We start from the raw sequence: 51006 nt of genomic DNA on the forward strand, positions 1-51006 counted from the left end.
CCGAAGGCCTTCTTCCCGCACGCGGCGTCGCTGCGTCAGGCTTTCGCCCATTGCGCAAGATTCTCCACTGCTGCCTCCCGTAGGAGTCTGGGCCGTGTCTCAGTCCCAGTGTGGCTGTACGAGCTCTCACTCCAGCTACCCGTCGTCGCCTTGGTGAGCCGTTACCTCACCAACTAGCTGATAGGCCGCGAGGCCGTCCTGCGCCGCCGGAGCTTTCCTGTCCAGATCATGCGATCCGGAGAGAATATCCGGTATTAGCCCCGGTTTCCCGGGGTTATCCCAAAGCGCAGGGTGGGTTCCTCACGTGTTACTCACCCGTTCGCCGGTTTCCACCACCCCGAAGGGTGGCTTCGTCCCTCGACTTGCATGTGTTAAACGCGCCGCCAGCGTTCGTCCTGAGCCAGGATCAAACTCTCCGTTGAACGATCGATATATCCAGTACGGACATTCGATGCGAAGGAGAGCTGGATAACAGCTCCATTTTATGGGTCCGTGGTCATCCTCGGATGCCACGGGATACAACGACCGTCTCAGTTTCACCGCTGAACGCGGTTCCCAAGGACGGGGTCATGTGCACTGGCTTTTGGCACGCTATGCAGTTTTCAAGGATCGGGTCTGGTGACCGTCGCGGGTTCCGCTCCCTTTGGAGCCGGCTTCCGCCGTGGTCACGCGCGTCCGCTTCGGCGCCCCCTCTCCCGATCGGGAGCCTCAGCGCCGAGACTCTGCGGCCCGACGCGCACGTCGGGCCGGACAGAAAACGTTACCGTGACGTCTCTCGCCTGTCAACCGGGTTCTGCGCCCCGTCGGGCGATCCCCGCCGCGCCGGGGCCGTTGTCGTGGCCGCCGGCGCGCGGACCTTACCTGGTGGGTACCGGGGCGACAACCGCCACGACGCCCACTGGTGAGTCCGCTCCGGGCACACGGCGGTGCGGGTCTTCCCCACCCCACTTCGTGCCCTGCTCCCTGTCCAACACGCCCCGCGGGACGGATGTTCCCGCCCCCCGAGCCGATCCCGCGACCGTCCGCGACGCGTCGGCTTCGCTGCTCGGGGGGGGCACCTGCGTACGCTGCCGCGGCATGCGGGGGTTGGGACAGGCTCGGCTCGTGGCGGCGGGGGTCGCCCTGGTCGGCGCTGCGTGCGCGCAGGTCGTCGTCCTGGAACCCGGCGACCCGATCGCGTTCGTCCAGCAACCCCAGACCTCGCACGTGCTGGCGGCCGACGGCACGGTGCTGGCCGCACTGCACGCCGAGCAGGACCGCGAGGCCGTCCCACTGGACCGGGTGCCCGCCGAGCTGGTCGCGGCGGTGATCGCCGTCGAGGACCGGCGGTTCTTCCTGCACCGCGGTGTGGACGTCCCCGCGATCGCCCGAGCGGCGGTGCGCAACGTGGAAGCCGGCGCCGTGGAGGAAGGCGGGTCGACCATCACCCAGCAGTACGTCAAGAACACCATGCTGGGTCCCGCGCGTACCGCGGAACGCAAGCTCAAGGAGGCGGCGCTCGCGTACCAGCTCGAGCAGCACCATTCCAAGGAACAGATCCTCGAGCGCTACCTCAACACGATCTACTTCGGCCACGGCGCGTACGGCGTGCACGCCGCGGCCCAACGCTACTTCGGCCGGCCGGTGGACGCGCTCACACTGGCCCAGTCGGCACTGCTGGCCGGGTTGATCGCCTCGCCCGCCCGGTGGGATCCCCACACCCGACCGCAGGCCGCAGGCGAGCGGCGCGCCCACGTGCTCGACGCGATGGTCGCCACCGGGCGGCTCGACCGCACGGCCGCCGCCGAAGCGGCGAACGAGCCCCTGGACCTCATCCCGCTGCCAACCGACCGGCGCCACCGCGCTCCCTACGTCGTCGAGGAGGTCCGCCGCCTGATCGCCCGCGACGAGGACGGGGCGTTCGCGGCGTTGGGGGACGACCCCGACGAGCGCCTGGCGACGCTGTACACGGGCGGCTTGCGCATCCACACCACGATCGATCTGCGCATGCAGGACCAAGCCGAGGCGGCGATCGCCGGGGTCCTGGCCGAACCCGATGACCCCTCCGCCGCGCTGGTCGCGATCGACCCTGCCAGCGGCGCGGTCCGGGCGCTGGTCGGTGGACGTGACTTCTACGACGAAGACGGCCCCCACGCCCGCTTCAACCTCGCCACTCAGGGCCGTCGCCAGCCGGGTTCGGCGTTCAAACCCGTGGTGCTGGCCGCCGCCCTGTCCCGCGGTGTCGCCCTGGAGCGGACCTTCCCTGGCGGGTCGTCGGTGACCATCCCCGACCCGGCTTGCCGGGGACCGCAAGGCCCGTGGTCACCGTCGAACTACGACCACCGCGCGTTCGGGCCGGTGACGTTGCGCGGAGCGACCATCCACAGCGTCAACACCGTCTACGCCCGACTGGCCGCGGAGCTGGGCCCCGAGACGCTGCTGGCCACGGCCCGCAACCTCGGCATCAAGGGCGAGCTTCCCGCCGTGTGCGCGCTGGCGCTGGGAGCCGGAGAGGTCTCCCCGGCGGACCTGGCCGCCGCCTACCAGCCGTTCGCCGCGCTCGGTCGGCGTCATCCCGCCCACCTGATCGCCAGGATCGAGACGGCGGACGGCGATGTCGTCCACGAGCGTCAGGCCGAGTCCTACCAGGTCCTCGACGAAGCGGTCGCCCACCTGGTGACACGCACCCTGCAGGAAGCGGTCCAGCGCGGGACCGGGGTGAACGCCGCGATCGGTCGGCCCCAGGCGGGCAAGACCGGCACCACCGACGGGTCGACCGACGCCTGGTTCGTGGGGTACACCCCCGATCTGGTCGCCGCCGTGTGGATCGGGTTCGCCGAGGGCAAGATCGCCATGGTCCCGCCCCGCACCCGCATCCGTGTGGAAGGCGGCCGCTGGCCGGCGCAGATCTGGGCCGCGTTCGCCAAGGAGGCGCTGGCCGACGCTCCGCCCCGCGAGTTCGAAGTCCCGGAGGTGTCCCTGGTCACCGTCGAGGTCGACATCTCCCGCAACTGCCTGCCCAACCCCTACACCCCACCGGAGCTCGTGCAGGCCCGCGAGTACCTGCGCGGCACCGAACCGACCGAGCTTTGCACCGAACCGACCGGCCCACCGGTCGACGACGTGCCTGACGTGACCGGTCTGACCCGCGCAACCGCACTGCGACTGCTGCGCTCGAAGGGCTTCGTCGTCGAGGAGCGCCCCGTGGCGTCGAAGGTGTACCCGCCCGGGTACGTCACCGGCCAGCAGCCCCTGGCAGGCGGCCGCGTCGACCCGTCGGTGGGCAAGCTCGTGATCTGGGTGTCGGTCAACCCTCGCGAGCACGCGGTCGTCGCCGACGTGGTCGGGCTCGAGCTGGAGTCGGCGGTGGCGCGGCTGGAGTCCCAAGCGTGGGTGGTGCAGTCGCTGTACGTCTGCCCGGAGCACGGGTGCCCACCCGACGCCCGCCCGGGGCGCGTGTGGGAGCAGGACCCGCCCGCGGGCAGCCGTGAGCGCCTCCACTCGGTGGTCGTGCTCCGCGCCTACCCGCGGTAGCCGTCGCCGCAACCACGCGGACGTCAACTGCCCGCGCGGGGATGGCGGGCGTAGCGACTGACCTCGGGTACCCCCGCGACCCAGAACCGCCACGGCTGGTCGGCGGCGAGCCGGATGCCGGTCCGCGGCCCGGTGACCACCGCATCGTCTGCGGGGCGCCACCCGTCGTCCTCGACGCGGAGCGGGGAACCGGCGTCGGTCACGTCGACGCCGCTGTGGTCGGCGGCGACGGCCAGGCCCTGTGTCAGCCGGCCGGGGCCACGCAGCAGGTCACGGTCACGGTCGACTGCGCTGCGGCGTGGACGGACGTAGTCGTGTCCGGCCAGCAGGACCGCCGCGCGCAACAGCACAGCCGCCGCGACGCCCTCAGCCTCGCACGCGATGTTCATGCAGTGGTGCATGCCGTAGGTGAAGTAGACGTAGAGGTGACCGGGAGGGCCGAACATCACCTCGTTGCGGGGGGTCCGGCCACGGTAGGAGTGGCTGGCCGGGTCGCTCTGGTGGTAGGCCTCGGTCTCCACCAGCCGGGCGATCGTCTGGCTGCCGTCGTCCTCACGGCGGACGACCACCTTGCCGAGGATGTCGGCGGCGACCTGCAGCACCGGACGGTCGTAGAAGGCACGGTCGAGGACCGCCCGGCGGGCGTGCAGCTGGCCGTAGTCGCTCACCGGGTTGTGACGGTCACCGGGCAGCCCCGCGGCGTCGGCTCGCCACGACCCAGTCCAGGAAACGGTCGGTCGGCCAGGTGTTGGCGATGCGGTCGGCGGGCACCCAGCCGCGTTCGGCCAGCCGGACCCCGAACTGGAGGTTGTCGAACTCGCGGATGCGGTGCGCGTCGCTGTTGACGACGAACGTGACGTTGCCGCCCCGGGCGGCGCGCAGCACCTCGGCTGAGGCGTCGAGGCGATCCAGATGGGAGTTGATCTCGATGGCGGTGTCGGTGGCTGCGGCCGCGTCCAGGATCGTGTCGACGTCCAGGTCGATCCCCGGGCGACGTCCGATCCGGCGACCCTGCAGATGCCCGATGCAGCGCACGGCCGGATGGTGGATGGCGGTCAGGACCCGGTTCGTCTGCGCCGCCCGGTCGCGGCGGAAGTGGCTGTGCACGCTGGCGACCGTCCAGTCGAAGCTCGCCAGGAACTCCTCGTCGTAGTCGAGGTCGCCGTCCGCGCCGATGTTCAGCTCGCAGCCGTGCAGGACCCTGATCCGCCCGGCGTGACGGCGGTTGAGTGCGGCGATCCGCTCGCGCTGGGCGAGCATGTCGTCGGCCGACACGCCGCTGATGCGCAGATCCTCGCCGTGGTCGGTGATCGCCAGGTACCGCAACCCCCGGCTCAGCGCCGCATCGACCATCTCGTCGAGGGTGTTGCGTCCGTCGCCGGAGAGGTCGGTGTGGACGTGGAGGTCGCCGCGGAGGTCGGCGACCGACGCCACGCGTGGCAGTTCATCTGCCGCGGCGGCGGCGACCTCGCCGACGTCCTCGCGCATCCCCGGCGGGACCCACTGCAGGTCCAAGGCGGCGTAGATGTCCTCCTCGGTCTGCGCCGCCAGCAGCCTGCCCGTGTCGGTCTCCCACAGGCCGTACTCGTTGAGGCTCCACCCGCGTCGGACGGCCCGCTCCCGGACCCGGACGTTGTGCGCCTGCGAGCCGGTGAAGTACTGCAGGGCGGCGCCGAACTCCTCGCGTCGAACGACGCGCAGGTCCAGCTGCAGCCCCCGTGCCGTGACCACGGTCGCTTTCTTGTCCCCCCGTGCAGCCACCTCCCGGACCATCGCCATCCGCGTGAACGTGTCCATCACCGGCGTCGGGTCGACGGCCGCCACGACCACGTCCACGTCGGCGACGGTCTCACGGAAGCGGCGCAGCGAGCCGGCGTAGGCGACCTCGTCGACGTCGTCGACCCGGCGCAGCAACGCGGTCACCTCCGTGGCGACGGGCAGGGCGTCGGCGATGGTGGTCCGCCGCTCCTTGCCGGTCAGGCCGAGCTTGGCGATGTTCGCGGCGATGTTCTCCTCGGTCTTCACGCCCAGCCCCGGGACGTCACGGAGCCGGCCGGCAGCCACCGCCGCGCGCAGGTCGTCGATGCTGCGGATCCCCAGATGCTCGTGCAGCAGCGCCACCGTCTTGGGCCCGATCCCCGGAACACGGATCAGCTCGAGGTAGCCGGGGGGGTACCGGTCTCGCAGCTCCTCGAGTCGGGCGATCGTCCCCGTGTCGGCGAACTCGGCGATCTTGGCGGCGATGGCCCGCCCGATGCCCGGCAGCGCGGTCAGCTCGGCCTGGTTGAGCGCCGTCACGTCGTGAGGGCAGGCCTCGACCGCCCGGACCCCGTTGTGGTAGGCCCGGGCACGGAACGACTGGCGGGTGCCGTCCTCGAGCTCGGTGAGCATCGCGAGCTCGTGCAGGAGCCGGGCGACGTCGGCGTTGGTGGGCATCTAGTGGCCGCCGGCGCGGTTGGCGGCGATGACCTCCCGCGCGACGGTCAGCTGCGCTGCGACCGACGCGGTGGCGGTCCCCAGCGTGCTGCTGCGGCGCTCGACCGCCTGGCGGACGTCGAGGAGATCGGCCACCGATCGGTCCAGGGCCGGATGGGCGCCGGCGAGCTCGGCGGGGTCGAGGTCCTGCAGGTCGCGGCCGTCGTATTCGGCACGGCGGACCAGCTCACCGACGACGTCGTGGGCATCGCGGAAGGGCACCCCGCGCCGGACGAGCTCCTCCGCGAGGTCGGTGGCCAGCGACGAGGCGCCCGCGGCCGCGGTCTCGAGCCGTTGACGGTCGAACTCCAGCGTGGCCACCATCCCGGTCACGGCCGGGAGCGTCACCTGCAGGGTGTCGACCGCGTCGAACACCGGCTCCTTGTCCTCCTGCAGGTCGCGGTTGTAGGTCAGCGGCAGCCCCTTCACGGTCGTGAGCAGCGCCACCAGGTCGCCGACGATCCGCCCGCACTTGGCCCTGACGAGCTCAGCGATGTCGGGGTTGCGTTTCTGGGGCATGATTGACGACCCGGTGCAGAAGGGGTCTGCGACGCGCACGAAACCGAACTCGGCTGAGCTCCACACGACGAGCTCCTCACCGATCCGCGACAGCGTGGTGGCCAGGAGCGCAGCGGCGGCCAGGAACTCCAGCGCGAAGTCGCGGGAGGCCACCGCGTCCATGGAGTTGTGGGTCACACGACTGAACCCCAACGCGGCGGCGTACCCGGCCGGGTCCAGCGGCAGGGTGGTTCCGGCGAGCGCACCGGCACCCAGCACCGACTCGTCGGCACGGCGGGCGCAGTCACGCAGCCGCCCCACGTCACGGTCGAGCATCCACAGGTAGGCCAGCAGGTGGTGGCTGAGCAGCACCGGCTGGGCGCGTTGCAGGTGGGTGTAACCGGGAGCGATCCAGTCCAGGTGCGCGTCGGCCTGGTCGGCCAGCACCTCCTGGAGGTCCGCGATCGCGTGGACCAGGTCAGCGCAGGCGTCGCGGAGCCACAGCTTGAGGTCGTTGACGATCTGGTCGTTGCGCGACCGGCCGGCGCGCAGCTTCCCACCGAGGGGACCGAGCCGTTCGGTGAGCCACCGCTCCACCGCCCCGTGCAGGTCCTCGTCGGTGACTGCCCAGGGGAACTCACCGCGCGCGAACAGCTGGGCGCACTCGTCGAGGGCCTCCTCCAGCCGGCGGGCTTCGTGGCCGTCGAGGATCCCGATCCGGGCCAGCTCCCGCGCGTGCGCCTTGCTGGACGTGAGGTCCTGCCGCCACAGCCGGTAGTCGAACCCCGTCGACGCCGACAGGCGCCAGGCCGCCTCGTCGGGGTCCTGCGCGAACCGTCCCCCCCACAGGCGGCCGGTCACAGCTGACCGGTCTCGCGCGCCCGCCGCGCCCAGGTCTTGAGCGGCAGTCCCCACAGCGACACGAAACCCTCGGCCTGGGTGTGATCGAAGCGGTCGTCGACGCTGTAGGTGGCCAGCGACTCGTCGTAGAGCCCGACGTCGCTGCGGCGACCGATCACGTTGGCCGAGCCCTTGTACAGCTCGACGCGGACGTCGCCGCTGACGTACCGGCTGGCCTCGTCCATGAACGCGTCCAGCGCTCGCTTCAACGGCCCCCACCACAGCCCGTTGTACAGCAGCTGCGCGTAGCGTCCCTCCTCGGTGCGCTTGTGGTCGGACAGCTCCTGCTCGAGGCAGACGTCCTCGAGGTCGCGGTGGGCGGTGAGCAAGGTGACGGCGCCGGGGCACTCGTACAGCTCACGGCTCTTGATGCCCACCAGCCGGTCCTCGATCATGTCGATCCGCCCGACGCCGTGCGCGCCGGCGCGGCGGTCGACCTCGGCGATCAGCTGTGCGATCGGCAGCTCCTTGCCGTCGATGGCCACCGGCATGCCCTCGGCGAACGTGACGGTGAGCTCCTCGGGGGTGTCGGGGGCGGCCCGGGGACTGACCGTCCGGGCGAACACCTCCTCGGGGGCCCGCGCCCAGGGGTCCTCGAGGATCCCGCACTCGGCGGTCCGGCCCCACAGGTTCTCGTCGATCGAGTAGGGACTGTCCTTGTGCACCGGGACGGGCAGGTCCCGCTCGACTGCCCATGCGATCGCTTCGTCGCGTGACAGGCCCCACTCCCGGATGGGGGCTTCGGTGTGCAGGTCGGGGGCCAGGCACATCGTCCCGACCTCGAAGCGGACCTGGTCGTTGCCCTTCCCGGTGCACCCGTGGGCCACCGCGGTGGCGCCGGTCTCGCGGGCGACGCGGACCAGATGCTTGACGATCAGCGGCCGCGACAGCGCCGACACCAGCGGGTACTTGCCCATGTAGACGGCGTTGGCCTTGATCGCGGGGACGAGGAAGTCCTCGGCGAACTCGTCGCGGGCATCGACGACCAGCGCGTCCACCGCCCCGCAGTCCAGCGCGCGCCGGCGGATGCCGTCCAGCCCGCCGGTGTGGGCGTTGGCGTCCGCGTCGCCCTGGCCGACGTCGACGGCCAGGGCGACGACCTCGTAGCCCTTGTTCTCGGCGAGCCAGCGGATCGCCACGGAGGTATCCAACCCACCGGAGTAGGCCAGGACGAGGCGGGGAGTCGGCATAGCGGTCCTTTCAGGTCAGGTCGGCGAGGTCCCGGAAGCGTCGGGCGAGGTCGCGACCCGCGATCCCTTCGCGTGCGATCACCACCACCGTGTCGTCACCGGCGACGGTGGCGAGCACGCCGGGCAGCTCGGCGAGGTCGACCGCGGCGGCCACGGGTCCGGCGCCGGCCGGTGGCGTGCGCAGCACGGCGAGGTTCCCGCTGCTGTGCACCTCGACCACGAAGCGCTGCACGACGTCGCTCAGGCGGTCCCGGGCGGTCGCGGGCGCCGGATCGCTCGCCAGGCGGTACGCCAACGCCCCGGAGGCCCCACGGACCTTGACGGCACCGAGCTCGTCGAGGTCGCGGGACACGGTCGCCTGCGTCGTATGCACCCCGTGGTCCGCCAGCAGGTCACACAGCTGCTCCTGGGACTGGACCTCGTGGTCGTGCAGCAGCCCGACGATCAGGCGTTGGCGGTCGGGCTTGCTCACGGTGCCGGCAGCGCGGGCCATCAGCCGCTCCCGTCGCCGTCTGCGAGGAGCGCCAGCAACAGCGCCTTCTGGGTGTGCAGCCGGTTCTCGGCCTGGTCCCACACCCGCGAGGCGGGTCCGTCCAGGACCTCGCCGGTGACCTCCTCGCCGCGGTGGGCGGGCAGGCAGTGCAGGAAGACGGCACGGGGTGCGGCCTTGGCGAACAGGTCGGCGTTGACCTGGTACGGGGCGAACGCCGCCCGACGCTGGTCGACCTGGTCGCCTTGACCCATCGACACCCACACGTCGGTGTAGACCACGTCGGCGCCGTCGACCGCGGCCAGCGGGTCGTCGGTGACCGCCACCGCCCCGCCCAACGTCCGGGCCTGCTCGACCACCCCCGGGTCAGGCGCGTACCCGGCAGGGTGGCCGACCCGCACGTCCATGCCGGCGAGCCCGCCGGCCAGCAGCAGCGAGTGCGCCACGTTGTTCCCGTCGCCGACGTAGGCCACCGACACGCCGCGCAGCGAACCGAACTCTGCCCGGATCGTCTGCAGGTCCGCCAGCGCCTGGCACGGGTGTTCGTGGTCGGTCAGGGCGTTGACGACCGGGACGGCCGCCGCGGCAGCCAGCTCCTCGACCCGGTCCTGTGCGAACGTGCGCACCACGATCGCGTGGGCGTACCGCGACAGGACCGCTGCGGTGTCGGCCAGCGTCTCGCCGCGACCCAGCTGCAGCTCCTGTGACGACAGCGCCAGCGGGTGGCCGCCGAGCTCGGCGACGGCGACCTGGAACGACACCCGCGTGCGGGTCGAGGGCTTCTCGAACAGCAGCACCACGGTCCGCCCCGCGAGGTCGCCACGGTGGTCGACCCCGGCGTCGCGGCGGTTGGAGCGCAAGCGGTCGGCGGCGTCGAGCAGGCGGGCGAGCCGGTCGCGGTCGAGGTCAGCCACGCTGAGGAAGTGCCGCACGCTACTCCTCGCTGCCGGCGCGGTCCGCGTCGGCCGCCGAAGAGCTCGCCTGGCCGGCTCGGGCCACGGAGGCGAGGGCGTCCGACAGCGCGGCGATCGCCAGCTCGATCTCGTCGTCGGTGACGGTCAGCGGGGGGGCCATGCGCACGAGGTCGTCGGCGACCGCGTTGACCAGGAGGAACCGGTCGCGGCAGGCCGCTTCGACGGAGGCGGCGACCGGCCGGTCGAGCTCCACGGCGAGGAGCAGGCCGCGCCCGCGCACCCCTGCCGCATGGGGCACGGCACCCACCAGGCCGCGGAGCGCGTTGGCCAGGCGCTTCCCGGCCGTCGCGGCGGAGGCGACCAGGTCGTCGGCTTCCAGGGTGTCGACAACGGCCAGCGCGGCGGCGCACGTCACCGGGTTGCCGCCGAAGGTCGAGGCGTGCTGGCTCGGGGCGAAGGCGTTGGCGGCGGGGCCCCGGGCGACGCACGCCCCGATCGGGAGGCCGTTGGCCAACGCCTTGGCGAGCGTCACCACGTCCGGCTCGATGGCGGTCTGCTGCCAGGCGAACCACGACCCCGTCCGCCCGATCCCGGTCTGGATCTCGTCGACGATCAGCAGCGCCCCGTGCCGGTCGCAGGCGTCGCGCGCGGTGGACAGGACCGCGTCGGGGACCGCCCGCACACCACCCTCGCCCTGGATGACCTCGACCAGGACCGCGCAGGTGTCCTCGCCGACCGCGGCGCGCAGGGCGTCGGGGTCGTCGTGGGCGACGTGGTCGACGTACCCGGCCAGCGGCTGGAACGGGTCGTGCTTGGCCAGTTGTCCGGTGGCTTCGAGGGTGGCCAGCGTCCGCCCGTGGAAGGATCCCTCCAGGGCGACGACGCGGTACTTGTCGCGGTGCTGCGCCAGGCCGTGGCGGCGGGCCAGCTTGATCGCGGCCTCGTTGGCTTCCGCTCCGCTGTTGCACAGGAAGGCCCGGCCATCCGGCCAGCCCAGCAGGTCCGCGAGCCGTTCGGCGAGCGCGACCGCCGGTTCGGTGAGGAACAGGTTGGAGGTGTGCACCAGGGTGGCGACCTGCTCGGCGACCGCGGCGGTGACCGCCGGGTGTGCGTGGCCGAGGCTGGTCACGGCCAGACCGGACACGAAGTCCAGGTACGCCCGGTCCTCGGCGTCGAACAGGGCGCTGCCGCGTCCGCGGACGAACGCCAGCGGCGGCGTGCGGTAGGTGGGCAGCAGGTGCGCGTTGAAGCGGTCCTGCAGCTGCGTGAGGTGAGCGGCGGCGTCCATCACGGCCCCCTGGAGATCATCGTGCCCACACCCTCGTCGGTGAAGACCTCGAGCAGGACCGCGTGCAACACGCGGCCGTCCAGGACGTGGGCCTGGGGAACGCCTGCGTGCAGCGCCTGCACGATCGACGTGACCTTGGGTCGCATCCCGGCGTGGAGCTCGTCGCGGGCGAGCATCGCCTCGAGCCGGTCGACCGGGACCTCCGACAGCAGTGACCCTGCGTCGCCGAAGTCGTCGTACAAACCGGGGACGTCGGTGAGGTAGACCAGTTTGGTGGCGCCCAGCGCCGCGGCGATCGCCCCGCAGGCGGTGTCGGCGTTGACGTTGCGGTCGACGCCGTCGCCGCCCCGCCCGACCGTCGCGACGACCGGGACGAACCCGTCGTCGAGCAGCCGCAGCAGCACCGCGGGGTCGACCGCGTCGACCTCCCCCACCAGGCCGAGGTCCTCGCCGGCGGGGCCGGCGGCGGGGCGGACCGTCAGCAGGTTCGCGTCGGTGCCGGCCACGCCGACCGCCGAGGCGCCGGCCGTCTGGATCAGGCGGACCAGCTCGGGGTTGACCCGCCCGAGCAGCACCATGCGGACCACGTCCATGGTCGCCTCGTCGGTGACCCGCAGTCCCGCGACGAAGCGAGGTTGGAGACCCAGGCGCCCAGAGACCTCGCTGATCTGCGGACCGCCGCCGTGCACCACGACGGGGCGCAGGCCCACGAAGTGCAGCAACGCCACGTCCGCGGCGAACGAGCGCTTCAGTTCCTCGTCGACCATGGCGTTCCCGCCGTACTTGATCACGACGGTGGCGCCGTGGAAGCGGGTGATCCACGGCAACGCCTCGCGCAGCACCACGGCCTTGGCCTGCGCGGCGGTGGCGCGCTCGTCGGTGGGGGCGATCGGAGCCATCAGGTCGTGTACTCGGCGTTGAAGCGGACGTAGGCGGGGGTGAGGTCGGCGGTGAGGAACGTCGCCTCGGCCGCGCCGAGCCCTAGATCGACGGTGACCTCCACGTCGCGCTTGGACAGGGCCGCAGCAGCCTGCCCACGGTCGAACGCGGTCGCGACCCCGTAACGGCACACGGTCACCCCCGCGAAGCGGACCGTCACCCGCTCGGGGTCGAAGTCCACGTCGGTGGCACCCATCGCGGCCAGCACCCGCCCCCAGTTGGGATCGGCCCCCGCCAGCGCAGCCCGGAACAACGTCGACGCGGCCACGGCTCGGGCCAGGGCGACCGCGTCGTCCTCGCTGCGGGCCCCCACCACGTGCAGCTCGGCCACCTTGTTGGTGCCTTCACCGTCGGCCACGACCGCCCGGGCCAGGTCCGCGCAGACCGACTCCAGGGCGGCGCGGAAGGTGGCCAAGGTCGGGGGTTGCGTGGCGTTGCCGTTGGCCAGCACCGCGACGGTGTCGTTGGTCGACCCGCACGCGTCGATGCTGATGCGGTTGAACGTGCGCGCCACGACCTGGCGGACGATCGGGCGGAGCACCGCCGGGGTGAGCGGGGCGTCGGTGGTGATCAGGCCGATCAGCGTGGCCATGGCCGGCTCGATCATCCCCGCGCCTTTGGCCATGCCCCCCACCGTGCACGCTCCGGTCGCGTCCTCGACGCGGTAGGCGACCTCCTTGGTGGTCGTGTCGGTGGTGAGGATGGCGCGAGCGGCCCGCCCACCACCGTCGTCGCTGAGGTCCGCGACGACCCGGGGGATCGCCGCCAGCAGTCGCGCCAGGTCCAGCGGCACTCCGATCACCCCGGTGGAGCAGATCAGGACGTCGGTGGGGTCGATCCCCAGGTGGGTGGCGACCGCCTCGGTGGTCGCCTCGGCGGCAGCGAGGCCGTCGGGACCGGTGCAGGCGTTGGCGTTCCCGCTGTTGACCACCAACGCGCGGGCGTGCCCGTCGGCGGCGTTCCGGGCCGTGATCACGCACGGGGCCGCCCGCACCCGGTTGGTCGTCACCGCCACGGCGGCGATCGCGGGCACGTCGGACACCACCAGCGCGAGGTCCGGCCGCCCCGACCGTTTCAGCCCGGCCAACACCCCCCCGGCACGGAAACCGGAGGGGGCCGTGACCCCACCCTCGGTCCTGGTGAGCGCGGCGCGGTCGCGGGGACCGAAGCCGCTCACGGGTACAGGCCAACGGCCGTCAGTCCAAGCGTCTCGTCCAGTCCGAGCATGAGGTTGGCGTTGTGCAACGCCTGCCCGGCGGCGCCCTTCCCGAGGTTGTCGACCGCGGCCACAACCAGGACACGGCGGGTGCGCGCGTCGAACGTCGCCGACACCTGGCAACCGTTGGAACCGGCCACCGCCTTGGTGTGGGGGAACGTCCCCGGATCCAGGACCCGGACGAACGGCTCGTCGCGGTACCGATCAGCCAGCGCCCCGTGGACGTCGTCGGCACCGACCCCGTCACGGACGGTGGCGTAGCAGGTGGCCAGCTCGCCTCGGGCCATGGGTACCAGGTGCGGCGTGAACGACACCGGCCCGCTGGGCACACCGGCGAGCCGGCCGAACCAGTGCTCGATCTCGACGGTGTGGCGGTGGTGCGGGGCGCCGTAGGCGGTGAAGTCCCCGTGCAGGTGCGTGAAGTGCAGGTCGTCTCGCAGCCCGCGCCCCGCCCCCGACGTGCCGGACTTGGCGTCGACCACGATGGTTCCGGGCTCGACGAGCTCGCCCAACGGCAGCAGCGCCAGCAGGGCCGCGGTCGGGTAGCACCCGGGGTTGGCCACCAGCTCCGCCGTGGACACCGCGTCGCGGGCCCACTCGGTCAGCCCGTACACCGCGGGGGTGAGGTCGGGGTGGGCGTGGGGCTCGCCGTACCAGTCGTGGAAGTCCTCCGCAGAGAGGCGGAACGCGCCGGACAGGTCGATCAGCCGGGTGGCGGCTGTGTGCAGCTCGCCTGCGAGCTCGATCGACGCGCCGTGGGGGGTGGCCAGAATCACCAGGTCGAGCGCCGCGAGCCGGTCGAGGTCGACCGCGTCGAAGACGGCGTCGGTGTCGAGGTTGGGAAACAGGTCACGGATCGGGGTGCCGGCCTGACGGTGGGCGGCGACGGCCACGACGTCGATGGCGGGGTGTGCGCCGAGCAGGCGCAGCAGCTCGGCGCCGCCGTAACCGGAGGCGCCGACGATGCCGACCCGGTGTGCCACCTGCAGGACCCCCGTCGAGGCGCGATGCACCAATGATGCATGAACATGCACGGCGCTGCAACCCACGGGCTGAGTCGGGCGTGGTCGGAAGTCGCGTGGACAGCTGGAGCCTGCGACGTGCGCGGCTAGCTTCTTCGCATGGTCGCCGTCGACGTGGCCCGCTCGCCCGGTCGCTGCACCGTCGGACGCAGGAGCGCCGCACACAGCCTCTGTCGTCACCACGGCTGTCTGGCCGGCTGGTGAGTTTCGAAGAGGCGTACGGGGGCTGGAGAGTTACGACCTCCTTCTGATCGTCGCGGGCATCGCGGTGCTGGGCACCGCGGTCCTGCCCCGCGTGCTGCACGACAAGCCGTTCACCTTGCCGATGACGCTGGTCGGGATCGGCCTGGTCGCGTTCTGGCTTCCTCTCGGGCTGGACAGCCCCGATCCGATCGGGGCGGGCAACGTCACGGAACGCCTCACGGAGCTGGGCGTGATCGTCTCGCTGATGACCGCGGGTCTGACGATCGATCGGGCGCCTGGGCTGCGCGCGTGGTCGCCGACCTGGCGTCTGCTGGGCGTCACCATGCCGCTCACGATCGTGGCGGCCGCGCTGCTGGGATGGTCGGTCGCCGGGCTGGTCCCCGCCACGGCGGCGCTGTTCGGAGCGGCGATCTCACCGACCGACCCGGTGATGGGCAAGGACGTGGAGGTCGGCGCACCGGGCGAGGGCGCCGAGGACGAGGAGACCGAGGAGTACGACCTCACCGGACCCGGAGAGGAGGACGAGGTCCGCTTCGCGCTGACGTCGGAGGCTGGGCTGAACGACGGGCTCGCGTTCCCCTATACCAACCTGGCGATCGCGATGGCGATCGCCGGCGCCGCGCCCGGCAACTGGATCGGGGCGTGGCTGGTCGTGGACGTCGTCTTCAAGCTGACCGTCTCCGTGCTCCTGGGCATCGGCCTGGGCAGGATCTTGGCGCACACGCTCCTGAGCCTGCCGGCGCGGACGGACCCCGCCAAGACGGTCACCGGGCTCGGCGCGCTCGCCGCAACGCTGGTCGTCTACGGGCTCACCGAGTACGTCGGCGGCTACGGGTTCATCGCGACGTTCATCGCGGCGGTGACCATCCGCGCGTCCGACCGTTGGCACGAGTTGCACGCATACCTCCAGACGTTCTCGGAGCAGGCGGAGCGCCTGCTGATGTCCGCGATCCTCGTGCTGTTCGGCGGCGCGATCGCGCGCGGCCTGTTCGCCCCGCTCGACGGGGAGCTCGTCGTCGTTGCCGTGCTGATCGTGCTGGTGGTGCGTCCGGCTGCGGGAGCGGTCGGGCTGATCGGTTTCGACCGCGCCCCGTGGCGTGAGCGCGCCGCGATCAGCTTCTTCGGGATGCGCGGGATCGCGACCTTCTACTACCTGTCGCACGGGCTGGAAGAGGCCGAGTTCGCGCAGAAGGAGGAGATCTGGGCCGTCGCCGGCCTGGTGGTCCTTCTGTCGATCGTCATCAACGGGGTCAGCGCCGCTCCTACCCTCGAGGCCCTCGATCGCCGCCGCGAGGCCACGTAGCCATCACCACGCCAGGCGAGCGTCGCCGCCGGATCGGCCTTACCATCAGCCGCCCCGTGACGTCCTCACTGTTTGTCCACGGCAGATCATGTGCCATGCGGTCCCGACGCTCGGAGCGACAGCACGCGATGTTGGTGGTGCTCCTGTTCGCGGTCGCTTCGTTCGTGAGCGCCGGGCTGCTGTTCATGGTGCAGCCGATGGTCGCGAAGCTCGTGCTGCCGACGTTCGGCGGATCACCGGCGGTGTGGAACACCTCGATGCTGTTCTTCCAGACGGTGCTGCTCGCCGGCTACAGCTACGCCCACTTCTCGACCCGGTGGCTGGGGCTCCGCCGCCAGACGGTGGTCCATGTCGCCGCACTCGCGGCTCCCCTGCTGGTCCTTCCGGTCGCCCTCCCGGTGGAGGCGTTCCCGCCGGACGGGGTCATGCCCGCCGTGTGGCTGCTCTACGTCCTGGCTGTCATGGTGGGAGCACCGTTCCTGCTGGTCAGCACGTCCGCTCCGTTGCTGCAGCTGTGGTACTCCGCGACCGACCATCATCGAGCCGGCGACCCCTACTTCCTGTACGCCGCCGGCAACTCCGGGAGTCTCCTGGCCCTGCTCGCCTACCCCTTCCTGATCGAGCCGACGCTGAGCCTGCCGACCCAGACGCGCCTGTGGTCGGCTGGGTACGCGATCTTCGTCGTCCTCGCGCTGGCGTGTGTGGCGACCGTGCACCGGCGTCGGGCAGTGGCATCCGAGCCGGGAACGCCGGCGGGGGGCGACGCGCCGAGCGGCGTGGCGTCTGTCGGCCGGCGCCGTCAGCTGACCTGGGTGATGCTGGCGTTCCTCCCGTCGAGCCTGATGCTGGGTCTGACCCAGTTCGTGTCCACGGACATCGCAGCGTTCCCTCTGCTGTGGGTGGTCCCCCTGTCGGTGTACCTGCTGAGCTTCATCGTCGCGTTCGCTCAGCGCCGCCCGCGCGTCGCGCTCGCGGCTGGTCGCGTGCTCCCTGCGGCGACGCTGGCCATCGCTGTGACCATGATCCCTGGGCTGACGTTCCCGGCCGGCTTCGAGATCACCCTCCACCTGCTGTTCTTCACGACCGTGGCGCTGGTCGCGCACGGGCGTTTGGCGGACGACCGCCCGCCACCGGCCAGGCTCACCCACTTCTACCTGCTGGTGTCCATCGGCGGGGCGCTCGGCGGGGTGTTCAACGGGTTGCTCGCCCCGGTGCTGTTCGACCACGTGATCGAGTACCTGCTGGTGACTGCGGCAGCGGTCGTGGTCCTGGTCGGCCTGCAGGCCCGTGGGCCGCGACCCCGCCCCGTGGCACCCAGGCGGCGCGCATTGGAGGCCTCGGCGGTCTTCGGCGCCCCGTGGTTGCTCCAGCAGGGGGTGGAGCGCGGTGGGTACGTGGCAGCGGCGGTGGTCGTCGGGTTGCTCCTGGGCGCCCGTCGCGTGGTGTCGCTGGTCGCCGAGCGGCGGCCGGCCGCGTTCGCCGTGGGCGTCTCGGTCGTGCTCGCCACCGCCATGCCGGTGAGCACCGATGCGCTGCGCACGGAACGAACCTTCTTCGGCGTCGCACGTGTCGAGGCGGAAGGCGACCAGCACGTGCTCGTCCACGGCACCACCATCCACGGGTCACAGGACCGCCGCCCCGGACAGGTAACGGTCCCGCAGAGCTACTACCACCCCACGAGTCCCATCGGTGAGGTGTTCGCGGTCTACGGCCAGCGGCCGGTCACCGACAACGTCGCAATCCTGGGTCTCGGGACCGGGGCGCTGGCTGGTTACGGGCGCGACGGGCAGGCGTTCACCTTCTACGAGATCGACCAGGCCATCGTCGACATCGCCACCGACCCGCAGCTGTTCAGCTACCTGAGCGACACGGCCGCCGACGTCGACATCGTCCTCGGCGACGGGCGTTCAGCGCTGGCCGACGCCCCCGATCGTCACTACGGCATCATCGTGGTGGACGTGTTCAGTTCGGATGCGATCCCCGTCCACCTCCTGACGGCCGAGGCGGTGCAGATGTACCGCTCGAAGCTCGCGCCGGGCGGCGTGCTGGCCTTCCACACCAGCAACCGTCACATCGACCTCGAGCCCGTCGTGGCCGGGGTCGCCGCACATCTGGGCCTCACCGGGGTGGTCCGCAGCGACGCGGGCGATCCCGTCCGGGGCAGGCTCAACTGGGTGGTCCTCGCCGAGTCCGCGCAGGTCCTGGAATCCCTCGGCCAGAGGTCGCCACGCCCCGGGCGCGACGACCGCGTCGGCGGGCACGACGAGGCCCCACAGAGCGCCTCGCGAGGGACGTGGCGGCCGTTGACCGCCGAAACCGGGCACGCGCCGGTCTGGACGGACGACTTCTCCGACGTCGTCCGGGTGGTGCGCTGGCGCTGAGCCACAGCTGCCCAGCCAGGTCCGTATGGCGGCGTCCACGGTCCACGCGGACCTCACCGTCAGCGAGAACCTCACGTTCGCGGCCGCCATGCTTGGCGTCGAAAAGTTCTTGGCGGACGTCCGTGACGCCGATGGCGTCGAGCTCCTTGACGAACGCCTGCATACCCAAGTCGAGGTACCACTCGTCCTTCTTGCCCGCGTCGAGCCAGATTGCCTTCTGTGACCGCAGCGCATCGGCGTGACCGGCCGCCATCCGGACCGGGTCCCAGTCCAGCCACCGTTGCCAGATATCGTCGATCAGTCGTCCGGTGTTGATGTCGAAGGGCAGCTGCACGGTGCCGTCCTCCTCGGGCCGCGATCCCGTAGGTCATGGTCAGATTCGCGTCGGGCTCCTTGCTCATCGGCGGCCGGGAAAAGAAGTCCTCGAGGAACGACTCGTAGGACCCGTCGTACTCGTCGCGCAACACGCGGGCTGCATCACCGAACCCCTTCATGCAGCACAGCTCGTACAGCGCGCCCACCGCTGTCGGCGGATCCCGTCTACTCGCTGAGCGTGACAGCAAGGTCGGGGACGGCACGCGCAAGACGTTCGTCCGTTGTGATCAGCGCTCCTTCGACGCCTATGGCGGCGGCCACGTAGAGCACATCACGAGCCGCCACGTTGTCCCGCATGTTCCAGGCCGCTGCCAGCAACCCACCAGTGATCGGTACACGACGCATGTCCATGCTGGCGAGCCGTTGCAGGAGTTCGCTCACCTCACCAGCGTCGAGCTGGTCTGCTCGATGTAGACGGGCTAGCGCCGAGAAGACTTCCGCGTCGAGGTGCGCCACGGAGATCAGGGCCGCATCGCGATCCGCCGTGAGCCGTCGACGGACCTGTTCACCGGGTTCGCTGCGCACCACAAGGTCGACGACGGCGGACGCGTCGAGGACGTAGATCACGGCAGCTCGTCACGCACCGCACGGATCGTCTCAGCTCCGGAGATCTCGCGGTGACGAGGCAGCTCGTCCAGCCGATCGAGCCACTCCGCGAGCGTGGGTGTCACGGTGGAGCGCTCGAGGAGCTGGGTCACGTACGCCTGGAGGCTCATGCCTGCCTCCTGAGCACGACGCTTGAGTTCATCGTGCGTGCTCGCAGGCAGATCGCGGATCAACAGATCACCCATCGTAGGGCCCTCCCTAGTGGTGCTATCGCAATGATAGCGCCCACCGTTCGAGAACGGCTCCCCGCGCTGGCGTCCTGCCGCAGCTCATACCGGCGGTTATCCCGTTCCTCCAGAATGCGCGGGGAGATGGGCTGGCGCTGTCAACGGCAGCGGGACGCCACCTGTCGGCGTAGGGTCGTCGTGTTCTGGAACAGGTTCTGGAAGGGCAAGCGACGGACGAGGATCTGGAGAGCCTTGACCGCGAGGCGCTCATCGCCGAGGTGAAGCGACTCCGGGCGGGCATCCGTGCTCATCGGGACAGTTCGGGCCACGATCTCTGCTGGCATCATCCCCAGCTCTGGGGTCTGCTGCCTGAGCCGATCGATGCGGAGATTGCCGTACCGCCATGGCCGAAGTTCCTGCGCGGTTGCCTCGCGTACCGAGAATCGCTCGATCGTGAGCTTGCCGGCGCCCCGATTGACGATGTCGAGCACGACGAACTGCCAAGCGAGAAATGAACTGGCAGTCAGCGTCACTCTCGCCGGTGTCATGGCATCACAGCTCGCCCCCCGTTCTCGTACGGCACTCCCCCCGAGGCCGGGTTGTATTCGTGTAGCGCTCGCGCGTAGGCCCGCTCTCGTCAGGCGGCGTGGACTTCGACCCACGCGATGGTGCGTACCTCGCCGGGTGCGGGTCGATGCTGACGGATCAGTTCAGCCAGGGCGAGACCCGTTTCCTCATCGAACCAGTACTCGTCACAAGCAGGGCATACCTGGGCAGGGGCACCGGTGACCACGAGCAGCCCGGGGTCAGCGTCCTGGTGGTGTTCGACGTCGTCGTGTTCGACCGGTCGACGCACCAGCTCGCCGTTGTCGTGACGGTGCCGTGTCATCGCGGTTCCTCCCCGGTGTCGCCCGACAGCGTGCGTTCGATCCGCTCGGTTCGCTCGACCATGCCCGTGTTCCTGCTCCGTGATGGCGGACAGCCAACCATCCCGGTGCGTCGCAACGCGGTCCTTCGCGCGGCGCCCTCGAGGCCGGCGTGGAGCTGAAGGTGGTCTCACAGCGGCTGGGCCACGCCCGGACGGCGATCACGGCAGACGTGTACCAGCACGTCACCGACCGGCTGGACCAGCACGCCGCCGACACCGTCGCGGCGAGCATCCTGGGCGTTTCGTTTGCCAGTTGTTGCCACAGGGACGACGGTGGAGCGCGAAAATGGCCGCTGACAGCCGTTTCGAGGCAGTTCCTGCGTCCGACGCTCAGACCCTGCGCACAGTGCCACTCGCTTCGGCCGACCACGACACCGTGGTCGCCTGCATCGCGCCCACCCTCCAGGCCTACCTGACCGGCAACCTCGCCTCCCTGTCGACTTTCGCAAGCGCTCCGGCCATGAGCGATCAGCAGCTTCCGTCCTCCAGCAAGGGGCTGCGACTCGCTGCCGTTGGCGGCCGGCGTCCCGACGCCGCCTACGTCGGTTCGGGTCCGGCTTGGGCACCCTCCCGGCCGCGCAGCCGGAAGTACACCAGGGTCCAGACCAGCGCCACGAAGGGGCTGGCGACCGTGCCGCCGATGAGATCGGAGAGGAACCCTCCGGCCGTTTGCCCGAACGGTGCGGTGATCAGCGCGATCACGAGCTCGGCGACGATCAGGACCAGCCAAGCGAGGATGATCACACCGAAGACACTCCACCCATGCCCGCTCACCAGCGTCCGACTGCGTCCGAACGCGTCGGCGACGCCGCGGCGCTCCAGCACGATCACCGGGATGAGGACGCTCCACATCGTGATGAGGTAGAGGCCGGGGATGAGGAGTAGGAGCAAACCGATCCCGATGCCGATGCCGGCCAGGATCCCGGCTCCGGTGATCGGGCCGATGTGGGGCTTGACCCCCTCGAAAGTCTCGCCGATCGACAGGTCGACCCGACCGTCGCGGATATCCTCGACCGCCCGGACGAGAGCTCCCTGCAGCCAGAAGACGCCAACGATGCCCAGCACCCCGGCGAGGAACGCGCCGAGGATCCCCAGCGCGGCGGTCGCGACCAGGCTGAGGATCGCGATGACGAGGTAGACGAGCAGCGCGATGCTCACAAGGTGCTGCCAGTGTTCCTTGTAGAGCTGGACAGCCTCGCCGATGACGCCGGCGGTAGGGCTCGTCGTGTGGTCGTTGGTCATGGTCGGCACCGTTCGTCGGGATCCTGTCGACCCGGCAGTCTCGCACGCGCGTCGGTGATGGCGGCTGGGCTCACAGCGCGCGGACGGCATCGGGATGTCGCTCGCGGCGAGCGAGGCTCCGCACGACGTCGAGTCCTCCTTCGCGGAGGGCTGCAACCTGGCTGAGGACGCACGCCACGAGACGGTACGCATCGGCGGGAAGGGCGGGCAGTTGATCGACGCTGACCGCGAGATCGTCGATGTGCACCACCAGCTCCACGAGACGGGTCTTGAGGTACTCGACGAGCGGCAGCGCCACGCCGTCGAGAACCCCGACCGGAGCTTGCCGGTTGATGGTCGATCGACGTTCGCGCAACCGACGGGTCGCGTCGCGGATGGCGTGTGCGAGCGCGTCAGGCCCGACAGCGCCCGTGTCTGCGCGTCCGCGGATGGTGCGATGGAGCTCGCTGTCGCGCGGATCGTGAGATCCCAGGACGACGACGAAGTAGCCTGCCGCATCCGTCAGTTCGCGATCTGGTGGCGGGGCTGGCACCTCCAGGTAGTCCTCGACGGTGAACACCGCACGCGCCAGGTGGCCGGCGAGACCCGCGACCGTGTAGCCCGGCAGTGAGCTCGGCGCTGCCCACGCGGCGGCGACCGCCTCACTTGCGACGAGCGCGGCGGCCACCTCAGCGCACCGCTCGAACAGATCCCACACCACCAGGCGAACGTAGCGCCGGAGCCCTTCGTCCCGGCGAGCGGCGCCGTAGGCAGACTGTCGACCACGCGTCACCTCTCCTCGGCGTCGAGCGCTGCATCGAGCCAGCTGCCCAGCTCCCGTGATCCCGGCTCGCCGTGACGGTCGTCCGCTGAGCGCGTTGTGCGGCGGTCGTTGTCCTCCGCCGCCCGCCACAACGGCGGCACGACCCGCGACAGCCCCGGGATGACCCGCGCCGCGACCGCGCGCAGGACGCGGCGGACGGCACTGTCGTCGACCGCGTCGCTGTCGCCGATCTCGAGGTCGACCTGCACCACCCGCGCATCGCGGCCGGTGACCTCACCTCCGAGCGCCTGGAGCATCTCGAGCATCGCGTCGTTGTCCGCGAGGACGTAGGAGCGGAACACCTCGATGCCGTGGCGACGTGCCTCGTCGGCCAGCACCTGCAACAGCACGGTGCCGAGCCCGCGCCGCTGGTACGCGTCCACGACGGTCACCGCCGCCTCCGCCACCGTCGGTTCGTCCGCGAGGCGGACGTAGCGGGCCACGCCCATCCCCGGCGTCTGGGGATCGTCGAGGTCGAACGCCACCCAGGCCTCATGGTCCTCGTGGTCCACCTCGGTCAGGTACGCGAGCTGGCCGGGCGTCAGCTCCGGGAGGTTCGTGTGGAACCGCAGGTACCGCGACCGAGGCGACAGCTCCTCGAAGCCACGTCGGAGCGTGTCCTTGTCCTCGGGGAGGATCGGACGCAGCTCAGCGCGGCTGCCGTCGCGGAGGACGACCTGGCGGCCGTCCGGGCGGGTCCGATCGGTGCTCATGTGCCCAGTATGCGCAATCTGCGACGGCTCAGCGACGCAGGGTCGCTCCGACCCCCTCGACCGCGGCGGCGACGTCGTCGATGACGCGGTCGGCGTCGTCGTCGGTCAGCTGCCGGTCGGGGGCCTGCAACCGGAGGTGGAACGCGAGGCTGCGGCGGCCGGGCCCCAGCTGTTCGCCGCGGAACTCGTCGAACCACCACAGGCCGTCGAGCACGTCCCCGGCGCCCTCGCGCACCGCCTGTTCGATCCGGGCGTATGGGATCTCGTCGGCAGCCGCAACGGCCACGTCCACGGTGACCGCGGGGTGGCGGATCAGGGCGGTGGCGGAGCGGGGGGTGAGCGGCTCGGCGCGCAGGTGCTCCCACAGCGGTTCGAGGAGAAGCTCGCCGACGACGGTGGTGTCGGGCAGGTCGCGGGCCTCCGCCGCCGTGGGATGCAGCTGTCCGACCACACCGATGTCCTCGCCCCGCCAGCGCAACACCGCTGTCCGCCCCGGGTGCAGCACGTCGCGCTCGGCGGGGCGGCGCTCGAGCTGCCAGCCGGGATCGTCGGGGTCGTGCGCCAAACGGGCGACCACCTCGTCGTAGACCGCCAGCAGGTCGTACAGGTCCCAGGTCGCGGCAGGATCCCGCCACCGGCTCCCGGACCGCGGACCGTACGCCACCAGACCGAGCACCATCGGCTGGGCGGGCAGCGGGGCGCCAGCGTGGGTGGTGAACAGCGCCGACATCCCGGCGAGCCGGGCCAGTCCACCACCCGCTGAGCGGAAGATCCGACCGATCTCGAACAGGGCCAGGCCGGGACGACCCTGCCCGAGGTTGTACCGCGCGGCTCCGAGCAGGCCGTCGGCGATGCTGGGCCTCAGCACGGCGGCGTCCTTCTGCAGCGGGTTCTCCAGGCGGACCGGGCCGGTGTCGTGCGGCGCGATCAGGCACAGTGCGCCCGCGCCGACGAAGGGGTAGGTCTGTGCCTCGTGGAACCCGGCCGCCAGCGCCGCTGCGCGGACGTCCCGCTCGGCCCGCTGGCGGGCGGTCAGCCCGCCGCGGACCGCGACCGGTGGGAGCGTCGCGGGGATCTTCTCGTAGCCGTAGAGGCGAGCCACCTCCTCGGCCAGATCCGCGGGGCGCTGCAGGTCGCCCCGCCATGACGGCGGTGTGGCGGCCAGGACGTGGTCGTCGCGACGTTCCGTGGCGATGCCTGCCCGCGCCAGCAGGGCCGCCTGGTCGTCGGCCGCCAGGCCAGGCAGGCCCAGGAACCGCGCCGCCCAGCCGGTGTGGAACGCGATCGGGTCCCGGCGGGGCGCACCGGAGCCACCGACCGTGACACCGGCGTCGGTCCCGCCGGCCAGCGTGGTGAGCAGCTCGACCGCGCGGGCGGCGGCGCGCCAGGCGCCGTCGGGGTCGACGCCCCGCTCGAAGCGGATGCTGGCCTGCGACGGGACGCCGAGCCGGCGAGCGGTGCGGCGCACCGCCGCCGCGTCGAACGTGGCCGACTCCAGCAGCACGTCGCCGGTGGCGGTCCCGACCTCGGTGTCGTGGCCGCCCATCACGCCGGCCAGCGCCACCGCCCGGTCGCGGTCGGCGATCACCAGGTCGGTCGGTTGCAGCTCCCGGGTCCGCCCATCCAGGGTCGTCAGCCGCTCCCCCGGGACCGCCCAGCGCACGACGATCGCGGGTCCGGCCAACGTGGCCAGGTCGAAGGCGTGCAGCGGCTGGCCGAGCTCGAGCATCACGTAGTTTGTGACGTCGACCAGGTTGGTCAGCGACCGGATCCCGCAGACCTCCAACCGCCGCCGCAGCCACCACGGGGACGGGCCTGGGACCACGTTGCCGACGACCCACCCCACGTACCGGCTGCACCCGTCGACGGCGTCGACGGTGATCGGGACGGGGCCGTGGTCGCCGCGGACGCGCGGTGAGCGCGTGGGATCCGGCTGTGGGGCGAGCTCGACGTCCAGGATCGCGGCCAGGTCGCGGGCCACGCCGTAGACCGAGTGCAGGTCGCCGCGATCGGCGGGGACGGCGACCTCGAGCACCGGTTCGCCCAGCGGCATGACGGCGTGGATGTCGCTGCCAGGCGCGGCCCGCGCGGGGAGTTCGGCGGAGTCGAGGATCATGATGCCGGCGTGGTCGTCGGCGATCTGGAGCTCACGCGCCGAGCACAGCATCCCGTCGCTGACGACGCCGCGCATGTCGCGGCGCTCGATCGTCAGCGTCCCGCCCCGCCCGTCGGGGAGCGTGGCCCCGGGCGCGGCCAGCGGGACCAGATCGCCGGGCGCGATGTTCCGCGCCCCGGCGCAGACCGTGCGCTGGCCGCCGCCGTCGTCGACCGTGACCACGACCAGCTTGTCGGCACGGGGATGCTCAGCGACCTCCACCACCCTGGCCAGCCGCACGTCACGCACACCGGCACCGGGTGTGCGGACCTCCTCGACCTCCAAGCCGTTGCGACCCATCACCTCCAGCAGCTCGTCGAGCGGCAGCTGCACCGGGACGAACTCGCCCAGCCAGGACAGTGGGACGCGCATGGTGGCCCTAGAACCGTTCCAGGAAGCGGGCGTCGTTCTCGTAGAGCTCGCGGATGTCGCGGACACCGTGGCGCAGCATCGCGACCCGTTCGATGCCGACCCCGAACGCCAGACCGGAGACGTCGGCGGGGTCGTGCCCGCAGGCGGACAGGACGTTGGGGTCGACCATCCCGGCCCCCAGGATCTCGATCCAGCCGGTTCCCGAGCACACCCGGCAGGACGGGTCCGTCCCGTCGCAGAACGTGCAGCTGACGTCGACCTCGGCGGACGGTTCGGTGAACGGGAAGAACGACGGACGCAGCCGCACGTCGCGGTCCGCGCCGAACAGCGCCCGAGCGAAGGCCTGCAGCGTGCCGCGCAGGTGGGCCATGGTCAGACCTTCGGCGACGGCCAGCCCCTCCACCTGCTGGAAGACCGGGCTGTGGGTCGCGTCGGGCGCGTCGTTCCTGAACACACGGCCCGGGACGACCACGGCGATCGGCGGCCGCTCGCTCAGCATGACGCGCGCCTGCACCGGGGAGGTGTGGGCGCGCAGCAAGATCCCCGCAGCGCTGTCGACGTAGACCGTGTCCATCTCCAGCCGCGCGGGATGGTCAGGCGGGATGTTGAGCAGGTCGAAGTTGTAGACAGCGTCCTCGACCTCGGGGCCTTCCGCGACCCGGTAGCCCAGTCCGACCAACGCATCGACGATCTCCTGCTCGACCTGGGTCAGCAGGTGCGGGCGACCGGGGCGGACCCGCCGCGGCGGAAGGGTCAGGTCGAGCCGCTCGCGGACGAGTCGCTGCTGCAGCTCGGCTTCCTGCAGGGTGCGCTGCCGGGCCTCGAAGGCCTCGTCGAACGCCTGACGGAAGGCGTTGACCCGGGCGCCGAGTTCACGCCGCTGGTCGGGCGCTAGATCGCCGAGCTGCCGCTGGATCCGGGCCAACCGGCTGCGCCGGCCGGTGTGCTCGACACGGACCGCCTCCAGCGCGTCGAGGTCGCCCGCCCGATCGATGTCGTGCAGGGCCTGGTCCTGCAGCGCATCGAGCTCCTCGGCCTGGAGAACGTCGCTCAGCGATACACCTCCGTCGCCGTCTTAGGAGACCTAAGACAACTCCTCTCGCGCCGCTCCTGTGGAGCGTCGCTCACCGATACACCTCCGTCGCCGTCTTAGGAGACCTAAGACAACTCCTCTCGCGCCGCTCCTGTGGAGCGTCGCTCAGAGGCTCACCTCGGTTCGGGGTGCGAGACTAACCGTGGTCTCCCCCGGCGCCCATCGCCGCCTCGGGCGCGCGCTTGGGCAGCGCCACCCGGAACGTCGCACCGTCGCCCGGCTCGGAGTCGACCCACACCCGACCGCCGTGGGCCTCGACCAGTCCCTTGGTGATGTACAGCCCGAGCCCCGTCCCCGTGCGGCGGGTGTCTCGGCCCCGGGAGAACTTCGCGAAGATCTGCCGCTGCTGGTCAGGAGGGACTCCGGGACCGCGATCGTGCACCGCGATCTCGACACTGTCACCACGGTCGATGATCTCGATCCGCACCGGGCTCTGGGGCGCGTAGCGCAGCGCGTTCTCGACGAGGTTGATCAGGACCTGCTCGAGCTTGTCGGGATCGACGAACAGGGTCGGCCGCCCCGACGACTGGATCGTGATGGGACGGGCGTCGTCGTCGTGCGCGGCCTTTTCCACCACCCGCTCCACCGCCGCCACCGCGTCGAGCAGGACCCGGTGCAGCTGCACCCGGCCCGCATCGATGCGGGCGACGTCGAGCAGTTCGGTCAGCAGCCGCGTGACGCGATCAGCGTCGGCGTTGATCGTGGCCAGCATCTGCTGTTTCTGCTCGTCGCTGAACCGGTCCCATTTGGCCAGCATCGTCCGGGTGAAGCCCTTGACGCTGGTCAGCGGGGAGCGGATCTCGTGCGAGACGGTCGCGATGAGGTCGCTGCGTGCGGCGTCGAGCCGCTGCTGGCGGCCGGCGTTGCGGAAGGTCACGACCGTTCCGCCGTTGGGCAGGCGTGCTCCGGCCACCGTGACCGGACGCAGGCGACCGTCGGGCAGGCGGACCTTCAGCAGGCGCTCCGCCAAGCGGTCGATGACCGCGCTCGCAGGTGGCAGACACCTGGCCACGTCCGTGCCGGTGTCGTCGAGGATGGTGAGGACGTCGACCAGCCGCTTCCCGGTGGCGTCGGGCGCCAGTCCGAGCAGGAAGCCCGCTCGGGTGTTGCAGAAGGCGATGCGCTGGTCGGCATCGATCACCAGCACCGCTTCGGGCAGCACCTCGTAGGCCGCCAGGTCCCCGTTCGGCAAGGCGGTGTCCGCTCCGCCGTGCGCGTTCATCGGTCCGCTCGGCTGGCGCCGGCGCGGGCGGCGGCGTACGCGGCCACGGCGACCGACGCGGCGAGGTTCAACGATTCGACCGGGCCGAGCAGCGGGATGGCGACCACCTCGTCGACCGCCTGGAGCATCTGTGTCGGCAGTCCGTGTGCTTCGTTGCCGAACAGCAGAGCCACCGGCGGCGTGAGGATGCCGGGCGCGTCGATCGCGGTTGGTCCGGCCACGTCCAGGGCCACCCGGGTCTGTTCCGCGGCCGCACAGGCCACCAGGACGTCTTCCGTGGGGCTGCCGGTGACGATCGGAAGGCGGGCGACCACCCCTGCGGAGGCCCGGACCGCCTTGGGGTTCCACGGGTCGACCGAGCCGACGGTGAGCACGATCCCGGCCGCGCCGGAGGCGGCGGCGGTCCGGATGGCGGTCCCGGCGTTGCCCGGGTCGGCGACCTCGTGCAGGACGATCAGATGTCCGCGTCCGACGACGTCGGCGAGGTCGGCCCGCCGCTGGCGGGCGACCGCGACGGCGCCCTGCGGGGTCACGCTGTCCGCCAGGTGGCGCAGCACCGGCTCGTCGACCACCGTCAGGCGCACGCCCGCCGCCTGCGCCGCCGCTTCGAGATCGACGGCCATTTCCGGGACCGCGAAGACCTCATCGACATCGCCGGACGTCAGCAGGTCACGGACCGAACGGGGACCCTCGACGAGGTAGCGCTGTTGGGCGTCGCGGATCTTGCGCCGGGCCAGCGCCGCGGCCGCCTTGACGCGGGGGTTCCGCGGCGAACGAACCTCGACCGTCCCGGCTGTCACGCCTGGTCGTCGCCGAGCGCCGTCTTGGCGGCGGCGACCAGCTGGGAGAACGCACCGGGATCGCGGACCGCGAGGTCCGCCAGGACCTTGCGGTCGACCTCCACCTCGGCGAGCTTCAGGCCGTGCACCAGGCGGCTGTACGACAGGCCGTCCTGGCGGGCCGCCGCGTTGATCCGGGTGATCCAAAGCTTGCGGAAGTCGCCCTTGCGTCGACGCCGGTCGCGGTAGGCGTACCGCTCGGCGTGCATGACGGCTTCTTTGGCGGCCTTGTAGCGCCGGCTGCGTGCGCCACGGAAGCCCTTGGCACGCTCCAGGACCTCACGGTGCTTCTTCTTGCTGTGGACACCGCGCTTGACCCGTGCCATCGCGCTCCCTCCTCAAATCGTTCGTGGCGGGGTGGCGACCGCCGACCACGGGTTACTTGTTGAGCAGCTTCTTGGCCCGCTTCGCCGGCGCGTTCGCCAACTCGAACGGCCCGCTCAGGCGCCGCTTGCGGCGGGAGCTCTTCTTCTCCAGCAGGTGGCTCTTGTTGCGCTTGCGGCCAAGCACCTTCCCGGTCCGGGTGACCCGGAAGCGTTTCTTGGCGCCGCTGTGGGTCTTCTGTTTCACGTCCAGCCCCTTGCAGTCGTCGTTGCGGGCGACCGGCGGTCAGCTGGCCGCCTCCTCCTTCTTGGCACGCTCACGGCGGGGCGCGAGCACCATCACCATGTTGCGGCCGTCCACGGTGGGGACGGATTCGACGGTTGCGAGCTCACTCATGTCCTCGGCGAGGCGGTCGAGATGAGACTTGCCGATCTCCGGGTGGGTCACCTCACGACCACGGAACATGATGGTGACACGGACCTTGGCGCCGTCCTTCAGGAACCGCTCGACGTGACCCGCCTTGGTGGAGTAATCGTTGTCCGAGATCTTCGGCCGCATCTTGATCTCCTTGACCTCGATACGGCTCTGCTTCTTGCGGGCTTCCTTCTGCCGCTGGGCCTCCTGGTACTTGAACCGGCCGTAGTCCATCACCCGGCACACGACCGGCTGCGCCTGCGGTGCGACCTCGACCAGGTCCATGTCGCGCTCGCGCGCGAACTGCAGCGCCTCGGCGAGCGGCACGATCCCGATCTGGTCCCCGTCAGGCCCGATCAAGCGGACCTCGCGCTCGTGGATCTCCTCGTTGAGCCGTGGCTCCTCGTTGATGCTGCTCCCTCCTGTTCGTTGCCTCCCGAGAAACACCAAGACGGCGGCCGTCGCCGCCGTCGGTCACGGACCGCCCGCCACCCGTCAGGGTGGAGCGACGGTCCGGTCGCGCGACCCGGGCGAAGTTGGCGACGGTCCCGCCGCTGTCCTGCCGGGTGGGAGGCGCAACGAGTGGCGGCCCCCGCTTGTTCTGGTTCTCGTCTCGAGGCTACCAGTGCGCGAGACGCGACGCCGGACGGCCGCCGATGTCTCCGGCCGTCTCACCGCCCGGGGACCCACAGCCTGGAGGTCCCCGCCGGGCGGGTCGGTTGGGTGTCGTCCGCGCCGCCTGCATCCCCCTGCGCGGGGCGATCCCCGGTGGGCAGGTCGCCGGCCTCCTCCTCCGGCAGCTTGCCTTCGGCCCGGAGCTTGTTGAGTTCGTCTTCAGCGTCGACCTGCGCGGTCCGCAGCTGCGTGAGAGCCTGATCCATCTGGGTCACCAACCGCTCGTCGGCGTGGGAGCGGACGGCATCGGCCAGCGCCGCAGCGGCGTCTATCAGCAGCCGCGCGTCCCGCCGACCGAGCTTCACCTCGGCCCCGCTGGCGAGCACGGAGAAGGACTGTGCGACGACGCTGGTGACGTCGGTCCGTCGCAGCTCTGCCAGGTAGGCCGCAACCTCCTCTTCGGTCGGCTGTCGTGCCTGGCCGCCCGGGCCGGCGTCCGGTCCGGTCGCGCTCGTCTCCGCCATGTGACGCGCTCCTCGTCGGTCAGGCCCCGCCACCGGTTGGCATGTCCTCGATCCCGGGCTCGGGGACGTTGTGGCCGCCCAGGCCCTCACGGGAATCGTGTGCCAGGTCCGCGTGGGCGGGTTCCTCACCGAACTCGACCCGGCGGTAGGCCAGCACGGTGAAGACCGCGCCGAAGACCAGCCCGAAGACGAGGGCGAGCAGGATCCCGGTGAAGTTCCCCTTCGCCACGGTCACGCCCGGATCCTGCACCGCGAACGCGGGTCCGCCGATGACTGCCAGCATGGCCGCCACGGCGGAGGCGACGAACACGACTCGGCGCACGACGACCTCCTGGGCTATGGGGATCGCCACCATGGTAGCGGCGCCTGCGGGGCGGTCTTCGCCGGCCACGACCGCATGGACGAGCGACGCACACCCGTCATGGGCGCTGGGCTACGCGACGATCTTGGTGATCGGCACCTCGAGGATCCCCGACGCCCCGCGGGCTTTGAGCGCCGGGATCAGCCGGTTCACGCCGCGCTTGTCGACGACCGTCTCGACCGCGTACCCGTCCTCGTTCGCGAGCTGGTTGATGGTGGGGGCTTTCAGGCTGGGCAGGATGTCCAACACCGCGTCGAGGTCGTCGGTGGCGACGTTGAGCTTGAGCAACACGCGTCCCCGCGCGTCGATCGCGCCCAGCAGCAACGTGCGCAGGTCATCCATCGCGGCCCGCTTCTCGACGTTCGCGGCGGCGGCGGCGTGGTTGGCGATCAGCTCCGTTCGTGACACCAGCAGCTCGGCGATGATCTTCAGCCCGTTCTTGCGCAGCGTCGAGCCGGTCTCGGTGACGTCCACGCAGGCGTCCACGATACTGCCGACCTTCGCCTCGGTCGCTCCGTAGGACAGGAACACCTTGACCTTCTTCCCACGATCGGCGAAGAAGCGGCGGGTCAGCTCCGGGAGTTCCGTGGAGATCTTGATCCCGTCGGGCACGTCGTCGGCCGACTCCCACGGCGATTCGCGAGGGACGGCCAAAACCACCCGGATCGGGTTCGACGTGGCCTTGGAGTAGTGCAGCTCCGCGAGGGTCAGCACGTCGGCGGAGGTCTCCTCGATCCAGTCGCGTCCGGTGATGCCGACGTCGAAGAAGCCCTCCTCGACGTAGCGCGGGATCTCCTGTGGGCGCAGGATCGCGACCTCGTCGACGCGGGGGTCGTCGATGCGCGCGAAGTAGTCGCGGGCGCTGGCCCGGTGCAGCCGCAGGTCGGCGTCGTCGAACAGCGCGAGGGTCGCCGCCTCCAGCGACCCCTTCGGTAACACGAGCTTCAGCATCCGCGGAACTCCTGTCGCCGCCAGGCTACGGGCCCAAGTGCGCCAGCAGGTTGGTGGTCTCGACGGCGGCGAGCGCCGCCTCGGCGCCCTTGTTGCCGTGCGTCCCGCCGGCTCGGGCCTCCGCCTGGGCGACGGTGTCGGTGGTGATGATGCCGAACCCCACCGCGATGCCGAACTCACGCGCGACCGCCCCGCACCCGCGGGTCGCTTCGCCGGCGACGAAGTCGAAGTGGGGGGTCTCGCCGCGGATGACTGCGCCGAGCGCCACCACACAGTCGACCGAGCCGCTGGCCGCGAGACGGTGCGCCACCAGCGGGATCTCGAACGCGCCCGGCACCCACCACACCCGCACGTCGTCGCGACGGGCGCCGGCGGCCTGCAGCGCCTGCACCGCCCCGTCGAGCAGGCGCCCGACCACCGTCGGGTTGAACCGGGACGCGACGATCCCGATCCTCAGCCCGGTCGCGTCGGGCTGACCGGGGGCGTAGCCGTCCTTCACGCGCCGTCGTCCTCCCCCATCCCCACGGGGATCACCGGGGCGAAGGCCAGCCCGTCCGGCTCCACGTCGGGTTGCCGGGCCAGGTCACCGACGCCCGTGGACGCGATGACCCCGGCGGGCGCAGCCGTGAAGAGGTGGCCGAGCTTGTGCTGCTTGGTCTCGAGGTAGAAGGCGTTGGCGGGGTTGGATCGGATCTGCAGGGGGACCCGCTCGACGATCTTCAGGCCGAACCCCTCCAGCCCGGCACGCTTGGCCGGGTTGTTGGTGAGCAGCCGGAGCGTGGACAGCCCGAGGTCGGCGAGGATGGACGCGCCGGTGCCGTAGTCGCGTGCGTCGGCAGGGAACCCCAGCTGCAGGTTGGCCTCGACCGTGTCGACCCCGTGGTCCTGCAGCTGGTAGGCCTGAAGCTTGTGGATCAGGCCGATGCCCCGGCCCTCGTGGCCACGCAGGTACACCAGGACGCCGGTTCCCTGCTCGGCGATCCGCGCCATGGCCAGATCCAGCTGCGGCCCGCAGTCGCACCGCTGGGAGCGGAACACGTCTCCGGTGAGACACTCCGAATGCATCCGCACCAGCATGTCGGGGTGGCCCTCGGCGTCGCCGTACAGCAGCGCCACATGGTGGGTGCCGTCGGCCAGCGACTCGTACCCGATCGCCCGCCACGCCCCGTACGGGGTCGGCAGGCGGGTCTCCACCACCCGGCGGACCAACCGCTCGCGCCGGCGGCGGTAGGCGATCAGGTCCGCGATGGAGATCAGCGGCAGGCGGTGCTCGGCAGCGAACTCCTGCAACTGCGGCAGTCGCGCCATGGTGCCGTCGTCGTTGACGATCTCGCCGATCACCCCCGCGGGGTAGCGGCCGGCGAGGCGGGCGAGGTCCACCGCGGCCTCGGTGTGGCCGGGTCGGCGCAGCACACCGCCGTCGGCGTACCGCAGCGGGAAGATGTGGCCGGGACGGGCCAGGTCGTCGGGGCCGGTCGACGCGTCGATCACCGCGCGGATGGTGCGTGCGCGGTCGGCGGCGCTGATGCCGGTCGTCACACCATCCTTGGCGTCGACCGAGACCGTGAACGCGGTGCCGTGCGCTTCCGTGTTGTCGACCACCATGAGGGGGATCTCGAGCTCGTCGAGCCGCTCACCGACGAGCGGAAGGCAGATCACCCCGCTGGTGTGGCGGACCATGAACGCGATCGCATCCGGGTGGACCTGGTCGGCGGCCATGATCAGGTCACCCTCGTTCTCGCGGCCGGCGTCGTCGACGACCACGACCATCCCGCCTGCGCGGATCGTGGCGATGGCCGCCTCGATGCTGGCGAACGTCGGTGTCGTGGTCACGTCGTCCTCCCGCCGCCCAGCCGCTGGACGTACTTGGCGAGCACGTCGGCTTCGAGGTTGACGCGATGGCCAGGTCGTGCATCACCCAGCGTGGTGGATGCGCAGGTGTGGGGGATCAACCCCACACGGAACGCGGCGTCGCCGTCGCGCTCGTCGACGTCGATGACCGTGAGGCTGACACCGGCCACCGCGACCGAACCCTTCCGCGCGACCAAGGGCGCGATCGCCGCAGGCGCAGCGATGGTGAGGGTGACGGTCCCCGGCTGGTCGTCGCGAGCCAGGACCGACCCGACCGCGTCGACGTGGCCCTGGACCAGGTGCCCCCCGAACCGGCCGTCGGCGGCCAGCGGCCTCTCGAGGTTGACGCGCGCACCGGCGTCGAGGTCGCCCAGAGCGGTGGCGTGGAGCGTCTCGGCCATCAGGTCGGCGGCGAAGCCGGTGGGAGTCACGGCAGCCACGGTGACGCAGCAGCCGTCCACCGCGATCGACGCACCCAGCGACAGGTCGGACACGATGGCGTGGCAGCCGACCTCGAGCCGGGCGCGGTCGGTACTGCGCTCGAGTCGCTCGACGCGGCCGACTTCCTCGATGATCCCGGTGAACACCTCACCTCCCTGTTCGCTGCAACGCGTGACTCGCCGACGTGGTCGTGGTCGCGCCGTCGCTGCGCTGCGGTCGGGCGGTCAGCCACAGGTCGGGACCGAGCTGGCGCACCTCGTCGATCCGCCACAGCCAGCGGTCGTCGACGCTCGCCGCCCCGGGCGGTGCGAACACCGCCAGGCCGTCCCCGCCGATGGTGCAGGGGGCGACGAACGCCTCGAGGCGGTCGATCAGATGGGCACGCTGCAACGCCCCGGCGAGGGTCGCACCGCCCTCGACCAGCAGGCTGTGCACCCGCCGGTCGGTCAGGGCGGCGAGCGCAGCATCCAGCGCGACACCGGGGCGCCTTCCGGGCGCAACCTCGGGGTCTGCTGCGGGAACAACGACGACCTCGGCGCCCGCGTCGGTCAGCTGGCCGCGCCAGGTGGTCGGCGACGCCTGAGTCGTCAGGACCACCGCGCCGGGGCGAGCGACGTTGGCCCACGACGGCGTCCGGCCGCGGGCGTCGAACACGACGGGGCGTGGTTGGCCCGCCGGGGCCTCGACGTGGCGCACATCCAGGCTGGGGTCGTCGGCGAGGACCGTCCCGGACCCGACCGCGACCGCCTCGACCAGCGCCCGCAGCTGGTGGGCGGCGATCCGCGCCTGCGCCGAGGTGATCCAGCGGGACGAGCCGTCCCGGGCGGCGACACGGCCGTCGAGGCTCTGCGCGACCTTGCAGACCACGAACGGCCTCCCCGTGGCCTGCACGTGGAAGAACACCTCGTTCTGGCGGCGGGCGTCGTCGACGCGAACCCCACGGATGACCTCGACGCCGGCGTCGCGGAGGGTCGCCGCGCCGCCGTTGAGCGGGTCGTCGGCGGCGTACACCACTCGACGGACCCCGGCGTCGATCAGCGCCTGCGTGCACGGGCCCGTGCGGCCGGTGTGGTCGCATGGTTCCAACGTGACGTGCACGGTCGCACCGCGGCTGCGTCCCCCGGCGGCGGCGATCGCGGCGACCTCCGCGTGAGGCCCGCCGGGGCGCTCGTGCCACCCTTCACCGACGATCGCGCCGCCGTGCACCAGCACGCAGCCGACCAGCGGGTTCGGGCGGACGGTGGCGCGCCCACGCTCGGCGAGCGCGAGAGCGACGCCCATCAGTTCGTCGTCGCTTCGGGTCACGGTCCTCCATCCCGACGTTGGTCTCCGGGGGCCGGGTGGTGGACGCGTGAGTGGCCGGCCGCCGGCAGGCAGAACCGGCCTGCACGCCTCCTCCCATCCGGACTCTCACCGTCGGCTCCGGGATCGCACCGGATCCACCACCGCGTGGTGCGGGGGTCGCGGGCTGTGACCGCCGGTCGGGTCGCCTCGCGCCAGCGGGCCGAGGCCCCTCCCCTGGAGGCGCGTCCCGGCATCACCGGGACACCCGGAGCCTACCAGCGGGGCGCCAGCACCCCCCGCGCGCGGCGGGATCAGCCGCGACGGACGAACGTGGCGTGGTACATGCCGTCGGTGCCGTGGTGTGGCCACAGCTGCGTCTGCTCGACCAGCTCGAACGAGCGGTGCCGGGCGAGGAACCGGGCGGTCACCTCCTCGGTCTCCACCACGGTCCAGGTGCACGCTGCGTACGTCAGCGACCCCGCGGGCGCGACGTGCGCCGCAGCGCCCTGCAACAGCCGGCTCTGCAGGTCCGCCAGTTCCCGGAGTTCGTGGGGGCCGCGCCGCCAGCGGACCTCGGGGCGTCGCCGGCCCGTCCCCAGCCCGGTGCAGGGCGCGTCGACCAGGACGACGTCGAACTCGCCATCGACCGGAGGGTCGGTCGCGTCACCCACGCGGACGTCGATGTCCACCCCCACCCGCGCGGCCGCTTCGCGGATCAGTGCCGCACGGTGGGGGTACAGCTCGACCGCGATCACGCTCCCGCCCGGGGCGACGAGCGACGCCAGGTGCGTGGCTTTCCCCCCGGGTCCGGCGCAGAGGTCCAAGACCCGGGCGCCGGGAACGGCACCGGTGGCGTGGGCGACGCGCATGGACGCCGCGTCCTGGGGGACCGCCCGCCCGTCGGCGACGGCCGCCAGTCGGCGGGGGTCACCGCCGGGCGCGCGCACCGCCTCGGGGGCGTGCTCGTCGGCGACCGCGTCGATCCCGGCGTCGCGCAGTTCGTCCACGAGCGCATCGCGGTCCCCGGTGGCGCGCAGGGTCAGTCCGGGTGGGACGTTGTCGGCTTCGAGCGCTGCCTGCGCTTGGGCGCCGAGGCGGCGGTGGAGGTCCTCGACGATCCAGCGCGGGTGGGCGGTGTGCAACACCAGCCAACCGACCGCGTCCTCGTCGGGGTTCGGCCACGGCAACTCGTCGCGGCGCCGGGCCAACGCCCGGAGCACGCCGTTCACGAAGCCGCCCGCCGCCGTCGCACGACGGCGGGGGACGGCCGCGCGGGCGAGCCGAACGGCCGTGTCGACCGCTGCGCGGGTGGGGACACCGGAGCGCAGGATCTGCAGCGCCCCCAGCCGCAGGATCCGCCGCAGGCTGGGTTCGACGTCGCCTAGGTCCCGGTCGAGGACGTGCTGCAGCGCCCAGTCCAGCGTTCCCTGCCACCGCAGCGTGTCGTAGGCCAGGTAGCTCGCGAACGCCCGATCGCGCGCACCGTCGAGGTGATCGATCACGGCGGGGACAGCCAACGTGCTGTAGGCGTCGCGCTCGTCGACCGCTGCGATCGCCTGCAGCGCGGCCCGCCGGGCGGCCAGGCCGGTGGGCGGGGCGTCGAGGTCGGCCATCGCTAGCGCTCGTCCCCGAGCCGTTCACCGGGTTGGGGACGGTAGCCGTTGACAAACGCGCCGCCCGACATGGCGACCTTCCCGGCTGGCTGCACCTCGGCGAGCACGACCGCGCGATCGCCGGTTGCCACGACCGGCCCGAGCGCGTCGGTCCCCAGCACCGTCCCCGGTGGTCCGCCGCCCTGTGCCGGATGCGCCCGCCAGATCTTGAGCCGCTGGCCCCGGAACGTCGTGTGCGCGCCGGGCGCCGGGTTGGCGCTGCGCACCAGGTCGATGACCGACCGGGCCGGCGACGACCAGTCGATGCGGACGTCTTCGGGCGTGATCCGCGCCGCGTACGTCACGCCGTCGTCGCGCTGGGGCTGCGGCTCGACGCCCTGCACGAGCTGGCGGATGCTGTCAACCAGGACCGGAGCGCCGATCACGGCCAGGCGCTCCAGCAGCTCCCCGGCGGTCTCGTCGCGGGCGATGTCGACCTGGAGCTGCTGCAGGATCGGGCCGGTGTCCATCCCGACGTCGATCACGAACGTGGTGATCCCCGTGGTGTGGTCCCCGGCGCGGATGGCGTGCTGCACCGGCGCCGCGCCGCGCCAGCGTGGCAGCAACGAGAAGTGCAGGTTGACGTAGCCGTGACGGGGGGCCTCCAACACGTCGGTGGGGAGGATCACGCCGTACGCGACGACCGCGACCGCGTCCGGGGACAGCGAGTGGAGCCGGTCGAGGATGTCACGTGGCCAGTGCGGCTGCAGCACCGTGATGCCGCGTTCCTGCGCCGCGACCTTCACCGGTGGAGGCACCGGTGACCGCGTCCGGCCGCGGGGACGGTCGGGGTTGGTGACGGCAGCGACCACGTCGACGTCGTCGGCGCCGTGCAGGGCAGCCAGCGACGGGACCGCGACATCCGGCGTACCGAAGAACGCGACCCGGATCCGGTCGTCTCCGGCCACGGTCACCCCGGCCGGCGCCCCAGCAGGAACCCCCGCGGCTGCGGGGCGGGATCGTCCAGACCCTGCTGCAGCCGGTACTCACGCATGCGCTTCATCGCTTCGTTGCGATCGTGGCGCGCGAGGTGGTCGATGAACAGCACCCCGTTGAGGTGGTCGATCTCGTGAACGAACACCCGGGCGAGGAAACCCTCGAACTCGTCGAGGTGCTCGTCCCCGTGCACGTCCTGGTACCGGCAACGCACCCGCAACGGCCGCTCCAGCGGGTAGAACAGGCCGGGGAAGGACAGGCAGCCCTCGTCGCCCTCCTGCACCTCGGCGGAGGTCTCCTCCACGGCCGGGTTGACCACCGCACCGTGGTCGTCCTCCGTGGTCCACGTGAACAGTCGCTTGAGCACGCCGACCTGGTTGGCTGCCAGCCCCGAGCCGGCCGCCTCGCGCATCGTCTCGAGCATGTCGTCGGCGAGGCGCCGCAGTCGGTCGTCGAAGTCGACGACCTGCCGCGCACGCTGGCGCAGCACCGGGTCGCCGAAGATCCGGATCGGGAGGGTCGCCATCGGGCGCAGGGTACGCGATGAACCCGCCCCGGCCTCGGTCAGCGCGCGATGGACCCGCCCCGGCCTCGGGCACGCCTCACCGGCACCGACACGACTCACCGACGTCTCAGAGGGCCCCGACTCACAGGACGTCGACCGGGTCGACGTCGACGCGGACGTCGCGACCGTCTCGGCTCCACGCCACCTGCAGCGGCCGCAGTGCGGCCAGGGTCGCCGTCCGGTCGGCGCACTTGATCAGCAGAGCGGCACGCTCCCCGGCGGGGCGCGGGCCCAGCACCTCGTCCCCGTCGGGGAGCGCGCGCGACAGGTCGGCGACGACCTTCTCCCCTGTCCCGGCCACATCCAGGCGCACGGCATGGGCCACCGGCGGGAAGCGCAGCTCCGCGCGCCGGTCGGCCTCGTCCCGCCAGAACGCGCCCGGGTCCCAGGCCACCAGTGCCCGCACCGCGTGGTGGGTCGGGTCGCGGGTCTGCACCACCACGGCCGCATCGGGGACCAACCGGCTGCGTCCGCGACTCCCCGCCACGGTGGCCTCGGCGGCACGCGGCACCCACGACGCCACACGCAGCGCGAGCCGCAGCGCGTCCTCGGCCGCGTCGAGCGACGGACGACGCAGCTGCCCGTCGAGGTCGGGGAGCACCACGGCCCCGACCGGGCCGGGCGGATCCAGGTGGGCCGAACCGCGGGTCATGACCACGGTGGCGGGCGGGGGCGGGGCAGGCTGGGCGTAGCCCTCGAGGACGGCGACGGTGGTGCCGCGCAGCGTCCGGCGCAGCTCTCCGCCGAGGCGCTCCGCGCCGGCGGCGAGCGGGGCGAAGCGCGCAGCGCCGCACTGGTCGCACAGCGGGCGGTCCGGGCGGCTCCACCCGCACCCCTCACAGGCCACGCCGCGGTGATCGGCCGCCAGCGACGAGTCGCACCGGGGGCAGGCCAAGCGGGCCCCGCACGCGGTGCACACCAGCGCCCGCCCCTCGCCGCGTCGGGCGGCGAGGACCACCCCGTACCTGCCGCCGGCCACGGCGCGGCGCAGTGCCGTCAGGGCCGGCGTCCCGAGACGGCCCCGTGAACGAGGATCGGAACGGTCGTCGACGTGCACGACCGGGGCGGCGGCGCGCTCGGCGCCACGGGCGGGGACCACCGGGGTGAGGCGACGCTCGGACAGCAGACGCCACGACGCCGCGCTGGGGACCGTCCCGACCAGCAGGGCGGCAGCGCCAGCCCGCCGAGCACGCTCCAGCGCGACCTCCCGGGCGTGGTGCCGCGGGGAGCGGCGCTCCTTCAGCGCCGGGTTTGACTCGTCGACGACGACCACCAGGCCGAGGCGCTCGACCGGCCACAACGCGACCCGGCGCTCGCCCACCACCACCCGGGCCGCGCCACACCGCCCCGCCAGCCATGCGCGGTAGACGCGGCGCGCCCCGCTGGCTCCGCGGACGTCGACGGTGACGTCGGGGAAGGCCGCGACGACCGCGTCGGCAGCCGCAGAGACCGGCTCGGCGACCACCAGGAGCACGTCGCGGCCCCCGGCCAGGGTCGCGCCCGCGAGCTCGGTCAGGCGTGCGCCGAGGTCCTCCGACGGCAGCGGCCGCCAGTAGAAGGCGCCCGCGCCGGCTGCGGCGGCGGCGTGCACGGCGTACCCAGCCGGCGCGTAGGGCTCCCACGCCGCGGTGTCCGGCGACCGCGGCAGCGGATCGGCGGGGCGCGGTGCCGCGCCGGGCGGGTACCAGCCGTCGGATCCGGCTCGACGCTCCACGTCGCCGACACGGTCGGGCAGGGCGTGGCGGACCACGTCGGCGAGCGGGGCGGCGAAACGCTCCGCGGCCCAACGCAGCAGCGCCAGGTCCTCGGCCGCCACCCACGCGTGGGTGCCCAGCACGCGGCGCACGTCTCGCAGCCGTTCGGGTGCGACGTCGGTGGCCTCGGTCAGCTCGACGACGAGCCCACGGACCCGTCGGCCGGCAAAGACGACCTCGACCCGGGATCCCACCTGCACGACGACGTCCGGCCCGACGCGGTAGTCGAACAGCCGGTCGAGGTGGATGGGGGCGACCTCGACGACGACACGGGCGATCCGGGGGGTGCTCATGCGCCCCGGCGCGTCATGCGGCGCGCCGCCTCACCGTGCGACGGCTTCACCGCTCCGACGCGTCACACGCCGACCGCGACCCGCAGGTGGTCGGCCCGGTCGGTGTTCTCCCAGGTGAACACCGCGCCGGTCCGGCCGAAGTGGCCGTAGGCCGCAGTGGCCTGGAAGATCGGCCGTCGCAGGTCCAGGTCGCGGATGATCGCCGCCGGCCGGAGGTCGAACGTCTCGCGGATCCCCTTCAGGATGTGGTCGGGGTCTGCCTGCTCCGTCCCGAACGTCTCGATCATCAGCGAAACCGGGTGGGCGACCCCGATGGCGTAGGCGACCTGCAGCTCGCAGCGCTCCGCGAGACCAGCGGCGACCACGGTCTTGGCGACCCAGCGTGCGGCGTAGGCACCCGACCGGTCGACCTTGGTCGGGTCCTTCCCACTGAACGCTCCCCCGCCGTGGCGGGCGGACCCGCCGTAGGTGTCCACGATGATCTTCCGCCCGGTCAGCCCCGCGTCTGCGTGGGGACCCCCGAGCTCGAAGCGTCCGGTGGGGTTGACCAGGAGGCGCATGTCGGCGGTGTCGACGTCGTCGGGGAGGAGCGGCTTGATGACGAGCTCCTCGAGGTCGGGGCGGAGCAGCGTGTCGAGGTCGATCTCGGGGCGGTGCTGGGCGGAGATCAGCACCGTGTCGATGGCGACCGGGCGATGGTCCTCGTAGGCGACGGTGACCTGCGTCTTCCCGTCGGGTCGCAGGTAGGGGATCTCGCCGACCTTGCGCACGGCCGCCAGCCGCTGCGCCAGCCGGTGCGCGAGGTGGATCGGGAGCGGCATCAACTCGTCGGTCTCGGTGCAGGCGAAGCCGAACATCATGCCCTGGTCACCGGCGCCGAGCTGGTCGAGCTCGTCGTGGGAGGTCTCGCGGGCCTCCTGCGCCCGGTCGACGCCCTGGGCGATATCCGGTGACTGCTCGTCGATCGCGACCGAGACCCCGCAGGTGTTCCCGTCGAAGCCGGCGTCGTGGTGGTCGTACCCGATGCCGATGATGGTGTCGCGCACGATACGGGGGATGTCGGCGTAGCAGTTGGTGGAGATCTCGCCGGCAACGAAGACCTGCCCGGTGGTCATCAGCGTCTCGCACGCGACTCGCCCGGCCGGATCGTTGGCCAGGATCGCGTCGAGGACACCATCGGAGATCTGGTCGGCGAGCTTGTCGGGGTGGCCCTCGGTGACCGACTCGGACGTGAAGAGGGTCCTTCGCGGCACGGCGGCGCTCCTGCTCGAGGTGGTGAGTTCGGACGGCGGGGTGATCGGCGTGGAGGTTAGCCCAGCAGGTCGCCGATCTCGTCCCAGAGGTGAGCGGCGATCTCCTCCTTGCTTCCCAGCGGGAGCTCGACCCGCCGCCCGTCGCGTCCCAACACCAGCACCCGGTTGGTGGCGACCTCGAAGCCGGCGTCCGCGGCGCTGATGTCGTTCACTGCCATGAGGTCGACACGCTTGTCTGCGAGCTTCTCCCGCCCGTACCGCTCCGGGTCTTTCGTTTCGGCGGCGAAGCCGACGAGGACCGGCGGGCCGTGCCCGTCACGGCGGGCGCCGAGTTCTGCGAGGATGTCGGGGTTGCGCTCCAGGGCGATGTCCGGCGTGCCGGCGGACTTCTTGAGCTTGGTTGCGGCAGCCTGCGCGGGGCGGAAGTCGGCGACGGCGGCTGCCTTCACGATGACGTCAGCGTCGTCCGCGAGAGACAGGACGACGTCGTGCATGTCGCGGGCCGACACGACGTCGTGACGGGTGACCCCAGGGGGGGTCGGGAGCTGGACCGGGCCAGCCACCAGGTGCACCCGGGCGCCCCGTCGGGCGGCCTCACCGGCCAGAGCGAACCCCATACGCCCCGACGAGCGGTTGCTGATGAACCGCACCGGATCGAGGTGCTCGCGGGTGGGGCCGGCGGTCACCACCACCGACCGCCCGGCCAGCGACCCGGCCGGCGCGAGCAGGCGAGCCAGTGCCGCGATGATCGCCTCGGGTTCGGCCATGCGACCCTCGCCGACGTCCCCCCCGGCGAGCTCGCCCTCCTCGGGACCGACCAGGTGCATGCCCCGGTGACGGAGCGTGTCGAGGTTGGCCTGGGTGGCCGGGTGTTCCCACATCTCGGTGTGCATGGCCGGGGCCAGCAGCACCGGGCAGGTGACCATCAGCAACACGTTGGTCAGGAGGTCGTCGGCCAGGCCGTGGGACAGGCGAGCCAGCAGATGGGCGGTGGCGGGAGCCACGACGACCGCGTCGGCACGGCGGGCGACGTGGATGTGGGGCGCTTGGCGGGGCGCCTCGGCGTCGGATGAGGTCTCGAGCTCTGCCCACAGATCGCGGTGGGCGGGGCGGCCGGTGATGCCAGCGAACGTGGCTGCCCCGACGAAGCGGCTGGCAGCGCCGGTCAGCACGACGTCGACGGCGGCACCAGCTCGCACCAGCAGGCGGGCGACCAGCGCGGCCTTGTACGCAGCGATCCCGCCGGTAACGCCCAGGAGGACCCGGGCGTGCGCCAGGGCGGGCGGCCCCTCGGAGCCGGCCTCGGCGCGCGGGGCCGGCACCGTCCTAGCCCTGGCTGTCCTCGCCGGGGACGTCCTCGCGGGCGATGTCCCCGCCGGCCGCGTCCTCGTCGATGAACGCCAGGGGATCCTCGACCGCCGCCTGCTCGTCCGGCCAGCGCGGCTCGACCTTCGCCTCAGCGATCTCCTGTAGGGCGATCGACAGCGGCTTGTTCGACTCGGTCGACACCAGAGGCGGAACGTGCTGGCCGAGGCCCTCGCCGAGCTGTGCGTAGTAGTCGTTGATCTCGCGGGCACGCTTGGCCGCCAGGTGGACCAGCGTGAACCGGCTGTCGACCTTGTCGATCAAGTCGTCGATGCGAGTGATGGCGATCACCTCGGCGTGGGGGTCGACCTGAAGGGTAGCGTCGCCACCACGTCGTTGCGAAGGGATGGCAATGCTGGCCAAGCAGCTCTCCAAGGAGTTCCTGAGCCTGCTCCGGGAACGCGCCTCGGAGTTCATGCGTGATGCCGAGGCAGTGACCGGGGCCGTGGCGGGCCTGTCGATCCCCACCCACCGGTGGGAACCGCTGACCAGCTGCCCGGACGCCGGTGTGGACGTCGACTGGGAGGCGGTCGACAACACGTTCGTGCTGTGGATGGAGAACGAGGAGCTCCGGTTCGCGCTGCACCGCCCTGACGGTGAGGACGGTGCGGACCTCGAGGTCCGGGTGATCCAGCCGTGCCCGAGCTGTGGTGAGCATGTGCCTTTCGATCCGCAGGTTGAAGGCCGTGAGAGCGCCGGGAGATCGTTGGTTGCGGGACGTCCGTGGCGCTACCACCATTGCGCCCCGGCCGTCATGGCGCCCCGACCCTCGACACCGGACTGGCGGCGGCACACACCCGCTGGGACACCCCCCGGCTGATGTGGGTCAGTGACGGTGGCCAGCGGCACCCGATCGGAGTCCGCGTGGCTGCAGAAGTGAGACGTCGCGACGGTCACCGACGGCGCAGAAGCGCCGCGCAGAGCGAGAGCAGGCCAAGGCCGGCCAGGGGCGCCCTTCCTCCTGTGCGGGGCAGGGGACCGCGGTCAGCGCCCGCCGGCGGCGTCGGAGCCCTGGCGGTGGAGGAGTCGCTGGCTCGGTCGCCGTCGGCGGCGTCGGGGCCGATCCGGATCGTCCGGTCGGACAGGTCAGGGTGGGTCGCGGTTGCGACGACGCCGTCGCGGAGCGGGAAGCGCAGCCTGATCTGTCCGCTCGACGGGCGATTCGCAGGGTTGGCGACCGTTGGCAGGTCGCCCGCTCGGCGCTGGCCCAGCACGTCGTCCTGGGCCGTGTTCCCGGCGGCCGAGGCCCGCCGCGGCAGGGGAAGCGCGAAGCGGCGCGGCGCGCCCTCGTCCGGCGGTGTCCTCCCCTCAGCCAGGACGTGGCCGGTGACCGCATCCGAGACCGTCACCGTCGCGTCCGCGACCGGCTCACTGGTGTCGTCGTCGGTCACGGTGAACGTGGCGTCCACCTCGCCGCCGAGGTCGGTGAGCTCGTGGTCGAGGCGGGCGGTCCGCAGGTAGAGCAGGTTGTCGGCCAGGACGTAGGCGAGCCGGTGGCCGGCCAGCGCCCGGTGGAACGCCTCGGCGAACCCGCCACCGTCGGCCAGCTGGCGCTGGTTCTCCTGGCCGTGGTCGCCGGTGACCACGACGAGGGTCTCGCCGAGGACCCCGGCACGCCGCATGGCGTCGAGGACCCGCCCGAGCCGCTGCGACGAGTCGCGGTAGGCGGCCAGCGCGCAGCGGGTGTGCGGGCCGAAGACATGCGCCGCGCCGTCCACCAGGGCGAAGTTCAGCATGGTGACCGTCGGGGTCGGGTGGCCGGGGTCGTCGAACAGGCTGCGGGCCTGTGCCTGGCCGGTGTGGTCGATGAGGCTCTGCTCGAAGTAGGCCTCGTGGGCCTGGGCGCACTCCCGCGTGGTGTCGGCCGCGAGCTCGTCGGCCCGGCCCACGTGGGCGGCGGTCAGCGGCTCGCCGGTCGTCCGGTCGGGCGGCTGGAGTGTGGCGTAGTCCGCGCCGTGGGTGGTCGGCTCGTTGACCGCCGCAGTGAAAGCCCCGTCTGCGTGGCCGACGTCGGTGTTGGTCGGGCCCATCCAGTCGCCGAGGGTGCGGTGGGTGGCCTCGTGGAGGGTCTCGAAGCCGCCGCGGTGGAGGCTCTCCGACCACAAGAAGACGGGGTTCTGCGGGTCGGCGGGCTCGATGGGCCGCTCCAGGCGCTGCTGCTGCCGCTGGTAGAACCGGTTGCCTGGGACGCCGTGATGGGCTGGGTGGGCACCGGAGCCGACCACGACGTGGTTCGGGAAGGTCACGGTCGGGAACGACGCGATGCTGCCGAACCGGGCCAGCGTGCCGCGCTCGCGGAGCCACTGCAGCGCCGGGACCGGGTAGCGCGATGGGTGGAACTCGCGGCTGGTCTCCCCACAAAGTTCGGCCACCGCATCGCGACCGTCGTACTGGGACAGCAGGCAGTGGACGTCGGCCGAGTTGTTCGCGTCGAAGATGACGAGCAGGACGCGTTTGGCCAGCTGCTCGCCGATATCGCCGTCGCGGTGGGCCATCAGCGGATGTTTGGAGAACGCCTCGTGCAGCGGCCGGCTCCAGCGCGGCTCGCCGGGGAACGGCTGACCTGTCCGCCCGCTGATCTCGTGGATCCAGGCCACGGTCGGGGCGATATCGCGGATGCTCACCGGCCGGTCGACCTTCCCCGTGCGCACGTACGGCCCGCCCGTGGCCACCACGAGTGGGACGGGAGCGGCGGTGGGACCGCCGTGGTGGCCGGTCAGTGCGGCGCTGTCCCCGGCCCGGTGTCGCAGGAAGACGTGCTGGTCGTCGGTGACGAGGAGGACCTCACCGATCCGGGCGGTGTCGAGGCCGTAGTCGGCCGGGATCGACGGGCAGGCGGGGGACGCCAGCCGGCAGAAGGCACCCGCCACGGCCGGACGGCCCAGGTTGTCGGTCATCTCCCGAGCTTCGCCGGCGAGCTGCGCGGCGAGTTCGCGGTCGCCGGCGTCACGCAGGTAGATCGAGGCGCTCCCGCCGTGTGCGACGAACGCTTCGATGCCCGGGTGGGTGAACCGCTCGGAGAGGATCACCCTGCTGCCGGTCACGTGTCCGGTCGCGGGGTTGCCGAGCCGGGTGTGGCCGGCGTCCACGGCGTCGCCGGTCCCGTCGAGCTCGAGGAACGAATGGTCGGCCGTCAGCAGCAGGATCGAGTGCGCCCACTTGCCGGACTCCTTGAGGGAGTCGACGAGCCGGGCGAGCTGGGCGTCGGCGTCGCGGACCGCGGCCAGGGCCTGGGGACTCTTGGCTCCGAACAGGTGCTGGACCCCGTCGATCTGGGCGAGGTTGACCAGGGTGACGTCGGGGTCCTCGGTGCGTTGCAGGCGGATGGCCTGGTCCATGACGGCCCGGTCGAGGGTGATCGCCGAACCGCTGGCCGGCTCGGCCGGGGCGTTGCCGTGCGGGTCGGCGAGGACGTCGCGTGGGTCGGATGCCGCCCCCAGCAGGAAGTCGGGACGGACGTGGCGGACCCGGCGCCCCTCGGGGTTGTCGTCCGACGGGCCGCACGGCCCGGCAGGGTCGGCGGGGTCCCGGGTGCAGTCGAACAGCTCCCGCAGCTTCTCCTTGCCGAGTACGGCGGCGGTCCGCAGCCACGGCTTCTGGGTTTCGATCGCGTCGAAGAACGTGTCAGCCAGGACGAGCGCGGGCCGGTCCATGGCACGGACCGCCCGGGCCGAGCGGTCGTAGAAGGCGTTCGAAACGAGCCCGTGGGTCTGACCGGGCAACCCCGTCGTGACCCCCACGTGGTTGGCGTTCGTCTCGGTGACCATCGAGGCGAAGGCGTTGGTGTAGGTCGTGGCGTTGGCTTCTTCGCCGTGCATGAGCGACCAGATGGTCGGGGCGAGTTCGGGCGTGACGAGCTCGGGCTCGAGCCCGTCGAAAACGACGACGAAGGTGTTGAAGGTCGGGGCGAGCAAGTCGTGCAGAACGCGGCCGTCCTGCCGGAGCAAGACAGCCGACGGGTCCTCTTGTCCCCCCAGCCGTCGAGCACCGTTGCCATAGGGGTCGACACCGATGGCCGCAGCCACGGTCGGGGCGATGTCGGTGTGCTGCATACCGAGAGCCAGCTCCTCGTCAGGCGGGAACGGCCCGCGGCGGGCGCCCCGCCCCGCAACGAGGAACGTCGAGCGGGACTGGAGGACCGACAGATGCCCGTGGCCCCCCTTCGGGGCGTCGGGTCCGCCGTGGGCCTGCAGCACGACGAGGTCAGGGGAGCGGGGTGAGTCGAACAGCGCCGACAGCCGCTCGTAGGCGTTCGGGTAGGTCACCCCGTTGACGTCCAGCGGGCGGCAGTCCGGGTCGGTGGCCAGGGTGCAGCCCTCAGTCCCGTCCGAGCCGACCGTGACGCGGGCGCTGGCGAACTCCTCGGGGATGGTCGAGACGGCGGCCCCAGCGCCGGGACCCTGCTCGCCCAGAGGATCCCCGCCGGCGACGACCTCGACGTCGTACCGCTCGCCGCCATCGCGCCCGGCGTGGCGGGTGAAGCGGACAACGTCGCAGCCGGCGAACGTGATCTCGTCGAACAGGGTCGGCTGGCAGACGCTGGCCGGGTCGAGATCGCCGATCACCCAGTACTCGTTGCCGTGAACCGTGGCGACGAGCTCCAGGTCGCGTCGCCCGTCGTCGTCAACGTCGACATCGCCGAGCACGGCTCGCACAGCGCGGGTAGCGGCCTCCAACTCGCCGGGCCCCTGAAGACCTTGATCCTCGAGATGCTCGGGCGGTCGGCCGTCGGCCGCCCACCCAGCCGGCGAGGTGGGGAACACCAGGAGGCTCAGCGAGGAAACGACGGCTGCGGCGGTCGCACGCATGCAGCCTCCCACGACGTTGTCGGTGATCAGCTTCGACACCCCCGCCCCGTCCACCTGCCACAAGCCGGACAAGAACATGGTCGCGCCCCGCGACGATTCAGATCCGCTGGGATGTCCAAGCCGCGGATGCCGGCCATCCAGAACCGGGGCTTGTGAGGACGAAGGTATGGATCCGGCAAGCCAGGCGGAATGGTGGACAGCATCCTGGCTTCGGTGAAGGAGACACCACCATCTGCCGCGACGCGGCAGCGGCGGTCAGCGGCGGCGTTCGACCAGTTCCGCGACCTGCGACACACAGTCGTCCAGGTCGTCGTTGGTGACGACGTGGTCGAAGGCGGGCGCGGCCGCGAGCTCGCGGGCGCGGTCGGCCTGCCGCACGGCGAGCTCGTCGTCTCGTTCGGTGCCCCTCCTGACGAGTCGGCGAACGAGTTCCTCCTCGGAGGGGGGAGCCAGAAAGATCAGCAGCGCGTCCGCGACGCGATCGCGGACCTGCATCGCGCCCTGCACGTCGATCTCCAGGACGACGTCGCGGCCCCTGGCCAGCCGCTCCTCGAGCCCAGCGCCGGGGGTGCCCGAGCGGTGACGGTGGACGCGTGCCCACTCCAGCAGGTCACCGCGCTCGATCATCTCGGCGAAGGTGGCATCGTCGACGAAGTGGTAGTCGACGCCATCGATCTCGCCGGGTCGGGGCGAACGTGTGGTGACCGAGACCGACAGTTCCAGGTCCGGTCGCCGCTGCAGGAGGCAACGGACGACGGTGCCCTTCCCGACACCGCTTGGACCGGAGATCACCACGAGGCGGCCGCGATCACCGGCCGCGTGGCCGGTCACCGGAGGTCGCTCTCCCCGAACGCAGCCAGTAGCGCCGACCGCTGGTTGATCCCGAGGCCACGCACCCGCCGCGACGCTGCGATGTTGAGCCGCTCCATCAGCTCGCGGGCCCGGACCTTGCCGTAGCTGGGCATGGACTCGATGACCTCCGACACGCGCATCTTGGCGATCGGTTCGACGTCGTCAGCCCGGTCGAGGACGTCGCGGAGCGTCACCTCTCCTGTCTTCAGCATCTGTTTGAGCTCGGCGCGGACGCGGCGGGCGAAAGCAGCCTTCTCCAGTGCCTTGCGGCGTTGCTCCGGGTCGAGCTCGGGTAGGGCCATCGCGATGTTCCGTCCGTGCACGGAGTGCGCGACCCTACCGACCGCCGCTCGTGGGGGTCAACGCCTCGACGGCAGGGGCGAGGCGACGCCCCGCGCGGCGACGCGCGTTTAGCGTCGAACATCGCTGGTGAAAGGCTAAGCGGATGCGCGGGCTGCTGGTGTTCAACCCACACGCCAGGGCCACAGAGGCCAACGTCCGAGACGTGATCGCCGCCGCTCTGGCCTCGCAGATGCGACTAGACGTACAACAGACTGAGCATCCTGGTCACGCGACGCAGATCGCCGCGGCAGCGGTCCGCGACGGCGTCGACGTGATCTTCAGCCACGGCGGGGACGGCACCCTCAACGAGGTCATCCAGCCGCTGGCGGGCACCGACGTCCGGCTCGGGATGATCCCGGGTGGGACGACCAACGTGGTGGTCCGCAACCTCGGCCTGCCCAACGACCCGATCGCCGCGACCGGCGCCCTGCTCGAACGGCTCCGCTCCGGGTCGACCAGGACGATCGGGCTCGGCCGCGCCAACGGACGGTACTTCGCTGCGAACGCCGGCGTCGGCTTCGACGCAGCGGTCGTGCGCTGCGTGGACGGCCGACCCGACCTCGAGCGCGCCGTCGGCCAGCTCGCGTGGGTGTGGTGCGCGCTGCGGGAGTTCTTGGTCGGCTACGACCGCTCCGCCTTGCCGATCTCGGTGGAGCTGCCAGGCGACGAACCCCGTGCGGGCTTCGGCTTCTGCATCGTCTGCAACACCACCCCCTACGCCTACCTGGGGGCGCGTCCGCTTCGGGTCGCACCCGACGCGAGCTTCGACCGCGGGTTGGACGTCGTCGGCGTGGAGTCCCTGCGCGCCGCCACTTTGCTCCGGCTGATGGTGCAGATGGCCACCACCGCCGGGCACGTCCACGCGAGCGGGACCCGCTACTGGCGTGACCTGCCGGGGTTCTCGCTCCACAGTGACGTTGCGCTTCCGGTGCAGCTCGACGGCGAGTACGTCGGCCGGTGGCGGGACGTGACCTTCACGAGCGTTCCCCGGGGGCTGACCGTCATCGCCTGACGATGCGCCCGCGACGTTGTCCGCCTTGCGAGCCGTCGTACGGCTGCAGTCTCAAACCTGCTCGGGAGTAAGGACGCCAACCAACTGGTTGGACGAGCGCGGCCAGGCGGGCGCCACTGAGGTCACCCTTGCGATCAAGCCGTCCGCCGTGCGAGATCGACGCGGGAACCGTAGTCGGAGGAATTCATGACTGGAGGTGAGCACGACACTGGAGGGGAGCCGCTCGATATGAGCCCATCGTCGAACTGTCGACGTGCCGGCGCTATGGGGCTACCCCCGGACCCTCGCCTGACCACAACAAACGGGTTGTCCGCCGGACCCTGCAGTCTGGCGCCGCGCGTCACGGTTGGGGCAGGGGTGGGCGGCCCGGCGCACGGTTGGGTGCGCGGGCCGCTGTTGGACATGGGGCCTGGCAGCGTGTCCGTTCGGCTTGGTGGCGCCCTGTTAGAAGGGCAGGTCGGGGTCGTGGTCGAGTGGCAGTTGCGGGTCGTGGTCGTCGCCGTCGCCGGGGGCGGGTGGGGCGTTGCCGTTGCTTGCGGCGGGTTGGGGTGGGGGGCGGCGC

The 51006-nt window shown here is 71.8% G+C and carries 47 protein-coding genes and 1 rRNA gene; 6 read left to right on the forward strand and 42 right to left on the reverse strand.

The window, feature by feature from the left end:
- Positions 1-422, reverse strand: a 16S ribosomal RNA gene (locus KY462_13370); the annotation flags it as partial.
- A 682-nt stretch (positions 423-1104) separates the two neighbouring features.
- Between KY462_13370 and KY462_13375 the strand changes: the two genes are divergently transcribed.
- Positions 1105-3513, forward strand: coding sequence for a PBP1A family penicillin-binding protein (locus KY462_13375; protein ID MBW3578702.1), 2409 nt, complete (start codon positions 1105-1107; stop codon positions 3511-3513).
- A gap of 23 nt (positions 3514-3536) precedes the next feature.
- Here KY462_13375 and KY462_13380 read toward each other — a convergent pair whose 3' ends face one another.
- From KY462_13380 to argC, 10 genes are read right to left on the reverse strand one after another with little or no spacing between them, the layout of a single operon-like run.
- Positions 3537-4163 carry a DNA-3-methyladenine glycosylase gene (locus KY462_13380; GenBank protein ID MBW3578703.1) on the reverse strand — a complete coding sequence of 209 codons (627 nt, stop codon included), beginning with the start codon at positions 4161-4163 and terminating at the stop codon, positions 3537-3539.
- Positions 4164-4194: 31 nt separating this feature from the next.
- On the reverse strand, positions 4195-5949 hold the full coding sequence (polX, locus tag KY462_13385; GenBank protein ID MBW3578704.1) for a DNA polymerase/3'-5' exonuclease PolX: 1755 nt from the start codon (positions 5947-5949) through the stop codon (positions 4195-4197).
- On the reverse strand, positions 5950-7380 hold the full coding sequence (argH, locus tag KY462_13390; GenBank protein ID MBW3578705.1) for an argininosuccinate lyase: 1431 nt from the start codon (positions 7378-7380) through the stop codon (positions 5950-5952).
- Positions 7344-8576 carry an argininosuccinate synthase gene (locus tag KY462_13395; GenBank protein ID MBW3578706.1) on the reverse strand — a complete coding sequence of 411 codons (1233 nt, stop codon included), beginning with the start codon at positions 8574-8576 and terminating at the stop codon, positions 7344-7346. Before KY462_13395 ends, argH begins: the two co-directional genes overlap by 37 nt.
- 10 nt (positions 8577-8586) lie before the next feature.
- On the reverse strand, positions 8587-9069 hold the full coding sequence (locus KY462_13400; protein ID MBW3578707.1) for an arginine repressor: 483 nt from the start codon (positions 9067-9069) through the stop codon (positions 8587-8589).
- Positions 9069-9998, reverse strand: a complete 930-nt coding sequence (gene argF / locus KY462_13405; GenBank protein ID MBW3578708.1) for an ornithine carbamoyltransferase — start codon at positions 9996-9998, stop codon at positions 9069-9071. The genes KY462_13400 and argF overlap by 1 nt, the downstream gene beginning before the upstream one ends.
- 1 nt (position 9999) lies before the next feature.
- Positions 10000-11268, reverse strand: a complete 1269-nt coding sequence (locus KY462_13410; GenBank protein ID MBW3578709.1) for an acetylornithine transaminase — start codon at positions 11266-11268, stop codon at positions 10000-10002.
- The gene (gene argB / locus KY462_13415) at positions 11268-12167 is read right to left on the reverse strand and encodes an acetylglutamate kinase (GenBank protein ID MBW3578710.1); all 900 of its coding nucleotides are present in this window, start codon (positions 12165-12167) and stop codon (positions 11268-11270) included. Before argB ends, KY462_13410 begins: the two co-directional genes overlap by 1 nt.
- Positions 12167-13384 (reverse strand): bifunctional glutamate N-acetyltransferase/amino-acid acetyltransferase ArgJ, encoded by a 1218-nt coding sequence (gene argJ / locus KY462_13420; protein MBW3578711.1) that lies wholly within the window; start codon positions 13382-13384, stop codon positions 12167-12169. The genes argB and argJ overlap by 1 nt, the downstream gene beginning before the upstream one ends.
- Positions 13381-14406: an N-acetyl-gamma-glutamyl-phosphate reductase gene (argC, locus tag KY462_13425; protein ID MBW3578712.1), complete on the reverse strand. Its 1026-nt coding sequence runs from the start codon at positions 14404-14406 to the stop codon at positions 13381-13383. The genes argJ and argC overlap by 4 nt, the downstream gene beginning before the upstream one ends.
- Before the next feature lie 265 nt (positions 14407-14671).
- Between argC and KY462_13430 the strand changes: the two genes are divergently transcribed.
- From KY462_13430 to KY462_13440, 3 genes are all read left to right on the forward strand, one after another.
- A complete protein-coding gene (locus KY462_13430; protein MBW3578713.1) occupies positions 14672-15952 on the forward strand; it encodes a cation:proton antiporter in 1281 nt (426 codons plus the stop codon).
- A 128-nt stretch (positions 15953-16080) separates the two neighbouring features.
- Positions 16081-18333 carry a fused MFS/spermidine synthase gene (locus KY462_13435; protein ID MBW3578714.1) on the forward strand — a complete coding sequence of 751 codons (2253 nt, stop codon included), beginning with the start codon at positions 16081-16083 and terminating at the stop codon, positions 18331-18333.
- 25 nt (positions 18334-18358) lie between these two features.
- The gene (locus KY462_13440; GenBank protein ID MBW3578715.1) at positions 18359-18556 is read left to right on the forward strand and encodes a hypothetical protein; all 198 of its coding nucleotides are present in this window, start codon (positions 18359-18361) and stop codon (positions 18554-18556) included.
- Positions 18557-18873: 317 nt separating this feature from the next.
- On the opposite strand, the gene KY462_13445 is transcribed toward KY462_13440, so the two are convergent.
- The 28 genes from KY462_13445 to rpoZ form a co-directional block, all read right to left on the reverse strand.
- Positions 18874-19275 (reverse strand): PIN domain-containing protein, encoded by a 402-nt coding sequence (locus KY462_13445; protein MBW3578716.1) that lies wholly within the window; start codon positions 19273-19275, stop codon positions 18874-18876.
- Positions 19272-19499, reverse strand: coding sequence for an antitoxin (locus KY462_13450; protein MBW3578717.1), 228 nt, complete (start codon positions 19497-19499; stop codon positions 19272-19274). Before KY462_13450 ends, KY462_13445 begins: the two co-directional genes overlap by 4 nt.
- 140 nt (positions 19500-19639) lie before the next feature.
- Positions 19640-20029, reverse strand: coding sequence for a hypothetical protein (locus tag KY462_13455; GenBank protein ID MBW3578718.1), 390 nt, complete (start codon positions 20027-20029; stop codon positions 19640-19642).
- Between the two features lie 89 nt (positions 20030-20118).
- Positions 20119-20370 carry a YgiT-type zinc finger protein gene (locus KY462_13460; GenBank protein ID MBW3578719.1) on the reverse strand — a complete coding sequence of 84 codons (252 nt, stop codon included), beginning with the start codon at positions 20368-20370 and terminating at the stop codon, positions 20119-20121.
- Between the two features lie 576 nt (positions 20371-20946).
- Positions 20947-21651 carry a hypothetical protein gene (locus tag KY462_13465; GenBank protein ID MBW3578720.1) on the reverse strand — a complete coding sequence of 235 codons (705 nt, stop codon included), beginning with the start codon at positions 21649-21651 and terminating at the stop codon, positions 20947-20949.
- 70 nt (positions 21652-21721) lie between these two features.
- Complete coding sequence (locus KY462_13470) at positions 21722-22423, reverse strand: maleylpyruvate isomerase N-terminal domain-containing protein (GenBank protein MBW3578721.1); 702 nt, start codon at positions 22421-22423, stop codon at positions 21722-21724.
- The gene (locus KY462_13475; protein MBW3578722.1) at positions 22420-23166 is read right to left on the reverse strand and encodes a GNAT family N-acetyltransferase; all 747 of its coding nucleotides are present in this window, start codon (positions 23164-23166) and stop codon (positions 22420-22422) included. The genes KY462_13470 and KY462_13475 overlap by 4 nt, the downstream gene beginning before the upstream one ends.
- 28 nt (positions 23167-23194) lie before the next feature.
- Complete coding sequence (pheT, locus tag KY462_13480; GenBank protein ID MBW3578723.1) at positions 23195-25693, reverse strand: phenylalanine--tRNA ligase subunit beta; 2499 nt, start codon at positions 25691-25693, stop codon at positions 23195-23197.
- Between the two features lie 7 nt (positions 25694-25700).
- A complete protein-coding gene (gene pheS / locus KY462_13485) occupies positions 25701-26747 on the reverse strand; it encodes a phenylalanine--tRNA ligase subunit alpha (GenBank protein ID MBW3578724.1) in 1047 nt (348 codons plus the stop codon).
- Positions 26748-26922: 175 nt separating this feature from the next.
- Positions 26923-28008, reverse strand: a complete 1086-nt coding sequence (locus tag KY462_13490) for an ATP-binding protein (GenBank protein MBW3578725.1) — start codon at positions 28006-28008, stop codon at positions 26923-26925.
- Positions 28005-28808 (reverse strand): RNA methyltransferase, encoded by an 804-nt coding sequence (locus KY462_13495; protein MBW3578726.1) that lies wholly within the window; start codon positions 28806-28808, stop codon positions 28005-28007. Before KY462_13495 ends, KY462_13490 begins: the two co-directional genes overlap by 4 nt.
- Positions 28805-29173 carry a 50S ribosomal protein L20 gene (gene rplT / locus KY462_13500; GenBank protein MBW3578727.1) on the reverse strand — a complete coding sequence of 123 codons (369 nt, stop codon included), beginning with the start codon at positions 29171-29173 and terminating at the stop codon, positions 28805-28807. Before rplT ends, KY462_13495 begins: the two co-directional genes overlap by 4 nt.
- Before the next feature lie 52 nt (positions 29174-29225).
- On the reverse strand, positions 29226-29417 hold the full coding sequence (gene rpmI / locus KY462_13505) for a 50S ribosomal protein L35 (protein MBW3578728.1): 192 nt from the start codon (positions 29415-29417) through the stop codon (positions 29226-29228).
- Between the two features lie 39 nt (positions 29418-29456).
- Positions 29457-29996, reverse strand: a complete 540-nt coding sequence (gene infC / locus KY462_13510; GenBank protein MBW3578729.1) for a translation initiation factor IF-3 — start codon at positions 29994-29996, stop codon at positions 29457-29459.
- A 260-nt stretch (positions 29997-30256) separates the two neighbouring features.
- On the reverse strand, positions 30257-30724 hold the full coding sequence (locus KY462_13515; GenBank protein MBW3578730.1) for a hypothetical protein: 468 nt from the start codon (positions 30722-30724) through the stop codon (positions 30257-30259).
- A 19-nt stretch (positions 30725-30743) separates the two neighbouring features.
- Positions 30744-31046: a hypothetical protein gene (locus tag KY462_13520; protein ID MBW3578731.1), complete on the reverse strand. Its 303-nt coding sequence runs from the start codon at positions 31044-31046 to the stop codon at positions 30744-30746.
- A gap of 111 nt (positions 31047-31157) precedes the next feature.
- The gene (gene hisG / locus KY462_13525) at positions 31158-32036 is read right to left on the reverse strand and encodes an ATP phosphoribosyltransferase (protein MBW3578732.1); all 879 of its coding nucleotides are present in this window, start codon (positions 32034-32036) and stop codon (positions 31158-31160) included.
- A 25-nt stretch (positions 32037-32061) separates the two neighbouring features.
- Positions 32062-32535, reverse strand: a complete 474-nt coding sequence (ribH, locus tag KY462_13530) for a 6,7-dimethyl-8-ribityllumazine synthase (protein ID MBW3578733.1) — start codon at positions 32533-32535, stop codon at positions 32062-32064.
- Complete coding sequence (locus KY462_13535) at positions 32532-33869, reverse strand: bifunctional 3,4-dihydroxy-2-butanone-4-phosphate synthase/GTP cyclohydrolase II (protein MBW3578734.1); 1338 nt, start codon at positions 33867-33869, stop codon at positions 32532-32534. The genes ribH and KY462_13535 overlap by 4 nt, the downstream gene beginning before the upstream one ends.
- Positions 33866-34474 carry a riboflavin synthase gene (locus tag KY462_13540; protein ID MBW3578735.1) on the reverse strand — a complete coding sequence of 203 codons (609 nt, stop codon included), beginning with the start codon at positions 34472-34474 and terminating at the stop codon, positions 33866-33868. The genes KY462_13535 and KY462_13540 overlap by 4 nt, the downstream gene beginning before the upstream one ends.
- Before the next feature lies 1 nt (position 34475).
- Positions 34476-35609: a bifunctional diaminohydroxyphosphoribosylaminopyrimidine deaminase/5-amino-6-(5-phosphoribosylamino)uracil reductase RibD gene (gene ribD / locus KY462_13545; protein ID MBW3578736.1), complete on the reverse strand. Its 1134-nt coding sequence runs from the start codon at positions 35607-35609 to the stop codon at positions 34476-34478.
- A gap of 314 nt (positions 35610-35923) precedes the next feature.
- Positions 35924-37225 (reverse strand): methyltransferase domain-containing protein, encoded by a 1302-nt coding sequence (locus KY462_13550; protein MBW3578737.1) that lies wholly within the window; start codon positions 37223-37225, stop codon positions 35924-35926.
- Between the two features lie 2 nt (positions 37226-37227).
- Entirely contained in the window at positions 37228-38154 is a 927-nt protein-coding gene (fmt, locus tag KY462_13555) for a methionyl-tRNA formyltransferase (GenBank protein ID MBW3578738.1), read from the reverse strand.
- 20 nt (positions 38155-38174) lie between these two features.
- Positions 38175-38726, reverse strand: a complete 552-nt coding sequence (def, locus tag KY462_13560; protein ID MBW3578739.1) for a peptide deformylase — start codon at positions 38724-38726, stop codon at positions 38175-38177.
- 121 nt (positions 38727-38847) lie between these two features.
- Positions 38848-40812 carry a hypothetical protein gene (locus KY462_13565; GenBank protein ID MBW3578740.1) on the reverse strand — a complete coding sequence of 655 codons (1965 nt, stop codon included), beginning with the start codon at positions 40810-40812 and terminating at the stop codon, positions 38848-38850.
- Between the two features lie 62 nt (positions 40813-40874).
- Positions 40875-42065, reverse strand: coding sequence for a methionine adenosyltransferase (gene metK, locus KY462_13570; protein MBW3578741.1), 1191 nt, complete (start codon positions 42063-42065; stop codon positions 40875-40877).
- A gap of 56 nt (positions 42066-42121) precedes the next feature.
- On the reverse strand, positions 42122-43387 hold the full coding sequence (coaBC, locus tag KY462_13575) for a bifunctional phosphopantothenoylcysteine decarboxylase/phosphopantothenate--cysteine ligase CoaBC (protein MBW3578742.1): 1266 nt from the start codon (positions 43385-43387) through the stop codon (positions 42122-42124).
- A 4-nt stretch (positions 43388-43391) separates the two neighbouring features.
- Positions 43392-43847, reverse strand: coding sequence for a DNA-directed RNA polymerase subunit omega (gene rpoZ / locus KY462_13580; GenBank protein ID MBW3578743.1), 456 nt, complete (start codon positions 43845-43847; stop codon positions 43392-43394).
- Between rpoZ and KY462_13585 the strand changes: the two genes are divergently transcribed.
- A complete protein-coding gene (locus tag KY462_13585; GenBank protein ID MBW3578744.1) occupies positions 43783-44250 on the forward strand; it encodes a hypothetical protein in 468 nt (155 codons plus the stop codon). The two genes, rpoZ and KY462_13585, sit on opposite strands and share 65 nt — an antisense overlap.
- A gap of 73 nt (positions 44251-44323) precedes the next feature.
- Here KY462_13585 and KY462_13590 read toward each other — a convergent pair whose 3' ends face one another.
- The 3 genes from KY462_13590 to KY462_13600 all read right to left on the reverse strand — a co-directional run bounded on the left by KY462_13590 (position 44324) and on the right by KY462_13600 (position 49392).
- Positions 44324-48316, reverse strand: a complete 3993-nt coding sequence (locus tag KY462_13590; protein MBW3578745.1) for an alkaline phosphatase family protein — start codon at positions 48314-48316, stop codon at positions 44324-44326.
- 177 nt (positions 48317-48493) lie between these two features.
- Positions 48494-49069 (reverse strand): guanylate kinase, encoded by a 576-nt coding sequence (gene gmk, locus KY462_13595; GenBank protein ID MBW3578746.1) that lies wholly within the window; start codon positions 49067-49069, stop codon positions 48494-48496.
- Entirely contained in the window at positions 49066-49392 is a 327-nt protein-coding gene (locus KY462_13600) for an integration host factor (protein MBW3578747.1), read from the reverse strand. Before KY462_13600 ends, gmk begins: the two co-directional genes overlap by 4 nt.
- Positions 49393-49535: 143 nt before the next feature.
- Between KY462_13600 and KY462_13605 the strand changes: the two genes are divergently transcribed.
- Positions 49536-50444, forward strand: a complete 909-nt coding sequence (locus KY462_13605; GenBank protein MBW3578748.1) for a diacylglycerol kinase family lipid kinase — start codon at positions 49536-49538, stop codon at positions 50442-50444.
- The last annotated feature ends 562 nt before the right edge of the window (positions 50445-51006 follow it).

It is taken from the genome of Actinomycetota bacterium, from assembly GCA_019347675.1.
In the GTDB taxonomy this organism is placed as follows: Bacteria; Actinomycetota; Nitriliruptoria; order Nitriliruptorales; family JAHWKO01; genus JAHWKW01.

Coding starts and splice junctions, on each gene's coding strand:
- polX (MBW3578704.1), bottom strand. CDS start 5,949: ATGCCCACCAACGCCGACGTCGCCCGGCTCCTGCACGAGCTCGCGATG.
- KY462_13395 (MBW3578706.1), bottom strand. CDS start 8,576: ATGCCGACTCCCCGCCTCGTCCTGGCCTACTCCGGTGGGTTGGATACC.
- KY462_13400 (MBW3578707.1), bottom strand. CDS start 9,069: ATGGCCCGCGCTGCCGGCACCGTGAGCAAGCCCGACCGCCAACGCCTG.
- KY462_13410 (MBW3578709.1), bottom strand. CDS start 11,268: ATGGACGCCGCCGCTCACCTCACGCAGCTGCAGGACCGCTTCAACGCG.
- argB (MBW3578710.1), bottom strand. CDS start 12,167: ATGGCTCCGATCGCCCCCACCGACGAGCGCGCCACCGCCGCGCAGGCC.
- KY462_13435 (MBW3578714.1), top strand. CDS start 16,081: ATGTTGGTGGTGCTCCTGTTCGCGGTCGCTTCGTTCGTGAGCGCCGGG.
- KY462_13440 (MBW3578715.1), top strand. CDS start 18,359: ATGGCGGCGTCCACGGTCCACGCGGACCTCACCGTCAGCGAGAACCTC.
- KY462_13450 (MBW3578717.1), bottom strand. CDS start 19,499: ATGGGTGATCTGTTGATCCGCGATCTGCCTGCGAGCACGCACGATGAA.
- KY462_13455 (MBW3578718.1), bottom strand. CDS start 20,029: ATGACACCGGCGAGAGTGACGCTGACTGCCAGTTCATTTCTCGCTTGG.
- KY462_13460 (MBW3578719.1), bottom strand. CDS start 20,370: ATGACACGGCACCGTCACGACAACGGCGAGCTGGTGCGTCGACCGGTC.
- KY462_13465 (MBW3578720.1), bottom strand. CDS start 21,651: ATGACCAACGACCACACGACGAGCCCTACCGCCGGCGTCATCGGCGAG.
- KY462_13475 (MBW3578722.1), bottom strand. CDS start 23,166: ATGAGCACCGATCGGACCCGCCCGGACGGCCGCCAGGTCGTCCTCCGC.
- pheT (MBW3578723.1), bottom strand. CDS start 25,693: ATGCGCGTCCCACTGTCCTGGCTGGGCGAGTTCGTCCCGGTGCAGCTG.
- KY462_13490 (MBW3578725.1), bottom strand. CDS start 28,008: ATGAACGCGCACGGCGGAGCGGACACCGCCTTGCCGAACGGGGACCTG.
- rplT (MBW3578727.1), bottom strand. CDS start 29,173: ATGGCACGGGTCAAGCGCGGTGTCCACAGCAAGAAGAAGCACCGTGAG.
- KY462_13515 (MBW3578730.1), bottom strand. CDS start 30,724: ATGGCGGAGACGAGCGCGACCGGACCGGACGCCGGCCCGGGCGGCCAG.
- hisG (MBW3578732.1), bottom strand. CDS start 32,036: ATGCTGAAGCTCGTGTTACCGAAGGGGTCGCTGGAGGCGGCGACCCTC.
- ribD (MBW3578736.1), bottom strand. CDS start 35,609: ATGGGCGTCGCTCTCGCGCTCGCCGAGCGTGGGCGCGCCACCGTCCGC.
- KY462_13550 (MBW3578737.1), bottom strand. CDS start 37,225: ATGGCCGACCTCGACGCCCCGCCCACCGGCCTGGCCGCCCGGCGGGCC.
- def (MBW3578739.1), bottom strand. CDS start 38,726: ATGGCGACCCTCCCGATCCGGATCTTCGGCGACCCGGTGCTGCGCCAG.
- KY462_13565 (MBW3578740.1), bottom strand. CDS start 40,812: ATGAGCACCCCCCGGATCGCCCGTGTCGTCGTCGAGGTCGCCCCCATC.
- KY462_13585 (MBW3578744.1), top strand. CDS start 43,783: ATGCTGGCCAAGCAGCTCTCCAAGGAGTTCCTGAGCCTGCTCCGGGAA.
- rpoZ (MBW3578743.1), bottom strand. CDS start 43,847: ATGAACTCCGAGGCGCGTTCCCGGAGCAGGCTCAGGAACTCCTTGGAG.
- KY462_13590 (MBW3578745.1), bottom strand. CDS start 48,316: ATGTTCTTGTCCGGCTTGTGGCAGGTGGACGGGGCGGGGGTGTCGAAG.
- KY462_13600 (MBW3578747.1), bottom strand. CDS start 49,392: ATGGCCCTACCCGAGCTCGACCCGGAGCAACGCCGCAAGGCACTGGAG.
- KY462_13605 (MBW3578748.1), top strand. CDS start 49,536: ATGCGCGGGCTGCTGGTGTTCAACCCACACGCCAGGGCCACAGAGGCC.